Origin of the sequence: Lacticaseibacillus salsurivasis (assembly GCF_036246225.1) — a bacterium.
In the GTDB taxonomy this organism is placed as follows: domain Bacteria; phylum Bacillota; class Bacilli; order Lactobacillales; family Lactobacillaceae; genus Lacticaseibacillus; species Lacticaseibacillus salsurivasis.
The window spans coordinates 1-57,358 of the sequence record NZ_BTTP01000001.1 but is presented as its reverse complement, the minus strand read 5'-3'; the positions used below and the strand labels follow the sequence as shown (position 1 = coordinate 57,358).

Genomic DNA, 57,358 nt, shown 5'->3' with positions numbered 1-57,358 from the left:
AGACTCGTCGCCTCAATCTGCAGCGGCTGCTGACACACTGGACAAGCAAATAACGGTTCTAACGCTGCCATCGCCTGGGCTTTGGCTAATATTTTGCGCAACTGCTTCGTCTCCTCTGTATTCTGAGCGCGTTTTCCAGTACACTTAACCTATCACCTAAAGTGTTAAAGGAGGTTCACATGCTCTCGATTTATAAATACGATGATACCGTGGGAAAAATAAAGTCACAAGACAAAATCGAAGCCGGTGTGTGGATCAACGCTGTGGCGCCCACCGCGGCGGAATTGACCAAGTTGACCAAAAAAGCGCGCGTGCCGGAAGACTTTTTGCTCTATGGCCTTGATCCCGATGAAGGCGCCCGCTATGAATATGATGAAGATGTCGATGCTCACCTGCTGATTTTTGACATGCCGGTGGCCTCCATCAATGATAAAAAACGCGTCATCTACAAAACGGTGCCGCTGGCCATCATTATCACTGCCACCGCGTTGATTACCATTGACCGCGAACCCCAGCCTTTGCTGGCGCTGTTTGCGGAAGGTAAAGTGGCCAATTTTAACCCCAAGATGAAGAACAAAGCGGCACTGATCATGATGTACCGGGCCACGGCTGCTTACCTCACCTACCTGCGCGACATCAACAAAAATCGCGAAAATTTGGAAAACAAACTGCAATCTAACCTGCGCAACGAAGATCTTTATGCGTTAATGGGCGTGCAGCGAGGGTTGGTGTACTTCATGATGAGTCTGCGCACCGACCGCAACGTGCTGGAACAACTGCAGCGCAATAACCCGCTGCGGCTCAATGAAGATGATCAAGATTTGCTCGATGATATTTTGATTGAAAATCAGCAAGGGACTGAAATGGCCCAAATTTCGAATTCCATCATCAGTGAAACCTCGGATACGTACTCGTCCATCATCTCCAACAACATGAACGGGGTCATGAAGTTCTTGACCTCGTACTCGATTATCCTCACCATCCCCACTTTGGTTTTCTCCTTCTATGGCATGAACGTGGAGCTGCCACTGGCGGGGATGCATGTCAGCTGGATCATCACGATTATCATCTCCCTGATTATCGCGGTCCTGCTGGGCTACCAGTTCTGGAAAAAGAAGTATTTCTAACCCTTACCTGCCAGGTTGGCCTTGCCACCTGGTTTTTTTGTTGGCCAAAATCCTGCCCCCTGTGCTTTCGACACTGTATTTTTGTGTAACGTTCGATACGTCACGAACATTATTCTGACATTATCCGAAAAAATTTGACATTTCCGGACAATGTTTGTATATTAGCGCGTGGTGGCCTGCAACCCTAACGAAAATTCACTGCAGGCGAAAGGACGATCAACATGGAAATTTTCGATTATGAAGACATTCAACTGATTCCCAACAAATGCGTGGTGCGCTCCCGCAAGGAAGTTGACACCAGCGTTGAGTTTGGCGGCCGCACCTTCAAGCTGCCGGTTGTCCCCGCCAATATGCAAACCATTATCGACGCTCCCCTGGCGAAGTGGTTGGCAGCACATGATTACTTTTACGTCATGCACCGGTTCAACCCAGAAACGCGGATGCAGTTTATTCAAGACATGCATGCTGCTAACTTATTTGCCTCGATTTCAGTCGGCGTCAAAGCCGAAGAATTCTCCTTCATCAAAGAACTCGCCGGCGCTGAACTCGTGCCAGAATACATCACCATCGACATTGCCCACGGCCATGCCGACATTGTGATGGACATGATTCGCCACATCAAAAAATACCTGCCCGATAGCTTTGTGATTGCCGGAAATGTCGGCACCCCCCAAGGCGTTCGCGACCTCGAAAACGCCGGCGCTGACGCCACGAAAGTCGGCATCGGCCCCGGCAAGGTCTGCATCACCAAAATCAAAACCGGGTTCGGCACCGGCGGCTGGCAACTCGCCGCCTTACGCTGGTGTGCCAAAGCCGCCCGTAAGCCCATCATCACCGACGGCGGCATCCGCACCAACGGCGACATCGCTAAGTCGATTCGCTTTGGCGCCACCATGTGCATGATTGGCTCGCTGTTTGCTGGCCATGAAGAAACCCCCGGCAAGCACGTCATCAAAGACGGCAAAGAATACCAAGAATACTTCGGCTCCGCCTCGGAATACCAAAAAGGCGCCAAACACAACGTCGAAGGCAAAAAGATCCTCCTGCCCGTTAAAGGTTCCATTAAAGACACCCTCACTGAAATGCAAGAAGATCTGCAATCTGCCGTCTCGTACGCCGGCGGTCGCGACCTCAAAGCCTTAACTACCGTTGATTACGTCATCGTCAAGAACTCCATTTTTAACGGCGACCAATACTAAGCCCCGAAAGGACCGGCAATTCGGTCCTTTTTGCTTGCCTTAGGCGCCGGTAACCCGCAATCTTCACAGGCAAAGCTACTGCCGATACTTAACTGCGACCACTGCCGTTGCGAACAAGCTGGCCAAAACCAAAATTAACGTCAGCGTGAGTGAAATCCAGCCAACTACCCCTAGGAGCATCGCAATTGCGGTCAAGCTAGCAAATAGCCACCCCCACCCAGTCCGACCCCAGAATTTCTTTGTCATGGCATGCCTCCTCCCAAATGATTTGGCAACAATATAAGCCACAATCGCAGGAGATACAATCAATCAGCATAGAGAGTCGAGGCGACACCCAAGGTCACCACTACCCCAGGGCCGGTCAGTCGCAGCCGGCAGGGGCTCAGGGGTGAAATTGTTCTTAGCCAACTTGTTGGCTTAGAACAAGCCGCGACTTCGAGACTCGCAGCGCGAGGCTCAAAGCGCTGGCCACCCCGTTCCAGCCCCTGCCGGCGGAGGCTGACCGGCCCGGCGGTTAACGCAAGCATAGTTGCACTCGCTGTGGGGCTAAGTGCGCCCAGCTCCACAGCCTGTCCTAACGGGAGCGTTTTCTGGTATAATGCAGGAGATCGCGCTATTGCGCAAAGGAGGCAACATTGATGAAGGAAACAGTATTACTCGGTGGCTATACCCGGCATGAAGGCCAAGGCATCTACCGCGCCGACTTCGATTCAGATACTGGGGCGATGAGCACCCCGGAACCTTATATCACGTCCTTAGGCTCACCCACTTACATGGCCGTCTCCAACGCCGGCATTGCTTATGCCGTGGATGCAGCTGACGGCAAAGGCGGCGTGGCTGCCATCGACTTGAACCAAAACCCGCCTGTTTTGTTGAATACGGTGTTAGAACCTGGCACGTCGCCAGCGCACATTTCAATCGATGAAAAACGCCAGCTGGTATTTGCTGCCAACTATCATGAAGGCCGCGTCAATGTCTACAAGATCAACGCGGACCACACCATCACCCCGACTGATGTCGCGCGGCACCACGGCCATGGTCCCAAGCCGGAACAAGATGCTAGCCATGTCCACTTCGCTGGTCTTACCCCAGACGGCCGCTTAGCCGTGATTGATTTGGGCACCGATGAGGTTTACACCTACCCGTTGAATGATGAAGGTAAGTTGGACACGCCGGCGATTTTGAAACTAGCCCCAGGGTTTGGCCCGCGCCATCTAGTCTTCCACCACAGCAAGCCGATTGCCTACTTGCTGGCGGAACTCTCCAGCCAAATCACGGTGTTGCAATACGACCCCGCCACCGGCCGGTTCACCCAAGGCCAGACGCTGAAGACCATCCCGGCTGATTGGACCAAGCACAATGGCGCTGCCGCCATTCGCATCAGCGCTGACAGCCGCTTCATCTACGTCACTAACCGCGGTTACAACAGCGTCACCGTGTTTGAAGTGAGCGAAGATGGCCAAAGCCTCACCGAAATTCAGCAGATTCCTTCCGAAGGTGACTTCCCTCGCGACGCCGCCTTGGACTTGTCCGAGAACTTCTTGCTGGCAGTGAACCAGAACACCAGCAATGGCACGCTGTACAAGCGTGATTTCGACAGCGGCAAGCTGACCCTGGTCCAAAAAGACATTGTCGCACCAGAAGGCGTCAATGTGGTTTTCCTGAAAGCTTAGGCTTAAACTGACCCAGCAATGGGTCTTTTTTATTGGAATTAGGTAAAATTTGCTTTTCCCCCTCGCCAGCACCGTCTTGCAAGGTATACTGAAAACATTGAAATGCTTTAGGAGGAAATTATGTTAGATATTATCAAAGCCGTGATTATCGGTATTGTTGAAGGGCTCACCGAGTTTCTGCCCATCAGCTCCACCGGCCATATCGATTTGGTCAGCCAACTGGTGAAAATCAACCAACCTGCCGCTTTCATGGCGATGTTTGAATATGTGATTCAGTTCGGTGCCATTTTGGCGGTGGTGTTGCTGTACTTCAATAAGCTCAATCCTTGGAGTCCCCAGAAAAACCACGACCAGCGCCAAGCCACCTGGGTGTTATGGGCCAAAGTCGTGGTTGCCGTCCTACCGTCAGTGGTGATCGGCCTGCCGCTGAATGATTTCATGGATGAACACCTGCACAAGCCGCTAGTTGTGGCCTCGATGTTGATCCTCTATGGGATCTTGTTCATCGTCATTGAAAACATCTTCAAAAACCGCGCACCGAAAATCAGTAAGCTCGCTGACCTGAGCTTCCAAACTGCCCTGTTCATTGGGTTGTTCCAAGCGCTCTCAATCGTCCCTGGGACCAGCCGTTCTGGCGCCACGATTCTTGGGGCGATCATTCTCGGCACCAGCCGGTATGTGGCCACGGAATTTTCTTTCTTCCTGGCCATTCCGACGATGGTTGGGGTCTCCATCCTCAAAATTGGCAAATTTCTGTTGCAAGGTAATGCCTTCACCGGTGCCCAGTGGGCCATTTTAGCTACCGGGATGATTGTCTCTTTCCTTGTCGCAGTCGTCTCCATCAAGTGGCTGCTGAAATTCGTGCAAACGCACGACTTCAAACCTTTTGGCTGGTACCGCATTGCTCTGGGGCTGGTCGTGCTACTCGTTTTGTTCCTATAAGGAGGCACATTTATGTTACTGAAAGAAGCTTGTGTTGAGAACTTCACCAATATTCCGGCGGCGCTGCAAGCCGGCGCTAAGCGCATCGAATTGAACGATAACTTGGCCGTTGGCGGCACCACCGTTTCCCGCGGCGTGATGGCGGAGGCAACCCGCTACGTCCATGAAAATGATGCCAGCGTAGTGGCCATGATCAGACCGCGCGGCGGCAATTTTGTTTACTCGGACACCGAGCTGAAGATTATGGAAGCAGATTTGTTTGTGGCTCAGGAATTGGGTGTGGACGCTGTGACTTTTGGCGCCTTAACTCAGGACGGCTGGCTGGATGAAGAGGCCATGGAAAACCTCATTGCCGCCAGTGCTGGTATGACAGTGGTGATGCACATGGCCTTTGATGCCATTCCGGAGGCCAAGCAAGCGGCTGCCATTGATTGGCTCGCCGCTCATGACGTCAGCCGCATTCTCACTCACGGCGGCCCGCTCACCGAGTCGATTGAGGCCACCACACCTCATCTCAAGGAATTGGTGACGTTAGCCCAAGGGAAGCTCGAAATTCTGCCTGGCGGCGGCATTACCGCGGCCAACGTCGAAGCCGTCACCGCCGCGATTGGGGTCAACCAGGCCCATGGCACCAAAATCGTGACCATCGCTTAACGCTTGAAACACAAACAGAGCCGCACTGCTTCAGCATTTGAAGCAGTGCGGCTCATTTTTTACGGGTTTACTTGCGGTCAGCGGCACCCATCACGAACGCGGCCACGCACCCAAAGCCGGTGTGGCTGGCAATGGTAAGGCCGATGTCACCGAGGGTAATGTTCGCGTCAGGCGCTTTGGCCAAAATCATCTTTTTGGTTTCTTCCGCCGCGGCGGTGTCTCCCGAGGTGCCAATCAGCACGGGTTGCTTGGGGTCACTGGGCAAAGCGGCGACCACTTTGTCGGCTAAGGCCTGCAGCGAACGCTTGCGAGCGCGGACCTTGCTGACCACGCGCAACTTGCCGGCAGGATCGACATCCATCACCGGTTTGATATTCAGCATCGTCCCCAGCGCTGCTGAGGTCCGCGACACGCGGCCGCCGTGATACAGGTAGTCCAAGCTATCCACCGTGAACCATTGCTGCAAGCGCAGCCGGTTGGCTTCAAACCAAGCCACCAATTCAGCCAGCGTTTTGCCTTCCTGCTGCAGGCGAATGGCTTCCAGCACCATCCGGCCTTCGCCTTCGGAAGCCGCCAGCGTATCCACGATTTCCAGCTGAGCATCGGGATACTGCTCGAGCACCATTGCCTTGGCTTGCTGCGCACTAGCCATTGAGCTACTCAGCCCGCCAGAGAACCCAATATACACAGCAGGCGTGCCCGCCTTCGCGTAAGGCGTGAAAAAGTCCACATACTCGCCGATGTTGATGGCTGAAGTTGATGGCATCACACCGGCTTTGATTTTCTCAAAGAATTCCTGAAGCTCATATGAGCCGCCCATGTCATCGGTCAAATCTTGACCGGCCACATTGAAGTGAAACGGCACGAAGGCCACGTTGTTGGCCTTTAAGGTCGCCAAGGGGAGATCACAGGCAGAATCCGTTAATAGTTGATACATCTTTTCCACATCCTTACTTGAGCTGCAACTTTTCTTGCGCTACCAACGATAACATATCAGGCGGCAGCGCCGCGGTCAACTCTAGCCGCTTTTTGGCAATGGGATGCCAAAATGTCAAAGCCGCGCAGTGCAGGGCCTGCCGCGCCATGCCGGCCGGGCCGCCATAGAGGTCATCGCCGAAGAGCGGATGGCCAATGGCGGCAAAATGCACCCGAATTTGATGGGTGCGGCCGGTGTGCAGCTGCACCTGGACCAGCGCCGCGGCAGGATTGGCCGCCAAGGTTTCATATTCAGTCACCGAAGTTTTCCCGGCAATTGTTACCTGGCGTTTCATGTAAAAATCCTGGCTGCGGCCAATTTTGAGCACCAACCAACCATGCTCAGCCAAGCCGGCGCCACCTTGCACTACCGCCAAGTAGGTTTTACTGAGGTCATCGGTGTGCAGCTGCCGGTCCAGCAAGCTGTGAACAAACCCGCTTTTGGCAAACAGCATCAAGCCACTGGTATCCCGATCCAGCCGGGTCACCACATGAATGGCCGCACTTTCGGCATGAGTCTTGATCAAATAAGCCTTCACCCGATTGGCCATACTGTCATTGCCTTTGGCGGCATCGGGAATCGAGGCCACCCCAGCCGGCTTATTCACCACCAGCAAATACTCATCTTCGTAGCAAATGGCCAGCGGCGCGTCATACGGCACCACAGTGTCCACCGCCACTTCCGGCGCTGTTTGCAGGAAAATCTGATCTCCCGACCGCAAGCGAAAGGCGGTATTGCGCTGCTTTCGATTCACAAACACAAAACCGCCATGAAATTTTAGCTTTTTCAATTGGGCCAAGGAAAAACCTTGTTGAATCAAAAAGTGTTGCAAGGTGTTGCGCGGGCCTTCATACGTCCACTTAAAGCGCATCGGGTTTCTTCGCGCCGATAAACGCGTCCTCCACGCGGTCCCAGAAGTGCATGTGCCGATAGCGGGCAAAGTGAATGCGCTCGCTGGCGATTTTGAAGCGAATGGCATTGATCATCGATGGTCGGGCGGTGAATTGATCGATGGTCATCACGTAATCTTGGAACGGCTCTGGGCGCAGCGAAATCCATTCGTCTGGCGCCAAAATCATCGGGGCGGCCAAGGTCCGGAATACCCGGTTGTTAATCGAGGCGATTTCGGTGACTTGCATCGCATCCAGCCGCGGATGAATTACCGCCCCGCCGTTGGACTTGCTGTAAGCCGTGGACCCTGTTGGCGTGGCCACACACAATCCGTCGCCGCGGAAGCTTTCAAAGAAGTTCTCACGAATGTACACATCGCTGCGCATCGTGCCGCTTTCCCGCTTCAGCGTCGCCTCATTCAGGGCTAGGTAGTGCGCCGTGGTCCCATCTTCAAAGTCGGTTAGCACATCGAGCAGGGGATACGAAATACTTTCGCCAGAATCGCGATTCAGCGCCTCAATCAAAGCGTCCACTTCAAAATCGCGCCAGTCCGTGTAAAAACCCAGGTGCCCAGTGTGCACGCCAATAAACCGGACATGATCCAACTGATCGGCGTAGCGGTGAAACGCTGATAACAGCGTGCCATCGCCACCGATGGTGATCACCACATCCGGGTGCGCTTCATCGATTTGAAATGCTGGGGCCTTCAAACCAGCCAAGAGCTTGCCCTTGGCCACTTGAGAATTCGCGTTTGAATTGGCGTGAATAGACACTCGCATGCTTAGTCATCCTTTTTTTCCGGTAGCGACTGGCGGCGCGGCATATTCTGCCCTTTGCCATATGAAAACAGTTGCTGCGCTTCTTGAATTTCCTCACGAATTTCGGACATTTCATCATCCAGCAAGGCACTGGCTTCAGCGGCGCGCTTGAGCCGCTCCTTCAAGGCATCAGGAAAGTCGCCTTGATATTTGTAATTCAGGCTGTGCTCGATGGTGGCCCAGAAATTCATCGCCATGGTGCGAATCTGAATTTCAGCCAGCAGCTTCTTTTCGCCTTCGACCATTTGAACGGGGTACTCGATCACCACATGGTAACTGCGATAGCCCGACGGCTTGACGTTGGTAACATAGTCGCGCTCTTCCACGACCTTCATATCCGTGCGCTGGTGAATCAGCTCCACCACCGCGTAAATGTCTTCAACGAATTGGCATTGAATGCGCAGGCCCGCGATGTCTTGCATGTCCTGCTCCAGCAGCTCGTCGGTAATATACCGGCGCGACTGCTTTTCCACAATCGAGTCCACTGGCTTCACCCGGCCGGTGACGATTTCAATCGGGGAATAGGTGCCTGACTGCAGGAATTGACTGCGCATCCCGCGAAATTTAATTTTGAGTTCCTTAACCGCCTGTTCATACGGCATCAAAAACGTTTCCCAATCCCGCTGCATCTTGCCGCCTCCAATTCTAACCTGTTTCATTTTACCATAAAGTCGCGCTCACCTCGCGCTTGTCATTGGAACATAGCGTATACTTAATCCGAGGTGATTTGACCATGAGTATCCAAAGCGAACAAGAATTCAAGACCCTGATCACGCCGGCCCAAAGTGTAGCTATCTTGGCTGCCTTGCCGTTCGCCCCGGCTTTTGACCAAACCAACACGTACTACGACACCCCTGACTTTGCGCTCCGCCAGCAAAACCAAGGCCTGCGTATTCGCCAGTTTGCCACCCGCGCCGAGCAAACCCTGAAGCAGCCCCATGGTGCCAGCCGCCAGCTACTGGAAATCACCGACCCCTTGACGGTGAGCGAAGCCAAGGCGCTGATCAGCGCCAACAGCGTGGCTAATCACGGCCAAATCAAAACGACGCTGGAAGCCGCTGGCATTGCCCCGAGCTCACTGCAACAGTTTGCCGCCGCAGTGACCCGTAGGCGCGTTTCCCATCAACCAGCCGGGCTGGTGACTGTGGATGAGACCCACTACCCAAACGGCCACAGCGATTTTGAGCTGGAACTGGAATACACGACGGACGCGCATGCGTACTGGCAGGCTCTGCTGCAGCAATTCGCCATCACGCCTTCCCCGGTGCAAAACAAGGTGGCCCGGGCGGCCGCCAATGTCAGCAATTCACAAGCACATTAATTGTCATTAATTAGTTTTCTGGTAAAGTGAGGAGTAGAAGCTCATGATGCAAAAACCCTTCTTTTCCGTGCTTCCACTTAAAAACTCTCCGGGAGGACTCACCGTGTTAGAACTTTTCCTATTCATCAATCCAATTGGCACCCGCTGCCGCGAAGCAGAACGCGCGGTTCAGCGTTTGGCAAAAGAACTGACGCAAAAAGTGAAGCTCCGCTTTGTCCCACTCGTGAATTTTACCGTGATTGACCGTTATATGGCCGAACTGGGGCTCGATGCCCATGACCTTGACCTGCGCAACCAGCTGTTCGACACTGCCTACCAAATTGCGGTAGACTACAAGGCCGCCCAATTCCAAGGCAATAAAAAAGCGCGCGCCCTGCTTTTGGCAGAGCAAGCGCCTTTAACTTGCCCCGCCCAAGCTTACGACCCCCAAGTAGCCGCCGAAGCCGTGGCGGCCATTGGCTTTGACGTCGCCGCCTTCAACGAAGACCGGGCCCGCGAAGCGATGCATCAGTGTTTGTGCTCCGATCAAGCCATTGCCCTGGAAATGGCCATCACCACCACCCCGGCGGCGGTGATTTTCGACACCAACAAACCGCAAGAAGGCTTACGGCTTGAGCAACTGCCCTCACTGCACATGCTCAAACGCATCTGTGAAAAATATCTGCTGCAACCAGAACTCCCTGCACCGGAAGCAATGCTGCGGGTGCTCTAGTCATAAAAACCGGATTAGCCTTTGACTAATCCGGTTTTTCATTTGGCCGCAAGTGTTGAAACGCGACAATGCCCCTTTCACTTAGGTATGATAAGTTAAAGTCGTCAACTAAATCCAGGGAGGGATTGCGATGAAAATTGGTGTGCCAAAGGAAATCAAGAACAATGAAAACCGGGTGGGGCTGACCCCCGCCGGCGCGGCGAGTTTGATCAAAGCCGGCCACACGGTGGCAATTGAGCATACCGCCGGCACCACTGCCGGCTATGCCGATGCGCAATACGAAGCGGTGGGCGCGCAGCTGGTCGACGCCGACACCGCCTGGCAAGCGGACTTAGTGATTAAGGTCAAAGAGCCGCTCGCGAGCGAATACCATTATTTCCGTTCAGATTTGATTCTGTACACCTACTTGCACTTGGCCGCTAACAAACCCCTGACGGAAGCCCTGATGGCTGCCGGGGTCACTGCCATTGGTTACGAAACCATGGTTGGCCCTGCCGCTGACTTACCGGCGCTGGCGCCAATGAGTCAAGTGGCTGGCCGCATGGCAGTGTTATTCGGGGCGCAGTATCTCCAAACCCAAAACGGCGGCAAAGGCGTGCTGCTCACCGCCGTGCCTGGGGTGGCCAAAGCCAATGTCGTGATTATCGGTGGCGGTGTGGTCGGCCTGAACGCCGCCAAAACCGCTTTAGGCCTCGGTGCCAATGTCACCGTACTGGATATCAATAGCCACACCCTAGCCCGCATTGACGATCAATTCGGTGGTCAAGTCCAAACCTTGTTCTCCAATGAAGCTAACTTAGCCGCCTCGATCAAAACTGCCGACCTGGTGATTGGGGCAGTGCTTATTCCAGGGGCGGTGGCGCCAAAGCTGGTCTCAGAGCAAATGATTGCCAGCATGACCCCCGGCAGCGTCGTCGTGGATATTCCCATCGACCAAGGCGGCATTTTTGCCACCAGCGATCACGCCACTACCTTTGATGATCCAATTTACCTCAAACACGGGGTGATTCATTACGCCGTGGCCAATGTCCCGGGCGCAGTACCAAAAACCGCGACCGACGCCTTAACTGCAGTCACCACCCCGCTCGCGGTGAAACTCGCCACGCAAGGCCTCACCCAAGCCGCCCAATCCGACCACATGCTGTATACCGGCGTCAACATTTATGCCGGGCAGCTGGTCGAACCCGCAGTCGGGACTAGCCTGAACCTAGCTTATGAGGACTTAGCGAAGCTGCTGTAGTTTCTCGGCCGCCGTCGCATACCAACTTGGCTGCTGGCGCCATTGCCAAAACAGCGGCGTTTCCTGCAGATAGCCTGCCTGTTTTAACACCGCCAGCCACTGCCGCCGCACGGCCTCAAGTACCGCTTGGGCCGGTACCAGTGGTGTGCGGACCTGCGAAAACTGACGCCAAAAAGCCGCTTCGGCGGCTTTTTGAATCGGAGCGGTTTGAAACTGTAGCAACCACCAGGTGCGCAACTGCCACTCTGGCAACACCAGTCCCGGCAAATGCCGCTGCTGCTGATGCACCACCCACGGCGCGCCGGCCACATTCAAGCCTTGCTTAGCCGCCTGGGCTTGCAGTGCCATCACTTTCGGCTCCCGAAAACGCAGCCCTGCTTGAACGGCTTTGGCCTCAGCCACCAGCCGCTCGGCATAATCGAGGCGCCGCTGTTGCACCCGGTTAGACCATTGCAGGCGCTGCTCGATATGATCGGCATGAAGCGTCCACTGAATCAGCACCCCCGCTTGCGGATCCAAGAAAAGCAGTTGAAACCCGCCGGCAGTGTAGCGCAGAAACTTGGCCTGCTTTAACGCCGGCCACCGATCAAAATACCGCGGCCCGGCAATCCAGATTACCACCAAATCCAGCTTCGCATAGCCCGCCGTGCGCTGGGCCAACGCCTCAACGCTAAGCGGACTGCACTGATACTCTAACACCGTGCGTTTGCCATCTCGCAACCACACCACATCCGCCCGCTGCTTAATGGCCGGGTAATAAACCTCTAATTCGCTACGATAACCGAACTGCTCACCCAACGCCGCCAGCCACTGCTTCCCTAACAAATGCGGCAAACTCTCCGGCTCACTCGCCGCACACGGTGGCCCCAAATGATAAAAATGGGCCGGCATCAACGCCCCATTACGAATCCCCACGGGCTGCAAACACGCGGGACACACAAACCGCTCATGGAGCGCTTTAGCCTGCTGATGATCCCGCAACGTCACCAACCGACCATTTTCTGCTTGGGCAACAAACATGCTCCTCACCTCACCCAAACATTACGCAAACTTTATCGCTGAGCACAGGCGTCCATCTCAGTGTCCGTCTGAAGCTTACAGTGAAGCCTCGGTTAGGTTGAGCGTCTTGAGTGAACGAGTGACGAAGCGGGTTTGGCCGTCGAGGCAAAGGGGCGCGGTGGGCCAGCAGCGAAACAGTCTGGACGCGAATAGACTGCGGGCTTTGCAGGCTGTTCCTGTCCAGACTGGGGGCAAATGTGAAACGCCGTTGAGCGTAGCGATGGCGGTTCACATTTGAGGCTGGAGACCGTACTTTGGCTCCAGCCGACCCCGCAGCAGGCCCACCTCGGCCCGCCGCCCCGGCGGCCAAACCCGCGGCAGCGCACAAAAAAACCGCCAACAACATGCTGACGGCTAAAAGGTTACTTATCGATATCAAGCGTGGATGGATCGGATTCTTCCGTTTCCGCCGGCGCTTCATCAGCCTCTGGTTTGGGGAACAGCTTGTCTTGCAACTGCTTGCGCAACTTGTCAGTGACATCCTGATGGGCAATCAGGTAGTTGGCAGCATTGTCGGCCCCTTGCCCAATCCGCTCGCCATCGTAAGAGTACCAAGAACCGCTCTTCTCGACGATTTCGTTATCCACACCCAAGTTGAGCATATCCGCTTCTGGCGAAATCCCGTGGCCATAGCTCATCGTGGTTTCTACCGTCTTGAATGGCGGTGCCACCTTGTTCTTGGTTACTTTGATCTTGGTGATGTTACCCACGACATCCGTGCCGTTTTTAACTTGCTGAGCGCGCCGCACTTCCAGCCGGATGGTGGAATAGAACTTCAAGGCCCGGCCACCAGGCGTGGTTTCGGGGTTGCCGAACATGACGCCGATTTTTTCCCGCAACTGGTTGATGAAAATGACAATCGTTTGCGTCTTGAAAATCGTGGACGTCAGCTTCCGCAGTGCCTGGGACATCATCCGGGCTTGCAGGCCCACATGACTATCGCCAATTTCGCCTTCGATTTCGGCTTGTGGCACCAAAGCGGCGACGGAATCGACGACGACAATGTTAACGGCCCCAGACTGAACCAAGGCATCGGCAATTTCCAACCCTTGCTCACCGGTATCTGGCTGCGACAGCAGTAAGTCATCGATGTTGACGCCTAACGCTTCGGCATACTTAGGATCCAAGGCGTTTTCAGCATCGATATACGCCGCCGTGCCGCCGTTTTTCTGGACACTGGCAACGGCTTGCAGGGCAATAGTGGTTTTCCCTGAACTTTCAGGGCCATAAATCTCGATGACCCGGCCTTTCGGGAAACCACCGACGCCCAGCGCCAAATCCAAAGATAAGATACCGGTGGAAACCACCGCAACATTCGTGAGCGACTTGTCGCCCATCTTCATCACGGCGCCATCACCGAATTGTTTCTTGATCTTCTTCAGCGCCGCATCCAGCGCCTGTTCGCGGGCGCCGCCATCCAGTGAGGTTTGCCCATTCGCAGATTTTTTAGCCATTGTTTTCGTCCTCTCTATCTCGTTGTCTGATTAATTATACACCAAACGAATGTTCGATGCGACCCCTACCAATAATTAAATTCGCAATTACCTGGTATTCACCTTTCATTGTTGCCCGGCTTTTTGCATTGATTCAACATGTGCGTTAAACTGGAACCCAAATTTGGGGGACAAGCAAACGCAGAAAGGATGATTCAATGCGTATCGACACAAGCAAGTACCCAGAAGGCCAAGACGCGGTTGATCCCAAACGGGTCAAACGGTTAAAAATTCTCAGCCGCGTCGCCACCATTACCTGCATTTCCATGTACATCTCTTACATTCCGCAAATCATCGCCAACTTCTCTGGCAATCCAGTTTCACCACTGCAGCCGCTGGTCGCGATGATTAATGCGACGCTCTGGGTCGGCTACGGCTGGTTCAAAACATACAAAGACTGGCCCGTGATTATCTCTAACCTCCCTGGGATTGTTTTTGGGTTCATTACGGTCTTAACCGTCTACATTCACTAAATACAAACGGGCAATCAACGCAGCCGCGCTGATCGCCCGTTTTTTTACTGGATGGGAAGCAACATGGTTTGATCGACTTGCGTCAGCACCGCATGCACTGGGCTGGTGTACTCCTCACCGTCCAATTGAATATGCTCATGTGCGTCGGTGCTGAATTCATAGCGGTTCGCCTTCACATGGCCAAGCTTGCGGTGCTCCGACTTACCACTCAAAATTGCCATCAATACTTGAATCAGCAGCCGCCATTTCTCCTTGCGCACCAAGACAAAACTAAGCTGATGCCAATCTTGAGCACGGTCTGGGAACAAGCGCAGGCCGCCACCTAAAAACGGATGGTTGGTGAATACGCACAGGAAGGTGTTATCAATCGTCACCGGCTGATCGATTTTCACCGTGGACCGGAAGGCTTTCTGGCTCACTACGGCGCGTAAAATGTTGGCGGTGTATGAGAGCTGGCCCAAATGCACCTTGTTCAAGGCCGCTTTGCTGGTGGAATGATTGGTGTCGTACACGATACCGCCATCCACCCCGACGCCGAAGTTGTTCAAAAAGTACAGGGTGCCATATTCCTCAGTTTCCGCCTTACCAATGCGAGCGGCGTGCGGGCGTGCGGTTTTTAACGCCGCCACTGCAGCAAAGGGGTCCAAAGGAATGCCATGGGCCCGGGCGAAATCATTGCCGGTGCCGTTAGGAATGTAACCGACTGGGATATCCCCTTGCCCCAAAGCTTGCAGGCCGTTCACGACATCGTGCAAAGTGCCATCTCCGCCAATCACCACCACCAGCGGCTTGACGCTGGCCGCCTCGACTTTGGCCACCACGGCAGCGACGGCATCGCGGGCATCACCGGGTTGCTTCGTATAAGTGGTGGTGGCGAAGGTATACTGCTCGGCCAAAGCCGTCATTAACGCTGGAATTTGTTTTTTCGTCCGCGCATTGCCGGCATATTCATTAATAATTAATTCGATTTCTTCCACTTCGCACCCCATACTCTAACGACTGATTAAACATTAATGCTTAGATTATAGCAGAAAAATCATCGCCTATCGCAAGTTAAAGTTTCCAATCAAGGCCTAGTTTCTCACTGTGCCACCGCTTGTGGTAAGCTAACGACGGAGATGAGACCATGGCAAAAGCAAAAACCACCATCGTGCAAACCACCAAAGCGCTGGTGGGAACCATGCCGCTAACGCAAATCAACGTCACCACCATCATGAAGCAGGCTGGCTTACGGCGGCAGACCTTTTACGACTATTACCGGGATAAATACGATGTCCTCGGCGACATCTACCGGACCGAGATTGACGCCGATGTCTGGTACTGCGGCGATTACCGGCGCTGGCCGCAAACCGTGCATGCGATGCTCGCGTATTTTGATGCCAACCGGGACTTCTACCGGCAAGCCCTACAACTCGACGAGCAGAATGCGCCGGAAACTTACATCCGTGCTCACCTAGAAGAAATGTGTCGCACCATTTTGCGCGATCTGCAGCACGCCGAGCAACTCGCCTTATCGGCTGACTATCAGCAGTTCCTAGCCGCGGCGCTGGCAGATATGAGTTTGGGTGTGTTGCGTCGGTTCCTGTTGACCGCCCCGGCAGAGCCGGTGGCGGTGGTAGAGCGCAATCTGAGCAGCTTGATTGCCGACAACCTGGCAGGACTCAAAGCCCGCACCGGACACTAGGCTCATTTTGTCCGCTTTGCTTACTTAAAATCAGTGTTACACTCTATTTGTCGTTAAGCAAAACGCAGGTCACCCTGCGTCAAAGGAGTGAAAAATATGAGTCATGTTCTAATTTTAGGCGCTAACGGGCAAATTGCTCGGTTGGCCGAACAGCAGTTGCTGAGCACTACTTCTCATCAGTTGACCTTATTTTTGCGGCACGCGAGCCGCCTGCAGGTCCAAGACCCTAGCCGCGAAACAGTGATTGAAGGCGATGCCACCGACGTTGCCGCCCTCAAAGCGGCGCTGGCGGGAATTGATATTGTGTACGCCAACTTAGGCAACGCCCAGATTGAAAAGCAGGCCCAAAGCGTCGTCGCGGCGATGGACCAGGCCGGCGTCAAGCGCCTGATTTGGATTTCGACATTGGGGATTTACGATGAAGTGCCAGGCAAATTTGGCGCTTGGAACCACGCGCAACTCGATGGCGGTTACCTTGAACCTTACACCGCCGCGGCCAAGGTCATTGAGGATTCCGATTTGGCCTACACCATTATTCGGCCGGCTTGGCTGTCCAATAAGGATATTGTCAGCTACGAAATCACGCACCGTCATGATGTCTTCAAAGGCACCGAGGTTTCGCGTAAGAGTATCGCCGATGTGGTCGTCAAGCTCATTGATGATCCCTCAAAGGCCCAACGTGATTCGCTGGGGGTCAACCAGCCCAATACCGATGGCGACAAACCATCATTTTATTAACTTTAAAGCAACCGTTGTCGCCGGGCAGCGGTTTTTTTGTAGGCAAGACAAGTTACTTGACCCCTCTTTTGGTTGCAGTAAACTAGCAGCTACCCACTGACTAAGGAGGTCCAGTCCATGACCAAGCCTGATTACACCACGCTCCTGCCTGGCGCGCTGCTCGCCGCGACCGCAGGGAGCTTAGACGGATACACCTTTTTACATCAAGGCGCCGTGTTTGCTGGCCTGCAAACCGGTAACTTAATTTTGCTCGGCGTCCATGTTGGCGGCGGACAGTGGGCTGAGGCCGCCCATTACGCCGGGGCGCTGTTGACGTTCATGTTCGGCACGGCGGTGGCGCGAGGCATTCAGCACCGCTATCCTAGCACCGCCCAGTTGGACCGAGGGACCTTGATCTTGTTTTATGAGCTACTGTTGATTAGTCTGGCCCTGCTGGTGACGCAGCTTGGTTCTCAGCCCCTGGTCACTTGGCTTTTAGCGGCGGCCGCGGCGGCGCAACTCCAAGAATTTCGCTCGCTCCATGGCGCACCATTCACGTCCCTCATGATGACCGGGAATCTGCGCTTATTGGTTGAATCAGGCTACGATTGGCTACTCAAGCGGGAGCAACAAGCAAAAAGTCGCACCATGGATATCCTAGTCATTTTACTTAGCTTTGCGGTTGGTGCCGCAGCTGTGCAGGGCTTATCGTTCATCCTCGGCCGCAGTGCCCTGGTTTTGGCTCTGGCGAGTTTAATGCTGGTCATCGCCACCGGCCACCGAAAAAAAGTTTGAGCGGCCTCTTTTCAAACCGCACCGAAGATGCTAAAGTAAGTCCAACATTAAAAAACGAAAAGAAAGTTCAGTAACCGCAGTTGCTCTGCCAGTGAGTCGAGGCCAGTGGAAACTCGATCAGACCCCAACTGCGGCGAATAACCCTTTCTTATGTTGCTACCCCAAATGGCTGCGGCCAAAGTAGGCGTAGCCGTGACCGGCCCGTTACCATCCGGAAACGCATGTTAGTGCGTATTGAGGTGGTCTATTTTAGATAGGCAACTTGGGTGGTACCGCGAAAAGTCTTTCGTCCCTTGCTTAAGAGGACGAAGGGCTTTTTTTGTGGCCATCCCTGCTGGCTGTTGTGATTTTAAAAAGGAGTGCATTGATATGACTTTAATAATTCCAGACCACTATGATCCAAAGCTTTCAGTCAAAGAGACGGAAGCGGCCATTCGCTACATCCGGGAAACCTTCCAAGATGAATTCGGCCAGCAAATGGGCCTGCAGCGGATGTCGGCCCCAATGATGGTGGAACAAGCCACCGGGCTCAATGACAACTTGAATGGGGTGGAAAAGCCGGTCAGTTTCACCATGCAAGCCCTGCCTGGAGAGCAGCTCGAAATTGTGCATTCCTTGGCCAAGTGGAAGCGCATGGCCCTTTATCGTTACGGCTTCAAACTACACGAAGGCCTCTACACCAACATGAACGCCATTCGTAAGGATGAGGACCTCGACAACTTTCACTCCATCTATGTCGATCAATGGGACTGGGAAAAAATCATCACCAAAGAAGAACGCACTGAAGCGACGCTAAAGGCCACCGTTCGCCAAATCTTCAAGGTCATCAAGCACATGGAAGATGAAGTTTGGTACAAATATCCCCAAGCCGTTCATCACTTGCCCAACGAGATTCACTTCCACACCACGCAGGAGCTGGAAGACCGCTGGCCCGACAAGACCCCACAAGAGCGGGAAGCTTTGATTTGCCAAGAAGACGGGGCTGTTTTTCTGATGCAAATTGGCGGCCTACTCAAATCTGGACAACGCCATGACGGCCGGGCCCCTGACTACGACGACTGGACCTTAAACGGTGATCTCCTGTTCTGGTACGAACCACTTCACCATGTGATGGAACTGTCCAGCATGGGTATCCGTGTCGACGAGGCGGCGATGCGCCGGCAACTCAAAGCCGCGCATGCCGAAGACCGGGCGCACCTACCGTTCCATGAGCTGCTGCTGGCTGGCAAGCTACCTTACACCATTGGCGGCGGCATTGGGCAATCCCGACTGTGCATGTTGCTGCTCGGCAAGGCGCATGTCGGCGAAGTCCAAGCCAGCGTCTGGCCGCAAGCCACGCTTGATGCTTGTCAGGCAGCAGGCATTCAGATTCTCTAGTTTGGCATATGAAAAGGCTGCTTCGATTGGCGAAGCAGCCTTTTTGCATGGATGCAGTTAAACCCTCATTGCGGAATCAGGACGCGATCATACGTCAACAGCCGGGCCCGGAAGCCATCATGTTCGTCGAAATGCAAAGCGTTTACCGCCACATTTTGCGGTGCGGCTAAGGCTTCCGGCGACAGATGCAAGGCGGCAGCGACTAAGGCGCGAATCGTCATACCGTGGCTCACCGCCAGCACCGAATCAGATGGCGCTTTGCGTTGCAGCATCGCGAGAAAATCCATGGCGCGAACGGTCAATTCGGCATAGCTTTCAGCATGCGGGGCATGCTTGCTGAAGTTGGCATTGAACATGCCATGATAATCGAAGCTATCTGGGAATTGATGCCGGAACGGTTCCGGATCAAGCCCTTCCCAATCGCCGAAGCCCATTTCCACCAGCCGCGGATCCTCATGTAACGGCATATGCTCGCCTGTCAGCAGCGCTGCCGTTTGCTTGGCGCGGGTCATCGTGCTCGTATAAACCACATCGAACCGCTGCCAATCAAAAGCGCCAGCACACTGCTTGGCATAGGCAATGCCCGCCTCAGACAGGGGCACATCATCACCGTTGCCTGAGATGCGTTCCTGGTGATTGGACACGCTGATGCTGTGGCGCACAAGTACAAGTTCCATTAAGTCATCCCTCCATTTGTAAGCAGTTTCAGGATACCATACTTTGCTTGCGCCGCGCCGGCTTAATCTTGGTCGGCCCCGGCTTTATCGACGAGTTCTGGATGGGCGGCTTGAAAATCCTTCCAAGTACTCATCGAAGTCGTGATGAACTTGTTGGTGTTCACGTCCAGCAAGGTAACTTTAGTGCGGCGCGTCAAAAATAGCGCAAACGCCCCGGCACTGGCCACCGCAATAATCAGGAGCCACCACCAGGCGGTAAACAGCATGACGGCCAAATCAACAATGATGATGCCGGCGGTGAGTTGAAACGCCTTTTGGGTCTCGGCGCCGGCTTGCTGCGAATAATGATGTGTGGGGTCTAATTCGGTCATGTTACCCTCCTACTCTAAATACAATTCGCGAAGCGTCGTTATTTGCCGGTTCGACAAGGCCAACGCCTCGCTCAGGTATTGCTGCATACTGCCGTAAGTCTCGTGAATCGCCGCTAGCGCCGCATCAAGATATTCCGGATACACCACCCAAATATCATGCATCCCCTGCAACATGTTGGCATTGCCGCCGGCGCGCTTGGCTTGATCGATTACTTCCGCCACAGCTTGCGACATGTACTGATTAGTCGCCAGGTAATCCTTGCGAATCGTGGCTTCATCCACACCCAGCGCTGAGAGCAAATACACCGCGCCCATCCCGGTCCGGTCTTTACCGGCAGTGCAATGGAATAAGAGCGCATCTTTGTCATTGGCCAACACCAAGTCAAAAAACTGACGGTAAGCCTTTTGGGCGGCATCACTTAACACAATATCGCGATACGTTCGCAGCATATTGTGATACCCAGCCTGGCCATCCAGCGCGAAAGCCTTTTGCTCTTCAGCCCAGGACTTGGACACTTGCGTTTTGTCTTCGCTGAACACCGGATCGAATACGTAACGGGCCGAGCCTGGCAGGCGATCAGGTTTGGCACTGCGCTCATCTTGCGTCCGAAAGTCGACATCAACGCGTACGCCGTATTGATGCAAAAAATCAATATCGCGCTGCGAAAGGCGATCCAAACTGCCGGAGCGAATCAGCCGGCGTGCCTGGATGCGCTTGCCATCGGTGGTCGGATAACCGCCTAAATCACGAAAATTATAGCCATGGTGAATATTCAGGAGCATCGGTTCCACTTGATCACTTCATTTCTATTGTTGTCTTAACATTGTAGCGCAGATTCGGACAAAAGTCGTTAGCCGTCAGCCCGACTTGGTTGCGCTTACGCCTTAATGTCTAGCCGCTGGTCGGTGATGGCCATGGCTGGCAGTACCGCTTAACCACCCCGACCAATCCCGCCTGCCAGCGGCCTTGACTAGCCTCAAGGCCGGGTCAAGGCTATAATGGACGTATTCCAATTTTCAGAAAGAGGTTAGAGTTTGGCTGCAAAAAAGCAAAATCCCATGCTGGTGGTTGCCATTGTGGCGCTAATGTCGTTTCTTGGCATCTTGACCGAAACCGCCATGAATACGACTTTTCCGACCTTGATGGCCGACTTCCACGTATCGCTCAGCACCGTGCAGTGGGTCACATCTGGCTACCTGCTGACGGCGGCCTTAATCATGCTCACTTCAGCTTACATGAAACGGCGCTTTACGAACCGGCAACTTTTCGTCTGGGGCGCGCTGCTTTTTTCCTTAGGGGATTTACTGTGTGCCACGGCGGTGATTTTCCCGCAAATGTTGCTCGGCCGCTTGATTCAAGCTGGCTGCGTTGGCCTGTGCACGCCCCTGATGGTCAATATCATCTTGGATGTCGTGCCGCGCGCCAAACTCGGAGTGTACCTTGGCATTGCTAACTTAATCATCTTGATTGCCCCAGCCCTCGGTCCAACCTTTGGCGGCGCGCTGGCGGCGATGGGCAGCTGGCGGCTGATTTTCTGGATTACCTTGCCCCTGGCGTTAGTGCTCATGGTGCTTGGCCAAAGCCAAATCAAGCAATACACCAAGGCTGAACCCCTGGCCTTTGACTGGACGCGCTTTGGGCTGCTCGCTACCGCTTTAATCGCCTTGGTCGTTGGACTGACTACTTTTGGCGATGGTCACTGGGCATTGGCGTTCGGCCTACTGGCACTGATGCTGGCGGCTGGTTGGGGCTTTCTACGGGTATCCCACACCAGTACGCGCTATCTGTTCTCGCTGCGCGTGTTCCATGAACCGGCCTTTTTGTTCAGTTTTTTACCTTATATCACCTTGCAATTTGCCAACGTTGGCTTAAACTTCCTGCTACCCAATTATGTGCAAGACGTCTTTTCCGCTACCGCGCTGGTGGGTGGCCTGATTTTACTGCCAGGTAGCGTCTTTAACGGCATCGGCCAACCGGTGTATGGCTGGATGCTGGACCGCTTTGGCGGCAAGCTGCCGCTATTGCTCGGCGCTAGCTTATTCACGGCTTCAATTCTCGTCTTTGCCGTGTTTGGCCCAGCGCTGGGCGTGGTTGGGGTGACTTGGGTGTACCTCGTCTTTGCCATTGGCCGGTCGATGGCCTTCAGTAATTCAGTTGCCTATGGCCTCAAAGGGCTGCCCAAGGACCTGCAAAATGACGCCAATGCCTTGTACAACACCGGCCAGCAAGTCGCGGGGGCAGTCGGCACCACTGTTTTATCGCTGATGATGACGATGATTAACCACCCAGGCTGGAGCAAAGCGCAGCAAGTCACCGCCGGCTCTAATGCCGCCTTTTGGCTCTTAGTCGCCCTAGGGCTAGTCGTGATTGGCCTGTTCTGGCGCTTACTCAAACCACAAGCGGCTTAGTCATTTGCTTGCCACTGCGGTACACTGAAGAAAACGATGCCTGATCAGGGAGGATTCATCATGCACTTATTCACCATTGCCGTTGCCCCAACCATAACCGTGCCTTCAGCCGCGACGTGGCCGATTAGCGAAGCACCCGCCGACTGGACGCAAATCGCAGCCACCGTTGGCTTAGCCGGTCCAGCCGGCATACCGGCGTTCAAAACCGCCGCTGATTGGCCGGCGATTGAACAAGCCGCATCGGCTTACGAACAAACACAACTTACCCCTTGGCTCGCGCGACTCTTAGAAGCTGCAGACGCGAATCAATTAGCCACCACCTGGGACGTTGGCGACGCCAAGGATCCTCTGCCACGGCCGCTGCTGACGCAGTATTTCAAGGAAGCCGGCGTGCTCAAAGCGGCGTCTATCACCGCCGCTTGGCTGCAGGAGCGACCACTGATTGCTCAGCCCGCCCAGGAATTCACGCGCCTGTTTGAAGCCGGCGCTGATGTCACCGCTGTCCTGCCAACTTATCGTCATTATGAGGGCATGACCATTCGCGAGCTGGCTTGGCAAATGAGCATCGACATCGAAGACTTGGAACTGCCTGAAGCGCTGGTTGCCAATGATCAAGCCGCGCTGCAAGCCGCAACGGCTGAGTTTGCCCAGCGTTACCCAGGTTTTGCCTTCACCATCTAAGGAGGCGCTTTGTGATCACCATTCAACCCCTTTCACCGCGTGATTTTCCCCAAGTCGTCACTTTCGCCATTGAGGGCATGCACTTTGACCGTTATTTTCAAAATCCGCTGATGCTACGGGCCTTTGGCTACTATTTCGTTGAACACGAATACGCCAACACCACTCAGGCACTTGGCGCCTATGAGGAGGGCCGGCTGGTGGGCGTGCTGCTTGCCAGCGAAACAGCGGCCCCAAAGCCTCACGCCACTTGGCTGCGGCGCCTCTTGGTCGGCAGTTATCAGCGTTTGATACGCGTTTTCGCGGGCCAAGGCACGCCCGCCTATGACGCCGCCAACGCCGACATGCTCGCGGCTTTCACCGCCAAAAAGCCGGCCGATGGCGAAATCAGTTTGCTCGCCACCGACCCGACGCTGCAAGGCCGCGGCATTGGCAGTCAGCTGCTGGAGGCGTTCGCACAAACCGCCAAAGGCAAACGGTACTTCCTCTATACCGACAGCGACTGCGTGTACCAGTTCTATGATCACCGCGGCTTTATTCGCGAGCAAACGCGCCAGATTGAGCTCACCCTAGGCGCCAAGCAATTTCCGCTGACCTGCATGCTTTATAGTCAAGTCTTTTAACCCCGCCATTGGCAGGGTTTTTCTTTTGCCCCACACAAAAACGCCGGCTGCAGCCGACGTTTCGGTAATCAGATTATAAAGCTTTGGCAATCGCTGCGTTGACTTGGTCTTTCTGATCCTCGATCAAAGCCACCCGCGTTGCAATCACTTTGGTGTCCATCTGGATTTCGCGACCCAGCCCTGGCACCTCAAGCTTCGGTTCGAAGAAGGCCTTGAACTCTGCCAAACGCTGAGCCGTATCGAAGCGGCTGGCCACTACGGTGATGTAGGTGGTGAATTCCATGTCGCCGCCGACCGTCTTGTTCAGCCAGTCCCATTCGTTGCGCAGCCAATCCCAAGCCAGTTGTTCACCGTGTGGGTTGGCCAACACGCCATGGAACCAGCTCCGCAGGTCTTGCGGCTTGATGGTATCAGCCTCTTCAAAGTAGGTCACAATTTGCTTCAAAATTACTTCGTCCTTGAAGGCTGGCGTTGCGTACATCAGGGCGTCTTTGACACTTGGATCGGCTGTCTTCCGGTACTCGGCGATGAAATGGTCGAACAGGGCCTGACTTGGATGCTGCTTAGCCTCATTCTTCAGGACATAAGGCCGAGCATCAGCTGACATGCCCGCAATATCGGTACTGGTATACAAAGCATGCGCATCGGCTTCGAAGTCAGCATTGTGGCCGAACGCGGCCCCATCCAGTATATATGGCCGGCCGATTTGGTCATCATTGGATTCGCCAGCCTTTGGCGTGAGGCCAAGGCGGGCATACTGGCCAGCAGATAACAGCTTGAAGAAGGCGCGCAATTGCTTGTCCGCTTCCGAATCCGGCGTGGTGAATTTCTGCAGGCGGCCGGCGGTTTGCATCACCGCGGTAATGACGATGTTGCTGGTGTCATCCTTGAACGTCTTCAGCAGCGGCACAATGTCGGCATAAGAAATCACGCCTGCTTCGGCCTGGAGCCGCATATCTTGCAACAGCTGCAGCTTGGAAATAGCATCAAAGTCAGCCGCTTCGCTGAGCAGGTCGGCCATCAAGGTGTCATCGTACTTCACGATGAAGTGCGAGTTGTTGCCGACGTTCAGGCGGAAAGCTTTGCCTGCTTCAGCGCGCAAGGTCTTGTAGTCGCCCAAGGTCACCGTTTTTTCGCTCATAATCTGCGGTGCAGCGGCGTAGTTGCTTTCCAGCGGAATCTGCCACTGGCGGCCAACTTCCTTGCCTTCACCGATGAAGAATTGCTGCTGGCTGAGCTGCAACTGACCGTCAACGATTTTAGCCGTGACCAGTGGATAACCAGGCTGTTCCAACCAGGAGGTCATGATGGCGCCCACATCGATCCCAGACGCTTCACCCAAGGCGGCCCAGAGATCGGCCCCTTTGGCGTTGCCGAACTTGTGGGCGTCAAAGTATGCCTTGAGGCCCTTGCGCAGGTTGTCGTCGCCGATCAAGGCGCGGACCATCACCAGTAGCCGTGAGCCTTTGGCGTACACAATCGCGCCGTCGAACACAGAATCGATGTCAGCAGGATCTTCGACGGCGACATGGACCGACTGCACACCATCCGTTGCATCCCGCTGCAAAGCAGCCGACGCTTCAGAAGTCTGGAACATTTCCCAAATGTGCCAATTTGGTTCCATGGCATCAACGCTCAGGTATTCCATCATGTTGGCAAAAGATTCATTGAGCCACAAGTCATCCCACCACTTCATGGTGACCAAATCGCCGAACCACTGGTGCGCCAGTTCGTGGGTGATGACGGTTGCGACCAGCTGCTTCATGCGCAAGGAAGTGTTGTCAGGATCCAGCGTCAGGTATGCCTCACGATAGGTGACCAGGCCCCAGTTTTCCATGGCGCCAGCAGAAAAGTCTGGCAAGGCCAACTGGTAGGAATGTGGTAGCGGGTATGGCGTTTCGTAAAAGTCTTCGTAGAATTCAATCGCCCGCTTGGCAATGTCCAAGGCAAAATCGAGTTCCTTTGGCTGGTGGGCTTTGGTGGCAAAAACGCCAATTTCCACGCCGCTCTTGGTTTTGGTCAGTTTCTTTTGCATATCGCCAAACGCGAAGGCCACCAGGTACGTGGACATGCGCATGGTGGTGTCAAAATAGTGCACCCCAGCTTCAACTTTCACTTCTGGCATGTTGGCAATGACGGTTTCGCCAGGTTGTTCGTCGAACTTCAATGCCAAGCTGAAGGTTGCCTTTGCTTCTGGTTCATCAACGCCTGGGAAGGCTTGGCGCGCAGCAGTGGATTCGAACTGGGTCCCAATCAGGAGCTGCTTTTCGCCATTGATTTCATAATAGGAAGGATAAATGCCCATCATGGTGTCGGTCAGCGGCGCCGTGTAATCAAGCGTCAACGTCACCGCGCCGGCTTGCGGCAACGTGATGTTGACAGTTTCAGCCTGGTCATCCACCGTAAACGGCACGGTTTGGCCATCGGCTTGCACGCTACTGATCTTCAGGTACTTTTGGTTCAGCGCGATGTTAGCCGCTTTGGCCTCGCCTTGAATCGTGGTTTTCCCAGTGATGGTTTTGGTGCCCCGGTCAACATCAATGAACAAGTCATAGTGTGCTGGCTGGAAAGTTTCGTATAAGTGTTTTGCCATTATTTTCCCTCCGAAATTTTATAATGATCCCATTATATACCCTATCGCAGACAAAAGGCCACCAAACCGGCAATCAGCCGCCGGGGTGGCCTCAATCCTACCGCCTACGGTTCCGCCTGCCACGCCAGATATTTCACTGCAATCTGGTGGCGCACTGCGTTGACCCGCTGCGGGCTAATGTTCAGGCGCAGGGCGATTTCGCGATTGGATAACTGTTCGCCATAGCGCAGGCCTAAGATGGTGCGTTCGCCGGGCGTCAAACGTGCTGCAAGAGCGGTCAACGTCTCAGCCACCAATAAGCCGCTGAGACTAGATTCCTGCCGCGCCGCGGTCATGGCGGCTACTTGGTGCCACTGCGCGCCGACTGTTTGCTCCAGCGCCTGGCGCCGCTGCCACTTCAGCCGGTGTTGCAGCAGGCCCAGATAAACGATTTTCCCGGCCAGCCGGTTAAATTTTTGCACCGCCGCTGGCTGATTCAAAGGTTCTTCATACTGCTGATAATACGCTAGGTACAGGAGCATCCCCTCCTGCCTCAAATCTTGATAGTCCGGCGTTTGCGGGCGCACGCCCAGCCTGCTCAAAGCATAGTAAACCACCCGCTGATGCTGCAGGTAAAACGCAAATGCTACTTGATTCGTCGCCACTGCGACCCCTTCTTGACGCCACCTTGGCCGAGGCGGCGAGGTGAATTTCATCACCGGTCATGATGAGGTCAGTGTAACGACGGGGCGCACAAATGAAAAAAGCGCATCAACCCCGCCGCAGCCGCCTGGTGACGCCTTTGCGCCTCGGCAAGGATGAGCTGCGACTTGATCTTACGTTGTTGGCGCCGCCTTCCTGCGCGTGAATTCGCTTAAGTTGAAGGGGCCAGTCCTATCTTAATCACCGCTAAAGTTAATTTGATGGCATCCTTGATCACCGGGGGCAACACGATATCGGCAGTTTGATCCCACATCCAGCCGGCAGTGGGCCCCGCTCGAAAATAAAAACTCGTTTGCGTTTCCGGTTCATACACCGTCAGTTTCCAGCTGGCCTCGGCCCCGCTCGCATCTTGAATTGCGCCGGCGATCAGCTCCAGCTGGGGAAACTGGACTTGAACGGCTTCTGCGACGGCCGCGATTTGCGCTTGATACGTCATTCGTGTCACCTCATGGTCATTGTAGCAGAATAACGAACATATGTTTGCTTCAAGCTTTTTTAAGCCGCTAATGGGACACAAAAAGACGCCGATGATAACATCAGCGTCCCACCAATTGATTCAAATCTGGCACTGCTTAACCGCAGTGGCAATCCTCAGACTGCGGAAAGTCCTTGCTGCAAACCAGCAGTAAGTCCCCGACTGCATCGGGCACTATCAAGCCAGCACTGGTCCGGCCTTGCAGTAAATACCCGGTGGCTCCAGCTTGCGCAAGCGGCGCCAAGAATTGTGCGCTCACTTGGTCGGCAAACGCATCCAGTGCCTCCGCCTGCAGCGAGCAGGCCAGCTGATCCGCTACCGGCGGCTCGCCTTGGATGCGGTACGCTAAAATGCTGTTCATGCCGATGCGCGCCATATCAAAGAAATCCTGCAAACGGCTGGCATCAATCACTCGCACCACTTGCTGCGGAGCAGTGGGGACAGCTGCCACTCTAGCGGTAATCGTTGCTGTATCTGGCATCATGAGGCCTTCTTCCTGTGTAATCGGTTCCAAAGCTAATATAGCACAACCACAGAGCGTCAGGCTTGATCAAATTGACTATTATACAGCTGAGTGTATGCCCCATTTTCGGCCAAGAGCTGCTCATGCGTGCCGCGCTCAATCACGCGGCCGTCATCAATCACCAAAATTTGGTCTGCATGCTGAATAGTGGACAGCCGGTGGGCAATGACAAAGCTGGTTTTATCCTGCATCAACGCCGTCATCGCGTGCTGGACATCGGCTTCCGTGTTGGAGTCAATCGAGGCCGTGGCCTCATCCAGCACCGAAACTGGCGCCTTGGCGATAAAGGCCCGCGCAATGCTGAGTAGCTGCCGCTGGCCTTGCGAGAGGTTGTGCGCATTTTCGGTCAGCACCGTGTCGTAACCTGCTGGCAGCTGGCGAATGAAGCCATCGGCGTGCGCATTTTGCGCCGCTTCAATCACCTCAGCATCGCTGGCGGTGGCGCGGCCGAGGCGAATGTTTTCCTTGATGGACAGGGAGAACATGAACGGCTCTTGTTGCACGACCGTGATCAACCGGCGCAAATCGGCACGGCGAAGCGTCGCCACATCCTGCCCGTCCAACAGCACCCGGCCGTGCTCCAGCGGGTACAAATTCGTGAGCAAATTCATGATGGTGGTTTTGCCCGCCCCGGTTTCGCCAACCAGCGCCACCATCTGTCCAGCCTTGGCGGTTAGATTAATATCGCGCAAAATCGGCCGGGTGTCATAGGCAAAATCCACATGGTCAAACGTGACATTGCCTTGGGTAGTGGTCACCGCCACCGCATCTGCTCGATCTTGTTCCCGCGGGGCATCGATCACCTCAAAAATGCGCTCGGCGGAAGCTAACGACAGCTGCAAGGTGTTCACGAGATCCAAAATATTATTGATGGGGCCGGTGAAGTTCCGCAGATAAATCAGGAACGTGAAAATCACCCCGACGGTAATGCCGCCGTGCCCGGCCAGAATGGACCAAGCGCCGACAAAGGTGATCAACAGATAAGCCACGTTATTGGTGGCATTGTTGATGGGGCCAAGAATGCTACTGAAAGCCTGCGCGCGAAAGGCCGCGTTGGTGTAGGTTTCATTGGTGGCATCAAACTTCGCAAGCGTCGCCGCTTGGTGGTCAAACAATTGCACCACCTGCTTACCAGAGACATTTTCTTCAATCTGACTGTTGAGCTCCCCTAGCGCTTGCTGCTGCGTCACAAATGCCTGCTGGGTGACTTTGGCCACCGCGCGGGTGACCAGGTAAGTCCCGCCTGAGCTCAAAAGCGCAATCAGCGTCAGCAGCGGCGAGAGGATCAGCATCGCCGCCCCCATGCCAATCACTGAGATAATCCCAGTGAAAAGCTGGACAAAAGTCTGCATCATCGCGGTATTAATGTTGTCCACGTCATTGGTCAGCCGGCTCATCACATCCCCATTGTCATGGGTGTCAAAATACCGCATCGGCAGGCGCTGCAGATTGGCAAAAATATCATGGCGAATGCGGGCCGAAGCCTGCTGCGCGACCTTGATGATCACCGCATTTTGAAAATACGTGAACACGCTGCTCAACGCATACATCCCGGCCAACAGTCCGCAGATCATGAAGAGTAACGGCAGCTTGGCTCGGGTGAGAAACTGGTCAATCACCACCCCGTTGACCCGGTTGCCGATAATCGTCGCCGCGGTGGTGAACACTGTCAGGCCGAACACCACCAGCAAGCGGCCTTTGGCAAAGCCCAAGTAGCCCAAAATGCGGCGGGTCGTTTGCCGCCAGTTTGTCAGTTGCACTTTTTCTTGATGCAGGCGCCTTGGCCCACGGCGATTAATCATCATAGCGCCCACCTCCTAACTGCGTTTGCACCAGCTGAGCATAAAATGGCGACTGTTTGACCAGGGCCTCATGCGAACCGGCAGCCGTGATGCGCCCTTCTTCTAGCACGATGATTTGATCGCAGTGCATGATGTTAGTCACGCGCTGCGAGATGATGACCGTGGTGCGGTCACGCCGCGTTTTGGTGAGCTGGGTCTGAATGGCGGCGTTAGTGGTTTGATCCACCGCACTGGTCGCATCATCCAGCACCAAAATATCGGCATCTGGCACCGCGGCGCGGGCAATGTTCAGCCGCTGCCGCTGCCCGCCAGAAAAATTCTTGCCGCTTTGTTCCACTGGTGCCTCGTATTGCGCCGGCAGCGGGTCAATAAAGCTCGTGGCGGCCGCTACCGTTGCGCCGGCCGTGAGCTGCGCCTGATTGGCCTCAGGCACCCCAAAGCGCAAATTAGAGGCAATCGTGCCGGAAAAGAGCATTGCCTCTTGCGTCGCCACGGTGACTTTGTGATGGAGCGCGGCTAAGTCGAGGTGCTGAATATCTACCCCACCGACTTCAATGGTGCCTTGATAATCATCAAAGGCGCGGGTCAACAGGTTGATTACCGACGACTTACCGCTGCCGGTGGTGCCGATGATGCCTAACCACTGACCGGCCGGCACGGTGAAGGTGATATCGTCCAAAATCGGCCTACTTTGTTGATACCCAAAAGTCACATGGTCAAACGTAATCGCGCTACCCGCCGGCGCATTGCTAGCAGAGCCGACTGGCACTTCACCGGTGGCTTCGGCAAGCACCGCCTGCACCCGGGCCGCCGAGGTAATGGCGCGAGAAAAAGCCGTGATGATGTTGACGGTCATCACCATCGCGTTGGTGATCTGAATCATGTAATTCACAAACGCAATGATTTGCCCATCCAAAATCACGCCGTTAACGTCCAGTTGGCCGCCGTAAGCCAGCGCCACCACCACGCCTAGGTTCAGCGCCAGTTGGATGATTGGGCTGAGCGGCACCGTGGCCAGCGAGGCGCGAATACTGCTATCCAGCAAGTCCGCGTTCGCTTGGTTGAACTGCGTCAGCTGGTGGTCTTCCAGCGTATACGCCTTAATCGTTTTGGCTCCTTGCAAATTTTCTCGCATCACGCGGTTCATGCCATCGACTTGCTGCTGCATGTGGGTGTACAAGGGAATACTGTGCTTCATCACCACTAGGATGAACACCGCCAAAAGCGGCATGATAATCAGCAAAATCGGCGCCAGGCGCGGCGACACAATCACAGCCATCACCATCCCGCCCAGCATCAGCATCGGTGCGCGCACCATCCCGCGCGTCACCATCATCACCAGATTTTGCATTTGGGTCACATCATTGGTAATCCGCGTGATCAAAGTCGCCGGGGTCAGCCCACCAGCTGCTCGGCTATTGAGCGCCACCGTCAGCATATGACTACGCAGCTTCTGCCCCATGTGCAAAGAAGCATAGTTGCCCAAAATACCGGCGGCACTGCCGGCAGCGACCCCGATCAAAGCAAACATCAGCATCAAAAGTGAGGTGCGGATGACAAAATGCAGGTCGCCTTTAGCCAGCCCGTGATCGATAATATCGGACATTAAAGTGGGCTGCTGCAGATCCGAAAACACTTCGACCAGCATCACCGCCGGCGCCAGAAAGAAGCACCAGCGCGCTCGCCCATGCATATGCGCCATCAATAATTTGAACACACCAACACCTCCGCAAAAAAGCGCCACTGATCCCGCAGCCTAGTAAGGACTAAGGAATCCGTGGCGCGTTATGAAAAACTCATTAAAATCATGTTAGCGCTAATCATTGCGATGTCAACTCATTTGACCCTCCCTAGCGACAGATTCCAGTTGGCAAACGTCAGGCAACTTGCTATAATACTAATGTTGTCGCCGCAATGGCGGAATTGGCAGACGCGCAGTGTTCAGGTCGCTGTATGGTTATCCATGTGCAGGTTCGACTCCTGTTTGCGGCAGCAGATAAGCCCCTCACTAACTTCGGTTGGTGAGAGGCTTTTTTAGGCTGCGGAGATAGGCCGGTTTTAGCGCGGAACGCGTACAGGCCGACATACGTTAGAAAGGCTAACCGTCCCCTAAGTGCGGCGGTCTTCGCAGCCTACTCTAGTTGCGCTCAGCGGGGCAGCGGGGGCGCGGCTAGCTGCGCTTTGAGCCTCACCGGCAAAAGCCGCCGGTGTGGCTCAAAGCTAGGCTATCAGTCCCCCTAAGTAGGCCCGCTTCGCAGCCTAAAAAAAAGCCCGCGCAATTGCGCGGGCCTGAGCATCCAGAGGGGACCAGATGCGATTAGATTTGGCCTTGTTCGTGCAGCTCCTTCTTGTAGCGAGCTTCTTCTTCTTCGTTGCAGTAAACGAAGTGGCCAGGTTTGATTTCGACAAACTTCGGCTTGTCGGTTTCATAGTGGTGCATGTTCGGATCATAGACATATGACTTGCGCGTCTTCGCCAGCTGCGGATCCGGTACCGGCACCGCAGATAGTAGCGCTTCGGTGTACGGGTGGATGGGGTTGGTGAACAACTCTTCCGTTTCTGCCAATTCCAAAATCCGGCCGGCGCGGATAACCGCGATCCGATCAGAAATGAAGCGCACAACCGACAAGTCATGAGCGATGAACAGGTAAGTAACGCCTTGTTCACGCTGGAACTTCTTCAGCAGGTTCAGCACCTGGGCGCGAATCGACACGTCCAAAGCCGAAATCGGTTCGTCCGCCACGACCAAGTCTGGTTCCATAATCAGCGCCCGGGCAATCCCAATCCGCTGCCGCTGGCCACCAGAGAATTCATGGGGATAACGGTAGAGCTGTTCTGGCAGCAGGCCGACTTCTTCCAGCATCGTGCGGACTTTCTTGATGCGGTCTTCTTCGGAGTCGAACAAGCCGTAGTTGTACAAGCCTTCAGAAATGATGTAGTCAACGGTGGCCCGGTCGTTCAAGGAAGCAGACGGGTCCTGGAAAATCATCTGAATTTTGCGTTCGATTTCGTGCTTACGCTTTTCCGAGATTTTACCGTTAATTTGCTGGCCTTCAAAGGTAATTGTCCCATTGGAGGTGGAGTTAATACCTAAGATGGCACGGCCAATGGTGGTTTTACCGGAACCGGATTCACCAACCAACGAGAAGGTTTCGCCTTTAAAAATGTCGAAGTTGACATCTTGCACGGCGACAAACTTATCTTTGCCGGCGCCAAAAGAAATTTCAAGATCCTTCAGAGAGAGTAGGACGTCTTTCTTATTCTCCATCGCTGTCTTTCCCTCCCAAATCTAGATTTTCCAAGTGTGACGCACTCATGACCTCAGACATCCGCTCATGCAGATTCTGAATCAGCTCCGGCTTTTCAGTCTTCGGGGCGCGCGGGTCAAGCAGCCACGTCTTGGCATAGTGGGTATCTGTGACTTTGAAAAATGGCGGTTCAGCCTTGAAATCGACCTTCATTGCCCACGGATCCCGTGGGGCAAAGGCATCACCCACAATATCTTTGTACAAAGATGGCGGGGTGCCAGGAATGGAGTAGAGTTGACCGCCGCGCTGCGCCAGTTGTGGCAGCGAGGACAGCAAGCTCCATGTATACGGGTGCTTTGGATCATAGAAGATCTCATCGCAAGTCCCGTATTCGATAATACGCCCAGAGTACATCACAGCAATGCGGTCAGCAATTGAAGCCACCACCCCTAAGTCATGGGTGATGAAGATAACCGTAAAGCCGTATTCTTTTTGCAGATCCTTGATCAGATCCAAGATTTGCGCCTGAATGGTCACATCCAGCGCCGTGGTCGGTTCGTCGCAGATCAGAATGTTCGGCCGGCAAGCCAGCGCCACCGCGATGACGATCCGCTGCCGCATACCGCCTGAATATTCGAAAGGATATTCGTTGTAACGGTCTGCTGCATTCGGAATGCCGGTGCGGTTCATCAAGTCGATGGCCAATTTCTTGGCTTCCGCCTTGCTCTTGTGCTGGTGCTTAACGATAACTTCGGCAATCTGCGAACCAATCGTCCGAATCGGATCCAGCGAAGTCATTGGGTCCTGGAAAATCGTGGCGATTTCGTTCCCCCGAATGCCTTCCCACTGCTTATCTTTCTTCAGTTCTTCGAGGTGCTTGCCATTGTAGACAATGGTCCCACCGGCAATTTCCCCGTTTTCTTCCAGCATCCCGGTAAACGTCTTGGTCAAAACCGACTTGCCCGAGCCGGATTCACCAACGATTGCCAGGACTTCACCTTCATAAAGATCCATTGAAACATGATGAATCGCCTTCAGCACCTGCCCACGAACGTGGAAGTGCACAGAGAGGTCATCAACTTCTAGAATTTTTTTTCGTTCTTCACTCATCGTTGTTCCCCCTCTTTACATGTGAGTTCTTGGATCTGACGCATCAGCAAGGCGCTGGCCAACCAGGTACAAGGAAACCGCAATCAAAGCCAGAACCAACACTGGCAGCCAAAACAGGTATGGATAGCTGACAATGTATGGTGCGTAAGTTTGAATCAAACGACCCAAGGATGGCACCGAGGCATTCAGCCCGACACCCAAGAAGGACAGGAACACTTCATATGAAATGAAGGATGGCAAGGACAGCGAAATCTGCGTCACGATGACGGAGGTCAGATAAGGCATGATATTGCGAATGACCATGCGGCCAAGCCCTGTCCCCAAGGTCTTGGAGGCGATGTTGTATTCGCGGTCACGCATAATCATGACCTGAACACGGATAAAGTAGGCAGTGCCTAGCCAGCCGGTGACCGTCATCGCGAAAATCAGGTTCCAGAACCCATTCCCGAAGGAGTAGGACAGAACAATGATGATCAGCAGTTGTGGCACGTTGGAAATCACGTTGTAGACTTCCAGCATGAACCGGTCAATGCCCTTGGAAGTGCCCCAAATGGCACCAACGGCCACCCCAATCACCGTGGTAATCAAGGTCGCAATCACGGAAATCGAAATCGAAGTTTTGGCCCCGGCCCAGATGGCATCGAACAGTGATTTCCCATCCATGTCAGTCCCGAACCAATACTTGGCACTAGGCCAGTTATACCGAGCGGCAAAGTCGTTGATGTTCGCCACATCGTTCAAGTTATACCCGGAAAACAGCGGCTGAATGAAGGACATCAGCAGGATAGCCAACATCAAGAACAGCAAGAAAATGGTCATTTTACTGGAGAAAAACGCGCGCCCTACAGAACCCCAGTAGGAATACTTTTCGGTGTCGAGTTTTTCTGAAGCCATTTCATCGATCTTCACCGCAGTAAAGTCGGAATCTAAAATTTCTGGTTGGTTTTGTGTGCTTTCAGCCATTCTTTATTCCTCCCCCTTCGATGAATCGGATGTCGACAATTTGATCCGTGGATCCACAATGACCATCAACAGGTCCCCAAGCAGGACAGACAGCACGGCCACGGTGGTAAAGATGAAGACCAGCGCAATAACAATCGAGTTGTTATGGGCAATGATGGAATCAGGCAACATCTTCCCCATCCCAGGCATGGCGAAGACTTCTTCAGTCATCGTTGCGCCACCGATCAGGCCAATGATGCTCCCAGGAATCCCTTGCACAATCGGAATCGAAGCATTCTTAAAGATATGCTTGGAGTAGATTTCCCCTTCGTTGAGCCCTTTGGCCTTGGCAAACTTCACGTAATCAGACTTTTGCTGATCAATCATGAAGCGCCGGAACCAAATGATCAACCCGGACACTTGCAGCAACCCTAAGATGACCGCTGGCAAAATCCAAGAAGATAGCACACTAGCGCCCAGGGTTGGGAAGGAGTCTGGTAGGCCGAACAGGGCTGAGCCAAGATAGCGGAAGGTGTAGATGAAGGCCAAACTCGGGACTGCAATCAGCAGCGTCACCACGAAGGTCCCACTACGGTCGAACCACTTGCCCTTTTTCCGGGCCATCAAAATTGCGACTGGAATTGAAACCACGTAGGAAATGACCAACGCAATCAAACCGGCGCGGAAAGAGGTCCCAATCATGGAAGGATCCCGCAAGTTTTGCTCGGTATCCGAGTAGTCATCACCGAACTGCTCACTGGCAGTGTCGCTCTTGCTGGTGCGGTACTGATATTGCCGGGTGTAAACGTCAGACGCAGTGTTCAAGGTCTGGCCGTTCTTAAACTTCTTTTGCACCGTCACGGTTGGGCCTTGGCGCCCGCCAATGACGTCCATGACAGATTCACCCGCATAAGTTGGGTACGAGGTCCCTAAGTTCAAGTGAATAAAGTTCTGATGAATGAATGGGAAGCTACCATTGAAGTAAATCTGATAACGATACTTGGTGCCTGAACCAACCAAGGCCCAGCCCACGGTCGGATCGTTTTCAATTTTCAGGTAGCGGGCTAAGTGTGGATTATTCTTGTCATGAATTGCCCATGGCGTGTCAATCTGGAACATGTTGCCATAGAAGCGGCCTAACCGTTCCCACAGCGGCAATTCCCGAATGGCGTAATAGTCCTTGCTTTGCTTGTAGCGCTTAAGTTCATAGTTGTTTTTCTTAGCCCATTTCTCGAACTGGGCTTTATTAGAGGCAGTATGGGCGGATGTCACCGTCACTTTAGGATTGGCTTTTTCGACGTCCTTGATCAGCGCCTTGGTGTCGAGATAGTCAAGATAATTCATTTTTGCGTACGCATTATTCTTGTAGTCGGTCAGCTTGTCTGGCGTCGCAGCCAGTTTCTGAATCATCAGGTCGCTTTTGAAGACGTCTCGTCGTGGAATCATCGAGTAGATCACGATATAAGTCAACGTGGTAACCAAGAAGATACTCAGAATCGACCGAAGTACGCGAAAGAACAGGTACTTCTTCATGTTGCGGTTCCCCCTCTATGCTCAATTAAAGCAAAAGAGCTAGTCACATAGTGTGCTAGCCCTTTCACACGTCTAAGTTCAAAGAGCTTGTTTGAGCTCAAAGCTTAGTGCTTAGTCGTTCTTTTTAGCAAGTTCAAGGCGCTTAGCAGTCCAGTCCTTAACAGCCTTGTCGTATGCCTTTGTCGTGATTGCCTTCTTGGAAATCTTCATCCCTTCAAAACGAGGAGAAGGTGTACCGGACCAAGTTGCTGGCCGGGTGAATGGAATCACTTTGGTTACAGAAGGAGTGCCGCCCAGAGAGTTAACAGGAATTTGAACACCGAGGCTCAACAGGTAAGCTTCAGCCTTAGCAAATGCCTTGTAACGTGCGTTCGTGTCAGTGGTGATTGCTTCAGCAGCATCAACCAGCTTTTCGTACTGATCCAAGCCAGTTTCCTTGGCAATCGCGTCGTATTCGGTCTTTTGAGCACCGGTTGCGCCGATCACGAAGCCAAGGGTTTGTGCCATCGCACCAGAGGTTGGCTTGAAGATGTCAAGGTATGAGGAAGGATCTTGATAGTCAGGGCTCCAACCAGAAGCGTTACTGATATCGAAGTCAGACTGGGCGCCAGTTTGCGCTTGGTAAGTACCAGCCAAGTACTTGTCTTCAGCCAGCTGCTGGATGTCGATTTCAACGTTATCCTTGCCCAGAGTCTTTTCGACTGAGGCCTTGAAGGACTTCGCCTGGTTCAACAGCAGCGCTGCCTTGGATTCTTCTGGCAGATCCAACTTGATTGGGAAAGCCACGCCTTCCTTTTGCAGTTCAGCCTTCGCCTTAGCAAAGAGTTCCTTCGCCTTAGCGGTGTTGTAGGTACCATCTTGCGCATCAGCAACGTTGTACTTGCTGAAGGTGCTTGAGTCGAGATCCTTCAAATCGGATTCAACATAGGTCCCGTAATCCTTACCATCAGCTTGCACGAAGCTTGGTGGCGTGATTTCGTTACGCAGAGACTTCGTAGCACCGGCAGAACCAGTGGACTGAGCGTTGTAGTTAGCCTTATCAAAGGCGAACTGAATGGCCAAACGGAAGTCTTTGTTCAAGATTGCCTTCTTGGTGTCAGCCTTTTGCTTGTCCGTGGTCTTGGAAGTTGCATTGTAAGACTTACGGTTCAAGTTAAAGGTGAAGTTATAAACGGAAGCATCTTGCTGTGACCAAACGATGTTGTTCTTGTTCTTCTTTTCAACATCCTTGTAGCCTGGCAGGTTAGGGTAAACGCGAGCCGTGGTGTAGTCACCCTTGGCGAATGTCTTGTAGAGTTCGTCTGGGTTGGACCCATCATTGTAGGTTTCCTTAACGTCAGTCACATGAACGTTCTTCTTGTCCCAATACTGGTCATTAGCCTTGTATTCGATAACGGACTTAGAAGTGAAGTTCGACAGGATATAAGGACCGGTGTACAAGATGGCGTCGGCCTTAGGTTGGCCATACTTCTTGCCTTCTTGCTTCAGGAACTTAGCGTTAACTGGTTCCAAAACGCCATATTGGAGCTTGGAGTTCCAGTAAGGTTCAGCTTGATTCAAAGTGTATTGAATCTTGTTGTCGCCGATGGCCTTGATGCCAACGGTTGAGAAGTCCTTGGTCTTACCATTAACGTAATCATCCAAGCCCTTGATGGAGTCTTGAACAATGTACAAAGCTTCAGACTTGCCATCAACGGCGTGCTTCAAGCCGGTGATAAAGTCTTGGGCCTTAACGGTAGCGTAGGTGTTACCTTCGCTGTCAACCCACTTCACACCCTTGCGCAGCGTGTAAGTGTAGGTCTTGCCATCGTTAGAAACCTTCCAAGACTTAGCCAAGCCAGGAACGATTTGGCCGTATTTGTCAGTCTTGAGCAACGGATCTTCAAAGTTGGCCAAGTGATCATTGTTCGTGGCACGACCAGTGATCGAGTAGTCAAAGTTATCTGGATCTGTTGCATAAACATAATTATAAGTGCTGGTAGCAGCGTCGCTAGAGCCGGTTGACTTGCTGCCGCAAGCTGCAAGCAGAGTAGCCAGCGTCAGTGCAACAACCACTGCACCGCGTTTCTTGTTCATCTTCATACACATAAGCCTCCAACCTATGATAGTTTCCCAATTCCGCCTCTAACGGTATTAGAATAATGAAGATTATAAATTGATTAGAGAGGCATGTCAAGCATGTGTTGCGTTTTTTGTGAACAAATGCGAAATTTTCTTGAACACTTTCCCGAAAGTGCAAGCTGTGTAAATCCAAAAACGCCTGTTCGCCTGCTTGAAAACGCGGTTTCATCAGTTTTCTGATGAGAAAATGCTGAGCCTGTTTTCACAATGAGAAAATTCTAAGTCCACCGGCGGCTTCTTAGAATTAGAAAAAGCGTGCGAGTACCCAGCACTCGTACGCTTCCCTATCATAGCTGATTAACCACGCTTAGCGAGTTCCGCCTTAGCCGCGGCATCCCCTTGTGCCGCTAGCGCCTGCAGCTGGTTATAGCCGAGCCGGCTGTAGTCCGTTTTTGCTGGCGTTGGTACTTGAGTCACCATCTGCTGGGCCTGAGCATCGCGCTTGGCAATTTCCGCTTGCGCCGCTGGATCATCTGGCAGCGCCTTAAGCTGGTTGTAGCTCATCCTCGCATAAGCCTTAGTGCCAACCGGCCGCCACTGGTCAATTTTGGCGGCGTTGGCATCACGCTTAGCCAATTCGACCTTGGCGCCTTCATCATTAGCCGCAGCCAAGGCCTGCAGCTGACTGTAGCTCATGGTGACATATTCTTTGGTGGCGTGCGGCAGCCACTCCTCGATTTTGGCACTTTGCGCATCACGCTTGGCGATCTCCTTGGTGGCTAACGAGTCGCCGGCAGCCGCAAGGGCTTGAAGCTTGGCATACCCCAAGATCTGATAATCGGCCGCCGCATAGGTCTTGGCGACTGGCGCTGGCGTATTCGCCCGGCGGGTCAATTCACGCTTGGCATATTGATTACCTGCTCCAGCCAAGGCGGTTAAATGGGCCGTGCTCATGGCCGAATAACTGATCGCCACGGTATCCCCGTATGCTTCCGCTGCAGCCCCGTTAGCGTTGCGCTTCGCCAGTTCGGCGCGAGCAGCCGGATCGGTGGCTGCCAAGGCGGTCAGCTGGCTGTAACCCATCGCCGCATAGGCCGGCGTCTTAGCTGGTAGCAAAGCCGTGAGCTCAGCGGTATTGGCATCCCGCGCGGCCTTTTCAGTGATGGCGGCTTTAACGCCCTGGGCGGCCGCCGCGCTCAACTGGGTGTAGCCCATGTTCTGGTAATCCGGCGCTTGCGGCGCAAAGTAGACGTCAAATTGTGCCGCATTTGTATCCCGGTTACCTTTTTCAGTGATGGCGGCTTCTATCCCTTGCACTGCGGCAGCGCTGAGCTGGCTGTAACCCATGTTCTTGTAATCTGGGGCTTGTGGCGCAAAGTAAACGTCGAATTGCGCCGCATTTGCGTCCCGTTTACCTTTTTCGGTGATGGCAGCTTCAATCCCTTGGGCTGCCGCCGCGCTCAACTGGGTGTAGCCCATGTTCTTATAATCCGGTGCTTGCGGGGCAAAATACGCCGCAAACGGAACGGCATTCCCATCCCGCTTTGCCTTCTCCGTGATTGCATCAGCAATGCCTTTTGCCGCAGCGGCCTTGAGCTGGTTGTAACCCATGTTGCGATAATCAGCCGCCGGTGTTGCGCTGACTGTCGCTACGACCGTTTTGACTTCGGTGTGCTTGGTCGCCTTTGCGGCTTTCGTTGCTGCTTTAGCTGCAGCTTTGGCTGGTGCTTTCACACTAACTTTGGCTTGCTGGCTTTGGTTGCTTTGCTGCTTACCTGCGGCTTGGCCAACCAGGGCCTGAGTACTAAATAAGGCTGCGGCGGCAATCCCCACCGCAAGCCAGGCCTTACGCTTACCACGAGAACTAGTTGTGCTTGTCATATCCTTTCCTCCCCCCGGAAAATGGACCCCCAACGACACATATTCGGCCTTAATCATTTTTTGCTGGCCGAATATTCGCCTAATTATATGATAGAAATAAATCACTTGTCACGAAATAAATTAGCCAATTATGATATATTTGCCATTTTTATAGAAGAAGTCAGCGCAAAAAAACCTCATCGACCGAAGTCGATGAGGTTCACTTGGATGTTGCATCTAATGCCGCAAACAGGAGTCGAACCTGCACATGGATAACCATACAGCGACCTGAACACTGCGCGTCTGCCAATTCCGCCATTGCGGCAACAACAGGTAATAGTATAGCAAGAAGCACCGCTAATGCCAAGCCTTTTTTACATTCAGCCGACTCGCTAATTGGATTGAGCAGTGCTCGGCACAGGTAGTGCGGTATAATGCGGTTGAGGTGATAAGTGTGAAAACAATCGATCAGGCGCTGCCCGCCCAGGTGATTAGACCGCGGCCAGCAAACAGCCACAAAGGCACCTTCGGCCGCGTGCTCATCATCGGCGGTAACCCCCAGTATGGCGGCGCTGCTATCATGGCCGCCAGTGCTGCAGTGTACGCCGGCGCCGGTTTAGTCAGCGTGGCGACAGCGGCGGTTAATCGCTCCGCCTTGCATGCCCGGCTGCCAGAGGCCATGATGCTACCGTACGACGACGCCGGTTTGCCCGCTTTGATTCAAAGCGTCGATGTCATCGTGCTCGGTCCGGGCTTGGGCACCGATGCCACCGCCCAAAAGGTCCTGGCCACCACGCTCGCGGCGGTGACCCCTGAACAGTCCTTGATCATCGATGGCTCGGCCATTACCCTCATTGCCCAGCAACACTTGACAGTCGCCTTACCCAAGGCCGTGTGGACCCCGCATCAAATGGAATGGGAGCGCCTCTCCGGCCTAGCCGTTGCGCAGCAAACCCCGGCCAGTAACACGGCTGCCGCCAGTCAGCTCGCTGGGACGGTCATCGTCAAATCACATCGCACCGAAATCTTCACCGCGACTGACAGCTTTCTGAACCCGCTGGGCACCCCAGCGATGGCCACTGGGGGCATGGGCGACACCTTGACCGGCATTCTGGCCGCCTTCATCGCCCAGTTTGGGCATCACACCAGCACGATTTGCGCCGCGGTCTACACCCACAGCGCCATTGCTGAACAGCTCGCACAGGACCATTACGTTGTGGTGCCTTCGCAGCTGATTGCGGCGTTGCCCACCTACATGGCCCAACAGGCAAAAAAATAATCGGTTGCTCGCGGCAACCGATTTTTCTATGCTCGTTTCAATGCCGCCAGCTCTTCCGCCGTCAGCGGTCGGTACTGCCCTACCGCCAAATCCGCAGGCAACTGCAACGGACCCATTTGCACACGCTTAAGCGCCACCACCTCGTTGCCCACTGCATGCAACATCCGCTTCACCTGGTGAAATTTTCCCTCATGAATGGTGAGCAAGATCTGCAGCGGCTGATTGGCCACCGCGGTCACCGTCGCTGGTGCACTGGTGAACTCGGCAAAAGTCAGGCCATTTTCCAGCTGTGTCTTCATCGCTGGCGTCAAAGGCGTCGCCATGGTGACGAGGTACTGTTTGGGCACATGGCGACTCGGCGCTAGCAAGGCATGCCCCAGGGCGCCATCATTGGTCAACAAGAGTAGCCCGGTGGTGTCCTTGTCTAGCCGGCCCACTGGAAACAAGCCCGGTCGCAAATCCGCCGGTGCCATTAAATCCAGTACAGTGCGCGCCGTGTCATCCTGGGTCGCCGTGATCACGCCGGCGGGCTTGTTGAGCAGGTAATACACCTCAAAGGCACCACTGACAGCCTGGCCATCGACGGCCACCTGGGCAGCGGCGGCGACGTCAAAGCCAGGATCTCGAACCACGACCTGGTCGACGGTCACCCGCTTGGCTTTGATCATTTTTTTCACTTCAGCCCGACTACCAAATTGCAAATGCGCTAAGAACCGATCTAACCGCATCGGCCTACCTCATCCGCAGCATGGCGCGCAGGCGTGCCACCCGCTGGCCTAAAATCATGTCCGCCAGCCGCGTTTTCAACACGGCATAGCCATACACCAGCACCCCGATCGGCACTGCCACCAGCAAAGCGATAACGGCGCCCAAAGCGCGATCTGGGGAAATCACCAAACCGACGAGTTGGACGCAGCCGAAGACGACCACCGCCATCAGTACGGAAAACGCGGCGATACCCAGCAGGCGCCTACCGGTTTGACGAATGCGGAAGCGGTAGCGGTCATGCAGTGAATACAACATCAACACGCTGGACACCAGCATCCCCGCCGCTGTCGCTAACAGTGGGCCCCAAATGTTGAAGAAGAAAATCAGTGGCCATTGCAGAATGACCTTGACCACCATGCCGGCCAACATTTCATAAATGGCAATGCGGTTGAAGAACAGGCCTTGCAAGGCTGCCGCCAAAATCGTGAATAGTCCCATGGCCACCGCGACGAAAGCGGACAGCACCAAAATCGCGATGCCGAGATGATCGTAGCCATAAAAAACCACGTACAGCGGCTTAGCCACTGCCGCCATCCCAAAGGCACAAGGCACCATGACGATGAAGAAAAGCTGCAAAATGTTAGTCAGCTGTTCAGCAATCGCCTTGTCATCACCGCGAGTTTTAGCGCCAGACAGGAGCGGCAACACCGTCGAAGACATCGCCACTGCCAGTGAAATGACAATCATGATCAGTTTGTTGGCATTGCCGGCAAACAGGGTAAAGAAGCTGTTGAGTTGTGTCATCGAGGCTACCCAATGGCTTTGCATCATCGGGTAGAAACTATACTGGTCGAACAGATAGTAGAGGTTGACGCCTGAGCCGATAATGATAAACGGCACCGCCTGCTCCACAATTTCGCGCAAAATATGCGGAGTTGAAATCTGCACCTGGTCGAGACTTTGATCAGCCAAATCACGGAACTTGTGGCGCCGGGAGACGAACACCAACACCAAAAGCCCCAAGCCAAACACCGCCCCTACGAAGGCGGCAAAGGTCGACTGCGAGGCAGCATCCACATAATTGTGATTACCTGCGACCATGATGGCATACGTCATCATCAGCATATAGATAATGCGGGCCAGCTGTTCCACCAGCTGACTTAAGGCACTCGGCGCCATGTCGTTATAGCCCTGGAAAAAGCCGCGCATGATACTCATCACTGGAATGATCAGCAGTGGCCACGCCAGCGACCGGTACACCTGGGTCAACGCCGCATCATTTAACGCTAGCCACGGCGCTAGCAGCCACATCAAGGCGAAAGAGACCAGCCCCATGATGCCCATCATGATGGCGCCTTGTCGAAACAGCCGGAACCCAGTGCGGTACTCGTTCATCGCGTTGTAATGCGCCACCTGCTTGGAAATCGCCCCTGGCACCCCAGCCGTGGCAATCGTGAGGAAAATACTGTAGATATTGTAGCCTTTGGTAAACAGATTATTGGCCGCCAAAAAAGCCGCACCCAGCCAGATGCGCCAAGGAATGATGTAAATCGCGCCTAACACCCGTGATAAAATACTGCCCGCCGTCATCCAGGCGGAGCCACGCAGCATTTGTTCACGTGCGGTCGGTTGCGCTTTCGGCTCTTTTGCCATCTTCAATACCCCGATTTCAGTCCATGTTAATCACCATTTTAGTTGAAGCGCGCCTCGCTTTCAATCAGGCACCGCAGTCTTTGCCATTCCCTAACATTCAAAGCCCCCTGGCGTTGCGGTCACAGCCCGACCAAAAAAACGCCGGCAAACTGCCGGCGTTGATGCGTACTTATTTGACCACGATGTTCACAATCTTACGTGGAATGATGATTTGCTTAACGATAGTCTTGCCAGCCACAAACTTCTGGACGTTATCAATGGCCAAGGCGTCTGCCTTGATCTTCGCTTCATCGGCGTCCACCGACTCCATCACATGGCCCCGAAGCTTGCCGTTAACTTGCACCATCAGTTGATATTCTTCAGTGACCAAGGCCTTCGGATCATAAGTTGGCCATGGTGCGTAAGTCAGGCTGTGGTCGTGGCCCAGAATTTGCCAGATTTCTTCCATCAAATGCGGCGCGATTGGTGCCAGCAGCTTCACGAAACCTTCGACATATTCATAAGGCAGGTCGTCCACTTTATTGGCTTCATTGATGAAGACCATCATCTGGGAAATGGCGGTGTTAAAGTGCAAGTCGTCGAAATCTTCGGTGACCTTCTTGACCGTTTCGTTGTACACCTTGTCCAACTTGCCGTCGTTAATGGTGGTGATGTGGTCACGCATCTTACCATTGTCATCGACAAAGGTGCGGTACACCCGATCCAGGAACTTGCGAGCACCGGCGAGGCCAGTGGTGCTCCAAGCGATACCAGCATCCAACGGCCCCATGAACATTTCGTACAACCGCAAGGTATCAGCGCCATATTCTTCAACCACATCATCAGGGTTGACCACGTTGCCTTTGGACTTGCTCATTTTTTCGTGGTTATCGCCCAAAATCATGCCTTGGTTGAACAAACGCTGGAACGGTTCCTTGTTCGGAATGGCGCCAATATCATACAAGAAAAGATTCCAGAACCGGGCATACAGCAGATGCAACACCGCATGTTCAGCGCCGCCAATGTACAGATCAACCGGCAGCCATTCCTTCAACTTGTCGTAATCAGCCAAGGCTTCCTTGTTGTGCGGATCGACAAAGCGCAGGTAGTACCAAGACGACCCGGCCCATTGCGGCATGGTGTTGGTTTCGCGCTTCCCCTTGCGGCCGTTTTCGTCGACCACATTCACCCAATCATCCAGGTTGGCCAGCGGTGATTCACCGGTGCCACTTGGCTTGATGTCGGCTTCTTCAGGCAGCACTAGAGGCAGTTCGGATTCTGGCACCAAGGTCGTTTCGCCATCTTCCCAGTGAATGACAGGAATCGGTTCACCCCAGTAACGCTGGCGAGAGAAGACCCAGTCGCGCAACTTGAAATTGACCTTCTTGGTGCCGATTTGCTTATCTTCCAGCCAGGCAATCATGGCATCAATAGCATCTTGCTTGTTTTTACCATCCAAGAAGCCGGAGTTGATGTGTACGCCGTCACCGGTGTAAGCTTCCTCGGCGACATCCCCGCCTTCAATCACCGGCCGAATCGGCAGGTTGAATTGCTTGGCAAAGGCATAGTCGCGGTCATCATGAGCTGGCACCGCCATAATAGCGCCGGTGCCATAGGTGGCCAGCACATAGTCGGAAATCCAGATTGGCAGAGCTTCGCCATTTACTGGGTTGACGGCATAAGCGCCGGTCCAGACCCCGGTTTTGTCCTTGCTCAAATCAGTGCGTTCGAGGTCAGACTTGTGCGCCACTTCGGCGCGATAAGCGGCCACGGCGGCCTTTTGCTCAGGACTGGTAATCTGGTCCACCAAATCATGCTCTGGGGCCATCACCACGTAAGTTGCGCCAAACAAGGTGTCCGGGCGCGTGGTGAAGACATCAAAATGCGCATCGGCATCCTTCACGTCAAACGTGATTTGAGCGCCCACCGAGCGGCCAATCCAGTTGCGCTGCATCTGCTTGATGTTTTCAGGCCAATCGAGGTCGTCCAAATCTTCCAGCAAACGATCAGCATAAGCCGTAATCTTCAGCATCCACTGGCGCATTGGCTTACGAATGACAGGGAAGCCGCCACGTTCGGTTTTACCGTCGATGACTTCTTCATTCGCAACCACGGTGCCGAGATCCGGACTCCAGTTGACTGGCACTTCGGCTTCGTAGGCGAGGCCGTGCTTGTATAATTGTTCGAAAATCCACTGTGTCCATTTGTAGTAGTTGGGATCCGTGGTGGCAATTTCGCGATTCCAGTCATACGAAAAGCCCAAACTGTTGATCTGACGCTTGAAGGTTTCAATATTCTTGTGGGTAAAGGCCTTCGGGTTGTGACCCGTGTTCAGCGCGTACTGCTCCGCCGGCAAACCAAACGCGTCCCACCCCATTGGATGCAGCACATTGTAACCCTGCGCGCGCTTCATTCGCGCCACAATATCTGTGGCGGTGTACCCTTCAGGATGCCCCACATGCAGGCCTTGGCCTGACGGATAAGGGAACATGTCCAGCGCATAGTAGTTCTTCTTGTTCGGGTCTGTGGTGGTATTGAACTCGTTATGCTCAGCCCAATGCTTTTGCCACTTTTTTTCGATCTGCTTGTGATCGTACATGAAATTGCCTCCTTGAGATTTCGAACCAACACTCTGAAAAAACAAAAAGCCGCCCTAAACATTGTTAGGACGGCTGGATGCCGCGGTACCACCTAAGTTCTGCTAAACGCAGCGCTTGAACTGGATAACGGTCAGGGCCGGCCAATCTGGCACGCAAAAGGTCAGTTCAGTCGCGCCCGCGTCAGGCTCACAGCACCCGCCTGCTTTCTGGACTCTGGTTGCGACTTACTCGTCCTTCGTTCGTTCGATATTGGCCTAATCATAGCAAACAAAAGCCGGTGAAACAAGAGCAGGCTGCGAAGCTGGGCGCACTTAGCCCGACAGGTAGCCTAGCTTGGGGTCTTATCGCCGCTTTTTGGCGATGAGGCTCCAGGCGTAGCTAGCTGCTCGGGCGTTGCCCAGCTGAGCGCAACTATGACCAGGCTGCGAAGCTGGGCGCACTTAGCCCGACAGGTAGCCTAGCTTGCGGTCTTATCGCCGCTTTTTGGCGATGAGGCCCCAAGCGTAGCTAGCTGCTCGGGCGTTGCCCAGCTGAGCGCAACTCCAAGCTACAGTTCCCCTCCGCTCAACCCCTTACCATTTATTAACCATTGCCGGCCCTTGCCTTATGCTAAAATAAAGCCACTATGCAAAACAAAGAAGGTGAGCCTGTGAAGCGTCCGCATTATCCCTTAATCATCGCCGCCTGCGCTTTGGTCGGCTTAATCCCCATCATGATTGGGGTCGCTACTGATGCTGCTTGGATTCACACGATTGATCAAAGCGTCATCAGCATCATCACGGCCCACCGTCCGGACTGGCTGACCACCATCGTCTTGTTCATCACCAGCCTGGGCAATCCGCCAGTGGTCGTCTTTTTCGGTCTGGTACTGGTTGGCATTTTGTTTTACTTCCGGCGCCGGCGCTACGCGTGGTTCGCGGCGGTGAGTGTGGTGCTACTGAGTTTCGTCAACACCTCAGTAAAGCATCTGTTCTTGCGGCAGCGCCCGTTCGTTCAAAACCCCAACATTCATCCCCTAACCCTCGCCGGCGGTTACAGCTTTCCTAGCGGCCATGCCAGCGGCGCGATGTTGCTGTATGGCACGGTGATTCTGCTCACCTTGACGTTGATCACGCTGCCTTGGCTCCGCCACCTTTTGGTGAGCTACAGTGCCGTCATGATTGGCCTCATCGGCTTGTCGCGCATTTACGTGCAGGTCCATTTCCCCACTGATGTCCTAGCCGGCTGGCTGGAAGCCTTGGTCGGTTTGATGCTGGTGTGGTGGCTGATGTACCCGTGGCTGACTGAAGTGGGCCCGACCGGCTGGGTCAATGATCAACCATAACCAAAAAACCCGCCTTGCGAAACCTTCGCAGGCGGGTTTTTTGACGCTGATATTTAGCGGGTTAGCGGATAAACCGCACCGATCAAGCCGGCATTGTTCTGCAGCCCAGCGGCTTCAATCCGGTACGGGAAGCTCTTCTGCGCCCCATTGAGGCCTTTGTGGCGAGCAACATATTCCTTGAAGCGCGCCGCTAGGTCAGCCATGAAGGTCGCATTGGCACTAATACCGCCGCCAATCAGAATCCGTTCAGGATCAAGCGTCCCAATCAAATTCATCAACATCACCGTGACATCGGCGAGGAAGCGATCATACACCGGTGCGGCCACTTCATCATGTTCGTGGGCCAAGGCAATGATTTGTGCCGCATCTTTTTCTTCCGGGGCGTCATGATCAAGGGCTTGGAGCGACAAGTTGTACCGCCGCACCAGCCCCGTGACCACCGATGCCGCGTAATTCAGCGAAACCGACTCCAAATCGTCGGTCAAGTCTAGGTCATGGGTGATGCTCCAGCCGATCTCACCCGCCATGCCGTGGGCGCCACGGTACACATCCCCGTTCAGCACTAGACCGCCGCCAATGCCGGTGCCCAGCACCAAGCAAATGTAGTCGTCAATCCCTTGCGCGTTGCCCAGCCAGCGCTCGGCAATCGCCGCCGCGTTAGCGTCGTTTTCGACTTTCACTGGCACCTGCAAGGCATCCTTAAGCTTCTGCGCCAGCGGGAACTGGTAAAACCCAGGAATGGCCCCGCCAGTGATCATGTAGCCGTCTTTGGTCACAATACCTGGGGCATCGATACCCACGCCGGCAATCGTGGTTTGCTTTTGGTAATCCTTGACCACTGCCACCATTTTGGTCACATTGGTCGCCGCATCTTTCGCCGTGGCAAAATGCCCATGCGCCAAAATCTGGCCACTTTCATCGAGCAGCCCATATTTGATGCTGGTGCCCCCAATGTCAAAGCCCACAAACTGTTTCATTCGCTTTTGCCTCCGTTACAGCTGATCGCCGTTTGATTGGATGACCTGCCGATACCAAGCAAAGGAATCCTTCTTGTAGCGCTTCAAGGTCCCTTCACCGGCATCGTTTTTATCCACATAAATCATGCCATAACGTTTGTCCATTTGGCCAGTGCCGGCAGAAACCAGATCAATAAAGCCCCATGGTGTGTAGCCAATCAGATCCACCCCATCGTACTCAACTGCCAGCTTCATCTGCTCGATGTGGGCTTTGAGGTAAGCAATGCGATAGTCATCATGCACCTGGTGGTCCGCAGTGAGCTGATCTACCGCGCCGAAGCCATTTTCGACAATGAACAGGGGCAGGTCATACCGGTCATTGAACCAGTTCATGGCGTAACGCAGGCCAACGGGGTCGATTTGCCAGCCCCATTCTGAACGCTGAACGGTAGGGTTTTCCACCTGGTCAGCGGCTTCTTCATAGGCAAAATCGGCTGGTTCATCGGCTTTGGCTTTGACGGCAAAGGACATGTAATAGGAAAAGCCAATGTAATCCACCGTGCCAGCCTTCAGCACATCCAAGTCGGCCAGCGTGATATCCAAGTCAAACTTGCGGGCCTGATACGACCGCAGCCAGCGCGGATAACGGCCATTAGCCTGCACATCGGCGAACCAGTAGCGGCTTTGCATGGCGCGTTCGGCTTTAAGGACATCGCGCGGATCAGGACTAGCCGGATAAATCGGCACCATCGCAATCATCGCCCCGATTTGGAAGGCGGGATTGATTTCATGTCCAATTTGTACCGCCAGTGCCGAAGCCACACATTCATAATGCGCAGCTTGGTACATCACGGCTTCAGCATCCTCGCCGGGCTTGATTTGCAACCCAGAGTTGGTGAATAGCGCAAAGGTGCCGCGGTAGTCGGCTTGGTTATTGATTTCGTTGAAGGTCATCCAGTACTTGACCTTGTCCTTGTAGCGTTTGAACACGGTCGTGGCAAACTGCACGAAGAAGTCAATCACCTTGCGATTACGCCAGCCCCCGTACTCGGTCACCAGGTGGTAAGGCATTTCAAAGTGGGACAAGGTGATGACCGGCTGAATACCGTTTTTTAGCAGTTCGTCGAATAAATCATCATAGAACTGCAATCCGGCTTCATTCGGTTGATCCTCGTCACCATTGGGATAAATCCTGGTCCAGGCAATCGAGGTGCGGAAGCACTTCAGCCCCAGTTCCTTGAATAGCTGAATGTCTTCTTTGTAGTGGTGGTAAAAATCAATCGCATCGTGATTCGGGTAGTTCTCCCCCGGCTGCACGCCATCGGTGATGCGACGCTGGACGCCATTGGCCCCCACCGTCATCACATCGGCGACAGAAACCCCTTTACCGCCTGCTTGCCAACCGCCTTCCAGTTGGTGCGCCGCCACTGCGCCGCCCCACAGAAAGTCCTTGCGTAATTTTGCCATGATTGTTGTTCCTTTCTACCAAAAGCGCCCAGGTTCAGCGTACTGAACCCAGGCGTCATCAAAATCATTTTCGTTGCAACGCTTAGGCGTTAGCCTTTTCTGCTTGCTCCTTAGCAAGCGTTTCTTGTTCCTGCTTGAACAAGGTGTTGTCGTAGCTGCGGATGAATGGGAAGTAAACCGCGAACGACATCGCAAGCATCAAAGCCTGCCACAAAGCGGTCTTCCAGCCGCCGACCAAGAAGCCGGAGAAGATGGCTGGTGTGGTCCATGGGACGTAAACCCCATTAAACAGCGGAATGAGCCCGAATTTAATCGCCAAGTAAGTCAGCGACATGGACAATGCTGGGACCAACATGAATGGAATCAAGGTCAATGGGTTCATCACCAACGGAATCCCGAACAGGAATGGTTCGTTGATGTTGAAAATCGCTGGTGCGACTTCAACCGCACCCAAAGCCTTCAACTGAGCAGACTTAGCAAAGAACAGAATGTAGAAGACCAAGCCAATGGTAATCCCGGCCCCGGTGACAGTACCGAATTGATCCAGCAAAGCCTGGGTGAAAATGTGACCGCCGTTAGCAACGGTCAAAGCCTTACCAGCCTTGAACAAAGCGGCGTTGTCGGTGGAGTTGGACATCAAAACCCCAGTCATGATCCCGGAAACAATCGCGGAACCGTGAACCCCGAAGAACCACAGGAAGGAAATCGCCATACTCATGAGGATAACGCCACCCAGAGAGTCGGTCAAACCTTGCAGTGGCACTTGCAGGACGGAGTAGATCCAGCCCAGCATGCCTTCATGCAGGAAGTGATCAAAGAACATGTAAACCAAGGTCCAGCCGGTGATCAAAGCAGCGGCAGGGATCAAAGCGACGAAAGAGTTGGCAACGTTGGCAGGCACTTGGTCTGGCAACTTGATGGTGATGTTGTTCTTAACGAACCAGCTGTAAATCCAGCCCGTGATCAAGCCGATGATGATCGCGGCAATCATCCCTTTACCACCTAAGAAACCAGTGTCGATCCAGCCGGTAATGCCGCGGCTGTTAGCGACCAAGGTCTTGCCAGTAGCAGAAACGATTGGGTTAGAAGGTTGCAGAACAACCAAGAAAGACAGCAGGCCAGTGATCCCTGAAGCCAGTGGATCCACTTTTTCGGCCTTAGCCCATTCATAAGCAATCCCTGTGACCGCGATGATTGACATGACATTAAATGAGAAGTTATAAGCCTGGTTGAAGTATGGCACCAAGCCGGTACTGTTCATCCAAGCCGCCCATGATGGCACAGGCAAGGACGCTAAAATCAGAAAGACAGAACCAACGATGATGAAGGGAATGGTGTAAATCATCCCATTTTTCAGCGCGGTGATTGGCCGGCTGCTAGTGAACTTCATCACTTTTGGCAAGACTTTATTGTTCACGTAGTCCATAATGTTTCCCCCAGTTGCGCCAAATTGGCGTCGAATTTTATCATTGCTAAAACATGATCCGACGAATGGTCGGGTGAAGCATGAATAATAGTTTGATTTCGGCCGAAATCAGATGATCAGTGGTACCTGACCACAACAACTAGTGTAACCGGTTTCGTATGAAACCGGTACCTTATTGTCCAATTCAGAAACCGGTTTCACACAAAAACACCCGTTACAGAAATGTAACGGGTGACAAATCGGCGCTAAGCCTTGGTATGATTGATTTCGTCCAGCCGGTGTCCGATTAATTCAATCAGGTAGACCACTGGCACTTGCGTCGTTAAATTCAAATCAGCGTGTTTAATTTCTGGCATAAAATAGCTGATACTTAAATCTGCCATTTTCGCCAAGGTGGAATTACCTGAGTTGGTGACCGCAATCACCTTGACGGCTTCTGGCTTCACCTTGTTGACCAGATCCAGCACCTCATGGGTTTCGCCAGACACCGACAGCACCACCAGCACGGTGTCTTTCGGCAACGGACTGCTGTTGGGAAACGGCTGGAACGGATCAAACACCGGCAGTGACATCTTGCCGGCATTCGACCAGAACCGCGCCCCGTACTGCGCCAGCGAATTGCCACCGCCCAGGCCAAAGAACATCACCAGCGGCGCTTTGACAATCAGGTCCATGGCGGAATCAATCAACTTGTTGAAGTCGGTTGAATTCACCTTGGAAAAGAAATCAGCCAACGGCACCGAGGCATCATAACTGGTGGCTTGCGCCTCCTGCTCTTTGTTTTTGCGGTCTTGCTTCAGCGCAAACCGCAATTCCGAATAACCATCAAAGCCCATTTTCTCCGCAAAGCGCAACACGGAAGCCGTGCTGACATGGGCATGAGTGGCTAACTCGCGAATCGGCATGGTTTCCACCGCTTCGGCGTGCTTGATCACATAGTTGTAAATCGAGGTTTCAATATCATTCAGGGTTTGAAGCTTGTCATAAGAAAACACAGTTGTGCCCCCTATCCAGCGTAATCTTCTCTTCTATCATGAAGACTTTGGCCGGAAAACACAAGCGCTTGCGCGGTTATTTTGACTGCCGGTCGAGGGCATTGATGATGAGCCCTGCCACCACAATCAACACCGAGAAGAAATAAATGTTATGCAGACCGGAATAGAGGATTTCATGCAGCACCGGCAGTAATTTTTTCGGCAAATTCACCGCTGTTTGCGGATTGATGAGCTGATTAAGCATGGATGACTTAATGTTGGCATGGGCGGCCACGCCTTGCGCCATTCGTAGATTCAGGACGACGCCGTACAACGACACCATCAGCGTTTGACCCAGCGTCCGGGACAAGGTGTTAAAGCTGCTGGCCACCCCAATTTCGCTTGGGTCGACCACGGCCTGCGCGCGCACCGTGGTGGTGGTAATCACAATCCCGAAGCCAAAGCCCAGCACCGCCGCAATGCCCAGGAAGGCCACATACGGCGTACTCTCAGGGACCAGCGCTAACGCCAAGGTGCCGACCAAAATCGTGGTCATGGCAATGGTCAAAATCCGCCGTACCGATAGGCTCGTCAGCATGCGCCCAGCCACAAAGGAGCCAATCACCCACATTAAGGAACTCGGCGTGATGGCAAAGCCCCCGTAGGAAGCGCCCATGCCTAAGATGCCTTGCACCCACATCGGCATGTAGGTTTCATAGCCAATCACCACGCCGGAAATCAACGCTGCAATCGCATTGGCCACAACAAAGGGCCGGTTGGCGAATAACTTGAGATCGATGATAGGATCAGCCGCCTTGCGTTCCTGGCGCGTGAACAACCACAGCGCCACTGCCGCCAGCACCAGCAACCCAGCAAAGCCCAACAGGCCGTGACTGCCGGCCAGCGCCTGAAAGCCCAGCATCAAGAACAGCAAGGTCAACACCAACCACACCGTGCCCAGGTAATCGACTGGCGCACTGACGGCTTCGTGTTGGTCATGGTAGAACACCATAATCAGGGCCATTGTGATGAGGCCAATTGGCACATTGATGAAGAAAATCCAGTGCCACGACAGCTGATCGACAATGAAACCGCCCAATAGCGGGGCCACCACCGAGGCAATGCCCCAGGCCGAGCCATTGAAGCCCAGCACCTTGGCCCGTTTTTCATAAGGATAGATATCGGCAATGATGGTGAACGTCACTGGCATGATGGCCCCAGCGCCGATGCCTTGAAAGGCCCGCGCCAAAATCAAAATCGGCATGCTTTGGGACAAGCCAGATGCCGTCGAGCCTAAAATAAAAATCAGCAGACCCAACATGAGCACCGGCTTGCGGCCAATTTTATCCGCGAATTTCCCATAAATCGGCGTCGCCATCGCATTGGTGAGCAGGTAAATCGAGACAATCCAGTTCATCAGCGCGACGCCGTGCAAATCGCCAACGATGGTAGGCATGGCGGTCGCCACAATTGTCCCTTCAATCGCCGTCATGAACGTGGCGATAAAAATCGCAATCGTGGTAATCATCACGTTGGTTGGTTTAGCTTTCGTCATGTAACAGTTCTCGCTCCTTTGCGTGAAAAAGCGACCGCCCAGCAAAGCTGGAACGGCCGCCTCTTTTCTCGTTTAATCTAAGTACTTGGCTAATTCAGCAACTTTGTCCAAGTGCTCCCAAGGAAGATCAACATCTGTACGTCCAAAATGACCATACGCCGCGGTTTGTTCGTAAATCGGCCGCTGTAGGTCGAGCATTTTAATGATGCCTGCCGGCCGCAAGTCAAACAACTTGCGAATGGCGGTCGTAATCGTTTGTTCAGAAACTTTATTGGTACCAAAGCAGTTCACTGAGACGGACACCGGCTGGGCGACGCCAATCGCGTATGCCAGCTGCACTTCCATCTTATCCGCTAAGCCAGCGGCCACCACGTTTTTAGCGATGTAACGCGCCGCATAAGAAGCGGAGCGATCAACCTTGGTGGCATCCTTACCGGAAAAGGCGCCGCCGCCATGCCGGGCAAAGCCGCCATACGTATCGACAATGATTTTACGCCCAGTCAAACCAGAGTCGGCTTGCGGGCCGCCTAACACGAATCGGCCAGTCGGGTTCACGTAGATTTTGGTGTTCGCGTCCAGCAAGTGCGCCGGAATCACCGCGCGAATGACCTGCTGTTCGACATCGGCCCGAATTTGCGCCAACGTCGCATCCGGATCATGCTGGGTTGAAATCACGACGGTATCGACCCGCACCGGCTTTTCTTGATCATCGTATTCAACGGTCACTTGCGCCTTTGCGTCCGGCCGCAGGTAACTGATGGTGCCGTCCTTGCGCAATTTGGCAATCCGCTGCATCAGCTGATGCGCCAGCGCAATCGGTAGCGGCATGTACAGCGGCGTTTCGTTGATGGCATAACCGAACATCATGCCTTGATCGCCGGCACCGATTTTGTCCAGCGGATCGGTTTCGCCTTCCCGCGCTTCATAGGAGTCATCGACCCCTTGCGCAATATCAGGCGACTGTTCGTCCAACGCGGTCATCACGCCCACGCTATCGGGATCAAAGCCTGACGCTTTGTCGTAGCCGATGCGGCGAATGGTATCGCGGACGACCTTTTGGATATCAACGTAAGCGGTGGTTGAGATTTCCCCCACCACCAGCACCAAGCCGGTGGTGACAGTCGTTTCACACGCGACCCGGGCATTTTTGTCCTGGGCCAACATTGCATCCAAGATGGCATCGCTGATTTGGTCGGCGATTTTATCTGGATGGCCTTCAGAGACGGACTCCGAAGTAAATAAATGACGTTCTTGCATTATTTTTCCCCCTAAATTTGTTTCGGTTACAAGGCACCTCTGACTATCCGGTCAGATCCCATCGGGAATTCGTTGCAACTGATTTATTCTATCACATCCACCGGTCAAAATCGAAATTACTTTGCCAGCCGGCAGTGACTCCGCTATGATAGAAAGCGTACTGAAAGGAATTATGTGATGACAATCAAATCGTTATTTGCCGCGGTGACAGCGGTCGTTCAAATTGCCCTGCTGCCACTGCTTCTGAACCCCGGCCTGGTCTTTTCAGGGTCACTAATCGCTTTGTTGGCCTTAATCCTCGTGATGGCTGGTCTCGCTAACTTCGCCAAGCCGTTGTGGTGGACCATCGCCGCCTTGATTTTGGCCGTCATCAGCAGTAGTGCGAACTGGACGCTATTGCCCCTGGCCCTGGCTCAAATCGGCCTCGGCCTCCTGCTGGCCACGCAAAAAATGTCCCCTTTGCTCAAAGCGAGCGGCTGGCAACTAGAAGTGTTGTTCTTGCAGCTGCTGCTCAGCGCCAGCATCACCCATGGTTTAACCACCACGGCGCTCATCATCAACTGTCTGTTTGCCGCTTTGATGCTCCTGCTCATTTGGGCTGAACGCCTGCCTTTTGCTGCAACCTTGATTCTCTTAGTGGCGATTCTCGGCATCGGCTTTTGGCAGCAACAGTTCACCTTGCTCTTTGCGCTGATTGCTTTGGCCTGCAGCGGGATTTTGACGGTCCGGCACTGGGCCAAACAGCCTGGCATGATTGCCTGGACGCAAATCGTTTTAAGCGCACTCCTTTACCTGGTTCGCCTTCATGGCTAAACGCAAAAGGCACGCTTCGCAAAAATGCGAAGTGTGCCTTTTTTCGGCCGGTTCCAACGAGACTCGAACTCGTGATCTCCTGCGTGACAGGCAGGCGTCCTAACCAACTAGACCATGGAACCAAAAGAAAGGTAAAAAAATGGAGGATACAGGGCTCGAACCTGTGACCCTCTGCTTGTAAGGCAGACGCTCTCCCAACTGAGCTAATCCTCCATATGCAATGACCCGTACGGGATTTGAACCCATGTTACCGCCGTGAAAGGGCGGTGTCTTAACCACTTGACCAACGGGCCATACAATCAACGGAGAGTAAGGGATTCGAACCCTTGATACGGGCAAACCCGTATACATGGTTTCCAACCATGCTCCTTCGGCCTCTCGGACAACTCTCCATAAAAAACTCCGGATGTCAGGCTCGAACTGACGACAACCTGATTAACAGTCAGGTGCTCTACCAACTGAGCTAATCCGGAATAAAAACAAAGCGCGGCAGCTTCCTACCCTCGCAGGCAGTCACCCACCAACTACTCTCGGCGTAGAGAAGCTTAACTTCTGTGTTCGGCATGGGAACAGGTGTATCCTTCTCGCTATCGCCACCGCACTTCATAT

General features: G+C 53.8%; 52 protein-coding genes, 7 tRNA genes, 1 rRNA gene and 1 riboswitch (1 of these 61 cut by a window edge). Of the genes, 20 read left to right on the top strand and 40 right to left on the bottom strand.

Annotation, left to right across the window (positions count from 1 at the left end):
• Positions 1-101 carry the beginning of a putative RNA methyltransferase gene (locus tag AAA927_RS00300; protein ID WP_435891501.1) on the bottom strand. The gene continues 730 nt to the left of window position 1, outside the view, so only the first 101 of its 831 coding nucleotides appear in the window; its start codon is at positions 99-101; the stop codon falls past the left edge of the window.
• Positions 102-179: 78 nt separating this feature from the next.
• Between AAA927_RS00300 and AAA927_RS00295 the strand changes: the two genes are divergently transcribed.
• Positions 180-1,127: a magnesium transporter CorA family protein gene (locus AAA927_RS00295; RefSeq protein ID WP_338214614.1), complete on the top strand. Its 948-nt coding sequence runs from the start codon at positions 180-182 to the stop codon at positions 1,125-1,127.
• A 221-nt stretch (positions 1,128-1,348) separates the two neighbouring features.
• A complete protein-coding gene (locus tag AAA927_RS00290) occupies positions 1,349-2,326 on the top strand; it encodes a GMP reductase (RefSeq protein WP_125581233.1) in 978 nt (325 codons plus the stop codon).
• Positions 2,327-2,401: 75 nt separating this feature from the next.
• Here AAA927_RS00290 and AAA927_RS00285 read toward each other — a convergent pair whose 3' ends face one another.
• Positions 2,402-2,572, bottom strand: a complete 171-nt coding sequence (locus AAA927_RS00285; RefSeq protein WP_338214612.1) for a hypothetical protein — start codon at positions 2,570-2,572, stop codon at positions 2,402-2,404.
• Positions 2,573-2,964: 392 nt separating this feature from the next.
• Between AAA927_RS00285 and AAA927_RS00280 the strand changes: the two genes are divergently transcribed.
• The 3 genes from AAA927_RS00280 to AAA927_RS00270 all read left to right on the top strand — a co-directional run bounded on the left by AAA927_RS00280 (position 2,965) and on the right by AAA927_RS00270 (position 5,595).
• On the top strand, positions 2,965-3,999 hold the full coding sequence (locus AAA927_RS00280; protein ID WP_338214611.1) for a lactonase family protein: 1,035 nt from the start codon (positions 2,965-2,967) through the stop codon (positions 3,997-3,999).
• A gap of 120 nt (positions 4,000-4,119) precedes the next feature.
• A complete protein-coding gene (locus AAA927_RS00275; protein WP_125581237.1) occupies positions 4,120-4,941 on the top strand; it encodes an undecaprenyl-diphosphate phosphatase in 822 nt (273 codons plus the stop codon).
• A gap of 12 nt (positions 4,942-4,953) precedes the next feature.
• The gene (locus AAA927_RS00270) at positions 4,954-5,595 is read left to right on the top strand and encodes a copper homeostasis protein CutC (RefSeq protein ID WP_338214609.1); all 642 of its coding nucleotides are present in this window, start codon (positions 4,954-4,956) and stop codon (positions 5,593-5,595) included.
• 67 nt (positions 5,596-5,662) lie between these two features.
• Here AAA927_RS00270 and AAA927_RS00265 read toward each other — a convergent pair whose 3' ends face one another.
• The 4 genes from AAA927_RS00265 to yjbM are packed head-to-tail and all read right to left on the bottom strand — an operon-like array spanning position 5,663 to position 8,909.
• Positions 5,663-6,532 carry a DegV family protein gene (locus AAA927_RS00265; protein WP_338214608.1) on the bottom strand — a complete coding sequence of 290 codons (870 nt, stop codon included), beginning with the start codon at positions 6,530-6,532 and terminating at the stop codon, positions 5,663-5,665.
• 13 nt (positions 6,533-6,545) lie between these two features.
• The gene (locus tag AAA927_RS00260) at positions 6,546-7,442 is read right to left on the bottom strand and encodes an RluA family pseudouridine synthase (protein ID WP_338214606.1); all 897 of its coding nucleotides are present in this window, start codon (positions 7,440-7,442) and stop codon (positions 6,546-6,548) included.
• A complete protein-coding gene (locus AAA927_RS00255; RefSeq protein WP_204118817.1) occupies positions 7,432-8,241 on the bottom strand; it encodes an NAD kinase in 810 nt (269 codons plus the stop codon). The genes AAA927_RS00260 and AAA927_RS00255 overlap by 11 nt, the downstream gene beginning before the upstream one ends.
• Positions 8,242-8,243: 2 nt before the next feature.
• Positions 8,244-8,909 carry a GTP diphosphokinase gene (yjbM, locus tag AAA927_RS00250; protein WP_125581247.1) on the bottom strand — a complete coding sequence of 222 codons (666 nt, stop codon included), beginning with the start codon at positions 8,907-8,909 and terminating at the stop codon, positions 8,244-8,246.
• A 104-nt stretch (positions 8,910-9,013) separates the two neighbouring features.
• Here yjbM and AAA927_RS00245 point away from each other — a divergent pair, with 104 nt between their 5' ends.
• The 3 genes from AAA927_RS00245 to ald all read left to right on the top strand — a co-directional run bounded on the left by AAA927_RS00245 (position 9,014) and on the right by ald (position 11,553).
• Positions 9,014-9,601 (top strand): CYTH domain-containing protein, encoded by a 588-nt coding sequence (locus tag AAA927_RS00245; protein ID WP_338214603.1) that lies wholly within the window; start codon positions 9,014-9,016, stop codon positions 9,599-9,601.
• 103 nt (positions 9,602-9,704) lie between these two features.
• Entirely contained in the window at positions 9,705-10,313 is a 609-nt protein-coding gene (locus tag AAA927_RS00240) for a DsbA family protein (protein ID WP_338214601.1), read from the top strand.
• Positions 10,314-10,443: 130 nt separating this feature from the next.
• Entirely contained in the window at positions 10,444-11,553 is a 1,110-nt protein-coding gene (gene ald / locus AAA927_RS00235) for an alanine dehydrogenase (protein ID WP_338214599.1), read from the top strand.
• Here the strand turns inward: ald and AAA927_RS00230 are convergent.
• Both AAA927_RS00230 and recA read right to left on the bottom strand, forming a co-directional pair.
• The gene (locus AAA927_RS00230) at positions 11,536-12,573 is read right to left on the bottom strand and encodes a competence protein CoiA (protein WP_338214597.1); all 1,038 of its coding nucleotides are present in this window, start codon (positions 12,571-12,573) and stop codon (positions 11,536-11,538) included. The genes ald and AAA927_RS00230 overlap by 18 nt on opposite strands.
• A gap of 401 nt (positions 12,574-12,974) precedes the next feature.
• Entirely contained in the window at positions 12,975-14,066 is a 1,092-nt protein-coding gene (gene recA / locus AAA927_RS00225) for a recombinase RecA (RefSeq protein ID WP_338214595.1), read from the bottom strand.
• Between the two features lie 197 nt (positions 14,067-14,263).
• Between recA and AAA927_RS00220 the strand changes: the two genes are divergently transcribed.
• Entirely contained in the window at positions 14,264-14,578 is a 315-nt protein-coding gene (locus AAA927_RS00220; RefSeq protein WP_125581259.1) for a SemiSWEET family transporter, read from the top strand.
• A gap of 44 nt (positions 14,579-14,622) precedes the next feature.
• Here AAA927_RS00220 and AAA927_RS00215 read toward each other — a convergent pair whose 3' ends face one another.
• Positions 14,623-15,555, bottom strand: coding sequence for a diacylglycerol/lipid kinase family protein (locus tag AAA927_RS00215; protein WP_338214594.1), 933 nt, complete (start codon positions 15,553-15,555; stop codon positions 14,623-14,625).
• 149 nt (positions 15,556-15,704) lie between these two features.
• Between AAA927_RS00215 and AAA927_RS00210 the strand changes: the two genes are divergently transcribed.
• From AAA927_RS00210 to asnA, 4 genes are all read left to right on the top strand, one after another.
• Complete coding sequence (locus tag AAA927_RS00210) at positions 15,705-16,262, top strand: TetR/AcrR family transcriptional regulator C-terminal domain-containing protein (protein WP_338214593.1); 558 nt, start codon at positions 15,705-15,707, stop codon at positions 16,260-16,262.
• Positions 16,263-16,358: 96 nt separating this feature from the next.
• Positions 16,359-17,000: an SDR family oxidoreductase gene (locus tag AAA927_RS00205; RefSeq protein WP_338214592.1), complete on the top strand. Its 642-nt coding sequence runs from the start codon at positions 16,359-16,361 to the stop codon at positions 16,998-17,000.
• A gap of 117 nt (positions 17,001-17,117) precedes the next feature.
• Positions 17,118-17,774, top strand: a complete 657-nt coding sequence (locus AAA927_RS00200) for a YoaK family protein (protein WP_338214591.1) — start codon at positions 17,118-17,120, stop codon at positions 17,772-17,774.
• A gap of 369 nt (positions 17,775-18,143) precedes the next feature.
• Entirely contained in the window at positions 18,144-19,151 is a 1,008-nt protein-coding gene (gene asnA / locus AAA927_RS00195) for an aspartate--ammonia ligase (RefSeq protein ID WP_338214590.1), read from the top strand.
• A gap of 65 nt (positions 19,152-19,216) precedes the next feature.
• Here asnA and AAA927_RS00190 read toward each other — a convergent pair whose 3' ends face one another.
• The 3 genes from AAA927_RS00190 to AAA927_RS00180 all read right to left on the bottom strand — a co-directional run bounded on the left by AAA927_RS00190 (position 19,217) and on the right by AAA927_RS00180 (position 20,991).
• Complete coding sequence (locus tag AAA927_RS00190; RefSeq protein WP_338214589.1) at positions 19,217-19,828, bottom strand: histidine phosphatase family protein; 612 nt, start codon at positions 19,826-19,828, stop codon at positions 19,217-19,219.
• A 62-nt stretch (positions 19,829-19,890) separates the two neighbouring features.
• The gene (locus AAA927_RS00185) at positions 19,891-20,199 is read right to left on the bottom strand and encodes a hypothetical protein (RefSeq protein WP_338214587.1); all 309 of its coding nucleotides are present in this window, start codon (positions 20,197-20,199) and stop codon (positions 19,891-19,893) included.
• 9 nt (positions 20,200-20,208) lie between these two features.
• Positions 20,209-20,991 carry a tyrosine-protein phosphatase gene (locus AAA927_RS00180; protein ID WP_338214585.1) on the bottom strand — a complete coding sequence of 261 codons (783 nt, stop codon included), beginning with the start codon at positions 20,989-20,991 and terminating at the stop codon, positions 20,209-20,211.
• A gap of 267 nt (positions 20,992-21,258) precedes the next feature.
• Here AAA927_RS00180 and AAA927_RS00175 point away from each other — a divergent pair, with 267 nt between their 5' ends.
• The 3 genes from AAA927_RS00175 to AAA927_RS00165 are packed head-to-tail and all read left to right on the top strand — an operon-like array spanning position 21,259 to position 23,909.
• Entirely contained in the window at positions 21,259-22,608 is a 1,350-nt protein-coding gene (locus tag AAA927_RS00175) for an MFS transporter (protein WP_338215314.1), read from the top strand.
• A gap of 60 nt (positions 22,609-22,668) precedes the next feature.
• Positions 22,669-23,289, top strand: coding sequence for a hypothetical protein (locus AAA927_RS00170; protein WP_338214583.1), 621 nt, complete (start codon positions 22,669-22,671; stop codon positions 23,287-23,289).
• An 11-nt stretch (positions 23,290-23,300) separates the two neighbouring features.
• The gene (locus AAA927_RS00165; RefSeq protein ID WP_338214581.1) at positions 23,301-23,909 is read left to right on the top strand and encodes a GNAT family N-acetyltransferase; all 609 of its coding nucleotides are present in this window, start codon (positions 23,301-23,303) and stop codon (positions 23,907-23,909) included.
• A 73-nt stretch (positions 23,910-23,982) separates the two neighbouring features.
• On the opposite strand, the gene AAA927_RS00160 is transcribed toward AAA927_RS00165, so the two are convergent.
• The 6 genes from AAA927_RS00160 to AAA927_RS00135 form a co-directional block, all read right to left on the bottom strand.
• Positions 23,983-26,502, bottom strand: coding sequence for a M1 family metallopeptidase (locus AAA927_RS00160; protein ID WP_338214579.1), 2,520 nt, complete (start codon positions 26,500-26,502; stop codon positions 23,983-23,985).
• Positions 26,503-26,606: 104 nt separating this feature from the next.
• Positions 26,607-27,146 (bottom strand): RNA polymerase sigma factor, encoded by a 540-nt coding sequence (locus AAA927_RS00155; protein ID WP_338214577.1) that lies wholly within the window; start codon positions 27,144-27,146, stop codon positions 26,607-26,609.
• Between the two features lie 209 nt (positions 27,147-27,355).
• Complete coding sequence (locus AAA927_RS00150) at positions 27,356-27,640, bottom strand: hypothetical protein (protein WP_338214575.1); 285 nt, start codon at positions 27,638-27,640, stop codon at positions 27,356-27,358.
• A 136-nt stretch (positions 27,641-27,776) separates the two neighbouring features.
• Positions 27,777-28,160 carry a hypothetical protein gene (locus AAA927_RS00145; protein ID WP_338214573.1) on the bottom strand — a complete coding sequence of 128 codons (384 nt, stop codon included), beginning with the start codon at positions 28,158-28,160 and terminating at the stop codon, positions 27,777-27,779.
• Between the two features lie 59 nt (positions 28,161-28,219).
• The gene (locus AAA927_RS00140; RefSeq protein ID WP_338215312.1) at positions 28,220-30,004 is read right to left on the bottom strand and encodes an ABC transporter ATP-binding protein; all 1,785 of its coding nucleotides are present in this window, start codon (positions 30,002-30,004) and stop codon (positions 28,220-28,222) included.
• Positions 29,997-31,721 (bottom strand): ABC transporter ATP-binding protein, encoded by a 1,725-nt coding sequence (locus AAA927_RS00135; RefSeq protein ID WP_338214571.1) that lies wholly within the window; start codon positions 31,719-31,721, stop codon positions 29,997-29,999. The genes AAA927_RS00140 and AAA927_RS00135 overlap by 8 nt, the downstream gene beginning before the upstream one ends.
• Positions 31,722-31,912: 191 nt before the next feature.
• On the opposite strand from AAA927_RS00135, the gene AAA927_RS00130 reads away from it, so the two are divergent.
• Positions 31,913-31,996: transfer RNA gene (locus AAA927_RS00130), tRNA-Leu, on the top strand.
• 325 nt (positions 31,997-32,321) lie between these two features.
• On the opposite strand, the gene AAA927_RS00125 is transcribed toward AAA927_RS00130, so the two are convergent.
• From AAA927_RS00125 to AAA927_RS00095, 7 genes are all read right to left on the bottom strand, one after another.
• Positions 32,322-33,272 (bottom strand): ATP-binding cassette domain-containing protein, encoded by a 951-nt coding sequence (locus AAA927_RS00125; protein WP_125581293.1) that lies wholly within the window; start codon positions 33,270-33,272, stop codon positions 32,322-32,324.
• Positions 33,262-34,362: an ABC transporter ATP-binding protein gene (locus AAA927_RS00120; RefSeq protein ID WP_125581295.1), complete on the bottom strand. Its 1,101-nt coding sequence runs from the start codon at positions 34,360-34,362 to the stop codon at positions 33,262-33,264. The genes AAA927_RS00125 and AAA927_RS00120 overlap by 11 nt, the downstream gene beginning before the upstream one ends.
• A 15-nt stretch (positions 34,363-34,377) precedes the next feature.
• On the bottom strand, positions 34,378-35,325 hold the full coding sequence (gene oppC, locus AAA927_RS00115; RefSeq protein WP_338214567.1) for an oligopeptide ABC transporter permease OppC: 948 nt from the start codon (positions 35,323-35,325) through the stop codon (positions 34,378-34,380).
• A gap of 3 nt (positions 35,326-35,328) precedes the next feature.
• Positions 35,329-36,837 (bottom strand): ABC transporter permease, encoded by a 1,509-nt coding sequence (locus AAA927_RS00110; protein ID WP_338214565.1) that lies wholly within the window; start codon positions 36,835-36,837, stop codon positions 35,329-35,331.
• A 111-nt stretch (positions 36,838-36,948) separates the two neighbouring features.
• Positions 36,949-38,913: a peptide ABC transporter substrate-binding protein gene (locus AAA927_RS00105; protein ID WP_338215309.1), complete on the bottom strand. Its 1,965-nt coding sequence runs from the start codon at positions 38,911-38,913 to the stop codon at positions 36,949-36,951.
• Positions 38,914-39,255: 342 nt separating this feature from the next.
• Positions 39,256-40,779, bottom strand: coding sequence for a hypothetical protein (locus tag AAA927_RS00100; protein WP_338214564.1), 1,524 nt, complete (start codon positions 40,777-40,779; stop codon positions 39,256-39,258).
• 220 nt (positions 40,780-40,999) lie between these two features.
• A tRNA-Leu gene (locus tag AAA927_RS00095) sits at positions 41,000-41,083 on the bottom strand.
• 129 nt (positions 41,084-41,212) lie between these two features.
• Between AAA927_RS00095 and AAA927_RS00090 the strand changes: the two genes are divergently transcribed.
• Entirely contained in the window at positions 41,213-42,037 is an 825-nt protein-coding gene (locus tag AAA927_RS00090; protein WP_338214563.1) for an NAD(P)H-hydrate dehydratase, read from the top strand.
• A gap of 26 nt (positions 42,038-42,063) precedes the next feature.
• Here the strand turns inward: AAA927_RS00090 and AAA927_RS00085 are convergent, their stop codons facing one another.
• The 3 genes from AAA927_RS00085 to leuS all read right to left on the bottom strand — a co-directional run bounded on the left by AAA927_RS00085 (position 42,064) and on the right by leuS (position 46,976).
• Positions 42,064-42,765 (bottom strand): pseudouridine synthase, encoded by a 702-nt coding sequence (locus tag AAA927_RS00085; RefSeq protein ID WP_338214561.1) that lies wholly within the window; start codon positions 42,763-42,765, stop codon positions 42,064-42,066.
• 4 nt (positions 42,766-42,769) lie between these two features.
• Entirely contained in the window at positions 42,770-44,398 is a 1,629-nt protein-coding gene (locus AAA927_RS00080; protein ID WP_338214560.1) for a putative polysaccharide biosynthesis protein, read from the bottom strand.
• 169 nt (positions 44,399-44,567) lie between these two features.
• Entirely contained in the window at positions 44,568-46,976 is a 2,409-nt protein-coding gene (gene leuS / locus AAA927_RS00075; RefSeq protein WP_338214559.1) for a leucine--tRNA ligase, read from the bottom strand.
• A gap of 650 nt (positions 46,977-47,626) precedes the next feature.
• Here leuS and AAA927_RS00070 point away from each other — a divergent pair.
• Positions 47,627-48,301, top strand: coding sequence for a phosphatase PAP2 family protein (locus AAA927_RS00070; RefSeq protein ID WP_338214557.1), 675 nt, complete (start codon positions 47,627-47,629; stop codon positions 48,299-48,301).
• 53 nt (positions 48,302-48,354) lie between these two features.
• On the opposite strand, the gene AAA927_RS00065 is transcribed toward AAA927_RS00070, so the two are convergent.
• The 6 genes from AAA927_RS00065 to metK form a co-directional block, all read right to left on the bottom strand.
• Positions 48,355-49,278 (bottom strand): ROK family protein, encoded by a 924-nt coding sequence (locus AAA927_RS00065; RefSeq protein ID WP_338214555.1) that lies wholly within the window; start codon positions 49,276-49,278, stop codon positions 48,355-48,357.
• Positions 49,279-49,293: 15 nt separating this feature from the next.
• Entirely contained in the window at positions 49,294-50,724 is a 1,431-nt protein-coding gene (locus tag AAA927_RS00060; protein ID WP_338214554.1) for a 6-phospho-beta-glucosidase, read from the bottom strand.
• An 82-nt stretch (positions 50,725-50,806) separates the two neighbouring features.
• Complete coding sequence (locus tag AAA927_RS00055) at positions 50,807-52,153, bottom strand: PTS sugar transporter subunit IIC (RefSeq protein WP_338215306.1); 1,347 nt, start codon at positions 52,151-52,153, stop codon at positions 50,807-50,809.
• Positions 52,154-52,395: 242 nt separating this feature from the next.
• On the bottom strand, positions 52,396-53,145 hold the full coding sequence (locus tag AAA927_RS00050) for a MurR/RpiR family transcriptional regulator (RefSeq protein ID WP_125581319.1): 750 nt from the start codon (positions 53,143-53,145) through the stop codon (positions 52,396-52,398).
• A gap of 76 nt (positions 53,146-53,221) precedes the next feature.
• Positions 53,222-54,679, bottom strand: coding sequence for an MDR family MFS transporter (locus AAA927_RS00045; RefSeq protein WP_338214553.1), 1,458 nt, complete (start codon positions 54,677-54,679; stop codon positions 53,222-53,224).
• 72 nt (positions 54,680-54,751) lie between these two features.
• On the bottom strand, positions 54,752-55,936 hold the full coding sequence (gene metK, locus AAA927_RS00040; RefSeq protein ID WP_338214552.1) for a methionine adenosyltransferase: 1,185 nt from the start codon (positions 55,934-55,936) through the stop codon (positions 54,752-54,754).
• A riboswitch (SMK box riboswitch) is annotated at positions 55,934-56,019 on the bottom strand. (Overlaps the previous gene by 3 nt.)
• Before the next feature lie 94 nt (positions 56,020-56,113).
• Between metK and AAA927_RS00035 the strand changes: the two genes are divergently transcribed.
• Complete coding sequence (locus AAA927_RS00035) at positions 56,114-56,749, top strand: hypothetical protein (protein WP_338214551.1); 636 nt, start codon at positions 56,114-56,116, stop codon at positions 56,747-56,749.
• Positions 56,750-56,797: 48 nt separating this feature from the next.
• Here the strand turns inward: AAA927_RS00035 and AAA927_RS00030 are convergent.
• The 6 genes from AAA927_RS00030 to rrf all read right to left on the bottom strand — a co-directional run bounded on the left by AAA927_RS00030 (position 56,798) and on the right by rrf (position 57,350).
• Positions 56,798-56,871 (bottom strand) — tRNA-Asp (locus tag AAA927_RS00030).
• Between the two features lie 18 nt (positions 56,872-56,889).
• Positions 56,890-56,962 (bottom strand) — tRNA-Val (locus AAA927_RS00025).
• Positions 56,963-56,970: 8 nt separating this feature from the next.
• Positions 56,971-57,042, bottom strand: a tRNA-Glu gene (locus AAA927_RS00020).
• A gap of 10 nt (positions 57,043-57,052) precedes the next feature.
• Positions 57,053-57,141 (bottom strand) — tRNA-Ser (locus AAA927_RS00015).
• 8 nt (positions 57,142-57,149) lie between these two features.
• A tRNA-Asn gene (locus AAA927_RS00010) sits at positions 57,150-57,222 on the bottom strand.
• 11 nt (positions 57,223-57,233) lie between these two features.
• A 5S ribosomal RNA gene (rrf, locus tag AAA927_RS00005) occupies positions 57,234-57,350 on the bottom strand.
• Positions 57,351-57,358: the final 8 nt, after the last annotated feature.

What these genes read in the sequence shown, in the direction of transcription:
- AAA927_RS00295 (WP_338214614.1), top strand. Translation starts at nt 180, where the DNA reads ATGCTCTCGATTTATAAATACGATGATACCGTGGGAAAAATAAAGTCA.
- AAA927_RS00290 (WP_125581233.1), top strand. Translation starts at nt 1,349, where the DNA reads ATGGAAATTTTCGATTATGAAGACATTCAACTGATTCCCAACAAATGC.
- AAA927_RS00285 (WP_338214612.1), bottom strand. Translation starts at nt 2,572, where the DNA reads ATGACAAAGAAATTCTGGGGTCGGACTGGGTGGGGGTGGCTATTTGCT.
- AAA927_RS00280 (WP_338214611.1), top strand. Translation starts at nt 2,965, where the DNA reads ATGAAGGAAACAGTATTACTCGGTGGCTATACCCGGCATGAAGGCCAA.
- AAA927_RS00275 (WP_125581237.1), top strand. Translation starts at nt 4,120, where the DNA reads ATGTTAGATATTATCAAAGCCGTGATTATCGGTATTGTTGAAGGGCTC.
- AAA927_RS00270 (WP_338214609.1), top strand. Translation starts at nt 4,954, where the DNA reads ATGTTACTGAAAGAAGCTTGTGTTGAGAACTTCACCAATATTCCGGCG.
- AAA927_RS00265 (WP_338214608.1), bottom strand. Translation starts at nt 6,532, where the DNA reads ATGTATCAACTATTAACGGATTCTGCCTGTGATCTCCCCTTGGCGACC.
- AAA927_RS00260 (WP_338214606.1), bottom strand. Translation starts at nt 7,442, where the DNA reads ATGCGCTTTAAGTGGACGTATGAAGGCCCGCGCAACACCTTGCAACAC.
- AAA927_RS00255 (WP_204118817.1), bottom strand. Translation starts at nt 8,241, where the DNA reads ATGCGAGTGTCTATTCACGCCAATTCAAACGCGAATTCTCAAGTGGCC.
- yjbM (WP_125581247.1), bottom strand. Translation starts at nt 8,909, where the DNA reads ATGCAGCGGGATTGGGAAACGTTTTTGATGCCGTATGAACAGGCGGTT.
- AAA927_RS00245 (WP_338214603.1), top strand. Translation starts at nt 9,014, where the DNA reads ATGAGTATCCAAAGCGAACAAGAATTCAAGACCCTGATCACGCCGGCC.
- ald (WP_338214599.1), top strand. Translation starts at nt 10,444, where the DNA reads ATGAAAATTGGTGTGCCAAAGGAAATCAAGAACAATGAAAACCGGGTG.
- AAA927_RS00230 (WP_338214597.1), bottom strand. Translation starts at nt 12,573, where the DNA reads ATGTTTGTTGCCCAAGCAGAAAATGGTCGGTTGGTGACGTTGCGGGAT.
- recA (WP_338214595.1), bottom strand. Translation starts at nt 14,066, where the DNA reads ATGGCTAAAAAATCTGCGAATGGGCAAACCTCACTGGATGGCGGCGCC.
- AAA927_RS00220 (WP_125581259.1), top strand. Translation starts at nt 14,264, where the DNA reads ATGCGTATCGACACAAGCAAGTACCCAGAAGGCCAAGACGCGGTTGAT.
- AAA927_RS00210 (WP_338214593.1), top strand. Translation starts at nt 15,705, where the DNA reads ATGGCAAAAGCAAAAACCACCATCGTGCAAACCACCAAAGCGCTGGTG.
- AAA927_RS00205 (WP_338214592.1), top strand. Translation starts at nt 16,359, where the DNA reads ATGAGTCATGTTCTAATTTTAGGCGCTAACGGGCAAATTGCTCGGTTG.
- AAA927_RS00200 (WP_338214591.1), top strand. Translation starts at nt 17,118, where the DNA reads ATGACCAAGCCTGATTACACCACGCTCCTGCCTGGCGCGCTGCTCGCC.
- asnA (WP_338214590.1), top strand. Translation starts at nt 18,144, where the DNA reads ATGACTTTAATAATTCCAGACCACTATGATCCAAAGCTTTCAGTCAAA.
- AAA927_RS00190 (WP_338214589.1), bottom strand. Translation starts at nt 19,828, where the DNA reads ATGGAACTTGTACTTGTGCGCCACAGCATCAGCGTGTCCAATCACCAG.
- AAA927_RS00185 (WP_338214587.1), bottom strand. Translation starts at nt 20,199, where the DNA reads ATGACCGAATTAGACCCCACACATCATTATTCGCAGCAAGCCGGCGCC.
- AAA927_RS00175 (WP_338215314.1), top strand. Translation starts at nt 21,259, where the DNA reads ATGCTGGTGGTTGCCATTGTGGCGCTAATGTCGTTTCTTGGCATCTTG.
- AAA927_RS00170 (WP_338214583.1), top strand. Translation starts at nt 22,669, where the DNA reads ATGCACTTATTCACCATTGCCGTTGCCCCAACCATAACCGTGCCTTCA.
- AAA927_RS00160 (WP_338214579.1), bottom strand. Translation starts at nt 26,502, where the DNA reads ATGGCAAAACACTTATACGAAACTTTCCAGCCAGCACACTATGACTTG.
- AAA927_RS00150 (WP_338214575.1), bottom strand. Translation starts at nt 27,640, where the DNA reads ATGACGTATCAAGCGCAAATCGCGGCCGTCGCAGAAGCCGTTCAAGTC.
- AAA927_RS00145 (WP_338214573.1), bottom strand. Translation starts at nt 28,160, where the DNA reads ATGCCAGATACAGCAACGATTACCGCTAGAGTGGCAGCTGTCCCCACT.
- AAA927_RS00140 (WP_338215312.1), bottom strand. Translation starts at nt 30,004, where the DNA reads ATGATTAATCGCCGTGGGCCAAGGCGCCTGCATCAAGAAAAAGTGCAA.
- AAA927_RS00125 (WP_125581293.1), bottom strand. Translation starts at nt 33,272, where the DNA reads ATGGAGAATAAGAAAGACGTCCTACTCTCTCTGAAGGATCTTGAAATT.
- AAA927_RS00120 (WP_125581295.1), bottom strand. Translation starts at nt 34,362, where the DNA reads ATGAGTGAAGAACGAAAAAAAATTCTAGAAGTTGATGACCTCTCTGTG.
- oppC (WP_338214567.1), bottom strand. Translation starts at nt 35,325, where the DNA reads ATGGCTGAAAGCACACAAAACCAACCAGAAATTTTAGATTCCGACTTT.
- AAA927_RS00110 (WP_338214565.1), bottom strand. Translation starts at nt 36,837, where the DNA reads ATGAAGAAGTACCTGTTCTTTCGCGTACTTCGGTCGATTCTGAGTATC.
- AAA927_RS00105 (WP_338215309.1), bottom strand. Translation starts at nt 38,913, where the DNA reads ATGAACAAGAAACGCGGTGCAGTGGTTGTTGCACTGACGCTGGCTACT.
- AAA927_RS00100 (WP_338214564.1), bottom strand. Translation starts at nt 40,779, where the DNA reads ATGACAAGCACAACTAGTTCTCGTGGTAAGCGTAAGGCCTGGCTTGCG.
- AAA927_RS00085 (WP_338214561.1), bottom strand. Translation starts at nt 42,765, where the DNA reads ATGCGGTTAGATCGGTTCTTAGCGCATTTGCAATTTGGTAGTCGGGCT.
- AAA927_RS00080 (WP_338214560.1), bottom strand. Translation starts at nt 44,398, where the DNA reads ATGGCAAAAGAGCCGAAAGCGCAACCGACCGCACGTGAACAAATGCTG.
- leuS (WP_338214559.1), bottom strand. Translation starts at nt 46,976, where the DNA reads ATGTACGATCACAAGCAGATCGAAAAAAAGTGGCAAAAGCATTGGGCT.
- AAA927_RS00065 (WP_338214555.1), bottom strand. Translation starts at nt 49,278, where the DNA reads ATGAAACAGTTTGTGGGCTTTGACATTGGGGGCACCAGCATCAAATAT.
- AAA927_RS00060 (WP_338214554.1), bottom strand. Translation starts at nt 50,724, where the DNA reads ATGGCAAAATTACGCAAGGACTTTCTGTGGGGCGGCGCAGTGGCGGCG.
- AAA927_RS00045 (WP_338214553.1), bottom strand. Translation starts at nt 54,679, where the DNA reads ATGACGAAAGCTAAACCAACCAACGTGATGATTACCACGATTGCGATT.
- metK (WP_338214552.1), bottom strand. Translation starts at nt 55,936, where the DNA reads ATGCAAGAACGTCATTTATTTACTTCGGAGTCCGTCTCTGAAGGCCAT.
- AAA927_RS00035 (WP_338214551.1), top strand. Translation starts at nt 56,114, where the DNA reads ATGACAATCAAATCGTTATTTGCCGCGGTGACAGCGGTCGTTCAAATT.